Source organism: Eubacterium xylanophilum ATCC 35991 (assembly GCF_000518685.1).
Classification (GTDB): domain Bacteria; phylum Bacillota; class Clostridia; order Lachnospirales; family Lachnospiraceae; genus Eubacterium_F; species Eubacterium_F xylanophilum.
Genome location: NZ_JAEB01000001.1, coordinates 288,357 through 338,319 on the forward strand (window position 1 = coordinate 288,357; position 49,963 = coordinate 338,319).

Consider the following 49,963-nt stretch of genomic DNA (forward strand, 5'->3'; position numbering starts at 1 on the left):
CGGAAAACGGAGGAATTGCCATGAAACTTTGGGGAGGAAGATTTACCAAGGAGACTAATCAGTTGGTTCATAATTTCAATGAATCACTTTCATTTGATCAGAAGTTCTATAAGCAGGATATTTTGGGAAGTATAGCCCATGTAACTATGCTTGAGAAACAAGAGATTATAACGAGTGATGAGAAGGACAAAATCATCGATGGACTCAAGAGTATTCTCGATGACTTGGAGTCCGGAAAGCTTGAGATAACAACAGAACACGAGGATATCCACAGCTTTGTGGAGGCAAACCTAATCGAGAGAGTTGGGGATGCAGGTAAGAAGCTTCACACGGGAAGAAGCCGTAATGACCAGGTTGCTCTTGATATGAAGCTTTATACGAGAGATGAGATAATAACACTTAACGATCTTTTGAAGGAGCTTCTCGTGACTATTCACAATATAATGTGTGAGAATGTGACGACATATATTCCTGGATTTACGCATCTTCAGAAGGCTCAGCCAACAACTGTTGCACATCACTTTGGAGCGTATTTTGAGATGTTCCGTCGCGACAGAAGCCGATTGAGAGATATCTATGATAGGATGAATTATTGTCCGCTTGGTTCAGGAGCTTTGGCCGGAACAACCTATCCGCTGGACAGAGAGTATACAGCGAAGCTACTCAACTTTGATGGACCAACTCTCAACAGCATGGATTCTGTTTCTGACAGAGATTACTTGATAGAGCTTCTCAGTGCGCTATCGACTATAATGATGCATTTGAGTCGTTTCTGCGAGGAAATCATCATCTGGAATTCCAACGAGTATCGTTTTGTGGAGATAGATGATTCCTATTCGACCGGAAGCAGTATCATGCCACAGAAGAAAAATCCGGATATCGCAGAGCTCATACGTGGAAAGACAGGGCGTGTTTATGGAGCGCTCATCTCACTTCTAACAACCATGAAGGGAATTCCTCTAGCATATAATAAGGACATGCAGGAGGACAAAGAGCTTACTTTTGACGCGATCGATACAGTTAAGGGCTGTATATCACTGTTCACCGGTATGATTTCAACTATGCAATTTAGAAAAGAGAATATGGAGGCCAGCGCCAAGAACGGCTTTACAAATGCCACCGATGCAGCTGATTATCTCGTAAATCACGGTGTTCCATTTAGAGATGCTCATGGAATTATCGGTCAGCTCGTACTCTTGTGTATAGAGAAGGATATCGCTCTTGATGACTTGCCACTAGATGAGTATAAGAAGATATGTGATGTCTTTGAGGAAGATATTTATGAGGCTATTTCCATGAAGACTTGTGTTGAGAAGCGTAATACCATAGGTGCTCCGGGCGAGATTGCCATGAGAAGTGTCCTTGCTATTAATGAGAAGTATCTCGAAGAAAGTTAATTAATCTAGTCTCAAAGATGAGATAAGAAATGGGGCTGTCGCACTAAGACAGTCTAAAAACAGGAAGAGTCCAACCGACTCGAGACGCAATGCCCGCGCATTGAAGTCTCTCTCTGGTTGGCCTCTTCCTGTTTCATTGGAAACGCATATTGCTGGTCTTACAAGCTTTGCTTGTAAGACAATTATTATACTTATCTAGTGCTGACATTCCTCCTAAAAAAAATCTCAGGCTTCGAAAAACCTGAGATTTGTGGTAAAATTAAGTATGATCAAAAACCTAATCTTACAGAAAAATTATAACTTATTTCTATCAGTAATTAATATTCTTCAAAATTGTCTCCGGCACCCTCATGTTGCCACAGCCAACACCAATCTCGATATCTGGCTTATTGGAGCCGTGGAAATCGGAACCGCCGGTGATAAATAGACCATATTTTGAAGCCAGCCCCTTGACAAAAGGTTCGTCTCCACCGTGATTTCTCGAGTAGATGGCCTCGATGCCCTGGATGCCCAAATCCTTCAGGTCTACAATGAGCTTGTTCAGCTCCTCTATGGAAAGTTTGTAGAGCAGAGGGTGGGCGAGTACAGGTATTCCACCTGTGGAGAGTATCAACTCGATTCCCTCGCCTGGTGTGAGATACTTGCGATGTACAAAAAACTCACTCTTGGGTGACAGGCAAGTCTTAAATGCCTTGTCTATTGACTCTACCCCTCCATTTGCCACCAGCAGCTTGGCAAAATGTGCTCTTGTGATAATGTTGTTGCCAAACTTCTCCATGAGCTCTTCGTAGGTTATGGGATATCCTGCATTTGCCAGGCGCTCACACATCTGGCGATTGCGATTGTCACGCTCATTTGCCGCATCTTCCAAGGTCTTCAGAAGGTGCTCGTCGTCATAGTCAATGCCATATCCCAAGATGTGAATCTCCTTTTTTCTGTCGGGAAGTTCGTATTCGCAAGAGAGTTCAACGCCGGGTATGACCTTGATGGGGTTGCCCAGTCGCTCGGCCTCGGCCAGTGCTCGCTTAACTCCCAAAACTGTGTCGTGATCCGTCACTGCAAATGCAACGAGTTCCTTCTCTATTGCGTGGTTTACGAGTTCTTCCGGAGAAAATGTTCCGTCGGAACACGTAGAGTGTACATGTAAATCTATATAATTCATGATAATCCACCAATCTGCAGATATATATTGTTCCGGGGCACGTATCTGCTCGTGACACCCGTATATTTTAATTGGAATCGCATATCGCTGGTCTTACTCACGTCGTTCGTAAGACAATAATCGCATATTGCTGGTCTTACAAGCATAGCTTGTAAGACATATTATACACTAACTTGAGTTAGAGGACAAGGAAAAACGAAGCCCAGGACAAAAAACAAGATATCGCCACATTCATTCTATCAGGTTAATCCGGTACAGGGCGGAGAAATTGTGGAGGATGCTATCAGAAATGCTAAGGAAAATTAACGATATGCAGAAATTGAATATCATGATATAACATATAATTATTTGTTAATTGAGAGTATAGCTGATATAATATGAATTGTAAAGAGATTTTAACTCAGTCGGAGCTTGTACCCCGACTGAGTTAAAACGCTCCGCGGGATGCGCACGGATTCGAATAGGAAGTGAGTCTGCTAAAGCAGACCCGAATCCGGCGCGCAAGACTCGCGAGCGAGTCTTGACATGAATTTAGGAAAAGAGGAGACAGGTTATGAGGAAAATAAGAATTTGTTTCTGCATGCTTCTAACATTGATAATGGGACTTGAAGGGATAGGATTTCCATACATATCCGTGGAGGCAGCAGCAACAACCGTAGTACAGATAAAAATTGGGGATACAAATTTTCAGGCGTCTTTCAAGGATAATAAAACAACAAAGGCACTTTTAAAAAAATTTCCGGTCACTTATACGATGCCTGAATTGAATGGCAATGAAAAGTATAAGTATTTAAGTTATGAATTGCCTAAAAATGCGAAACAGGTAAAAACGATACACGCAGGAGATATCATGTTGTACGGAACGGATTGTATTGTGCTCTTTTATAAGGATTTTAAGACTTCATACTCTTATACCCGTTTGGGAAGAATCACAGATCCGTCAGGACTTGAAAAAGCAGTTACAAAAGGGAAAATCAAAGTACAGTTTTCTATTCCGAAGAAAAAGATCAGATTGAACAAGAAAAAAATAACACTGACAAAAGGTAGTTCCTTTCAGCTGAAACTGATTGGTGGAAAAGCAAAAAAAGTGAAATGGAGCGTTCAGAATAAAAAGATTGCCACGGTAAAGAATGGCAGGATAAAGGCAAAAAAGAAGGGAAAAACGAGAATTGTAGCAACATATAGAAAGAAGAAATATGTCTGCAAATTGACGGTAACAGAAAAGAGTGCTGCGACAGCAAAACCGAAGGAAACAGCGGATGCAACAAAAGAACCAGTGCAGACGGAGGAACCGAAGGAGACACCGGGGATAACAGAAGAACCTGTGCAGACAGAAGAGCCGCAGGAAGAAGGTGAGTACATGATGAAAATGAAGATTGATGATGTTGAGGTTTCAGTAGCATGGGAAGATAATGAATCGGTAAGAGAACTGAAAAAAATAGCAGGAAATGGTGAGATCAAAATATCCATGTCTATGTATGGCGGTTTTGAACAGGTGGGATCGCTTGGAACGAACATCAGCAGACAGGATGTGCAGATGCGGACGGAACCCGGTGATATTGTACTTTATTCAGGAAATCAGATGGTAGTATTTTATGGATCGAATACATGGGCATATACAAGACTTGGAAAGATTCAGGGCTTGACAAACGAAGAACTTAAAAATCTGCTTGGAACCGGAAATGTAACGATAACGATATTTGCACATTCTTAAAGGGGGATAGATGCATGTTAAAAAGGATTCTTTCATTCTTTACAATTACTATCTTGTGTCTCGGTATGGTAGGGTGTGGCTCAGAGGGAAATACTTCAAAAGAAAACAATACCGGCACAACATCTGAAAATTATGTAGAAGAAAAGGAAGGTACAGAAGCAGGAACGGATAATCATACGATTATGGTTACGATTGGAGAGCAGAAATTTGAAGCGATATTAGAGGATAATAAAACAGCAGAAGAATTTAGTAATAAGCTGCCGGTTACTTTTGGCATGTCAGAATTGAATGGAAATGAAAAGTATTTTAATATGGATGTGAGCATCCATTCAGAACCGGAGCAGGTGGGAAAAATAGAGGAAGGGGATCTGATGCTGTATGGATCGGATTGCGTGGTTCTTTTTTATGACAGTTTTTCTACCGGATATTCCTACACAAGGATAGGAAAGATAAAGGATGTTTCGGGGCTTCGTGAGGCAGTTGGAAAAGGGAATGTTACGGTTTCTTTTGAACATGAAAATAATAAAAAATAGAAAATGGAGGGAACATATCTAATGAGAAGTGAAGGAGGATACGATGGCTTCAAGTAAAGATTATCTTGATTATATATTAGAGCAGCTTTCTGGTTTGGATGACATATCCTATAGAGCCATGATGGGAGAATACATTATCTACTATCGCGGCAAAATAGTCGGCGGAATATATGATGACCGCTTTCTCGTCAAGCCAGTGAAGTCAGCAATGGCTATGATGCCGGATGCAAAGATGGAACTGCCATATGAAGGAGCGAGAGAAATGCTGCTTGTAGACGATGTGGAGAACAGAGATTTTCTGAGCGAGTTACTAGAAACAATGTATGAAGAGCTGCCTGCTGCGAAGAAGAAAAGAAATAGATAAAGATAAAGATAAAGAGCAACAGAGCGTTGCTTGTTGTCTTGCTGTAGATATGTGATAATAGAATCAAACCTATCAAAGAAAGGAGATCTGCTCTATGGAAATCAAAGATATACTGAAAACTCTTAGAGAAGAAAAGGGGCTTACGCAGGACGAGTTGGCAGAACACGTCATGGTAACAAGACAGGCAGTGAGTCGCTGGGAGACTGGAGAGACACAACCAAATACAGATACACTTAAGTTGTTGTCAAAGGAATACAATGTTTCGATCAATACACTTCTTGGCAGTCCAAGACTGCTTGTATGCCAGTGCTGTGGAATGCCACTGAATGATGATGATATGATCAGCAAAGAACCGGATGGAACCCTAAACGAAGATTACTGTAAATGGTGCTATACAGAAGGTGAATTTGCTTACAAATCAAGAGATACGTTAATTGATTATCTGATCGGTCACATGCCGAATCCGGATAATTTGTCGGAAGATGAAAGGCGAGTACAATACGACGGATATCTTTTACAGCTTAAGCATTGGAGATAAATATAAGACAGACGGAAGCTTCTCACTACATATTATGGTGGTGGGGAGTTTTTTTTGTGCCTTATCAATCTCTGAGATGGCAGCAGGTTGCTTCTTTATGGTATTGGAATTAACACATACTCACATGAAATTAAATTATGATGTTCTCAAATGATTGCGTTTTATTACTTGTAATGCTATAATAATGCCGTATATATGCTTATTTGAGAGGTGATAATTATGCAAGCATATGCAGAAGCGTATTTGAGCGATGTAGTTGAGAATCAAGGCAAATTATTTGATATGGTCGCACAGGATTATCCAGATAAAGATACCAAAGATTTTATTAGTGTCTATATGTTAAGTAAAACTCGAAAGTGTATTGATGAAGGAAAGGCATATGTAAATACAATGGATGCAAAAGAACTCTTGAAGTATTTTACAAGTACTGAGAATTATGCATTAAAGACAGGAAAAGCTATCGAGGGATTTGCACCGAACTGGATTGGTGAGTTTTATGCTTATTATCAGTGGTATTATGATATTCCGAGTGCGAAAATAATAAAAAAAATCCCTGTAGACTTTCTCATGAAGGCGTATCTTGGTCTTCGTGATTTGGAACTAGACCTAGCAGTTAAAAAGGTGGGTAAAGTTTGATACATGAACATTCGGGTAGCACTGATTGAGTCTTGTAGATGGATGATTTTATGCCTGGAAACCGCGGGAATATGCCCTGTTACGGAGAGTAACATCACTGTTACATTACGTTTCTTTACTGTCACTAAGATTTTTGGGTATGATGAGACTATAAAAAACGTTTTAGAACGAAAACTAAAAGGAGGTCATCATCATGACATTTGGAGAAAAATTAAAAGAAGCAAGAAAAGAAGCTGGATTATCTCAGGAGCAGTTTGCTGAGAAGATGAGCATATCCAGATCGGCGGTAGCAAAGTGGGAATCTGGCAGAGGTTTACCGGATGTAAACAATCTGAAGGTTATGGCACAGTTGCTTGACGTCAGTGTAGATTATCTTTTGGACGAGGATAAAAAGCTCAGCTTTAACGAGGTGAAAGAAGCTATTGACCTTGATTCCTTTGAAATAACAGGCAAATGCAGGAGTAAAATGGACGCAGCATGTTACTCCAAATTTAAGAGAGCTGATGCAATATATCCTCTTATTTGCAGAAAAAGAATGAGCAAGGCAGAATGGCTCGTGGATTTTATAGTAGGACCCGGAATTATTCAGGGTGCTGATTATTTGAATGGTGCTTCAGCGTATTATCTTGTAGAAACAGGGGGTAAGCAGTTTTTGGTTAAGGTAGTATCTGATTTTATTATTACAAGCGAATTGACTAGCAAAGTAGATCCGAGGAAATTTGAACTTGGAAATCATTTATTCAAAAAAGCCCCATATCAGCTAATCTGACATCAAACAATTCCTTTGGGATTACCTGCTGTCTGATTCCACTTATAACGGGAAAGCAATTGCCTCATCATATAGTTTCTTTAGTGTTCCGATGAAATCATGCAAACTTTTCCTGTTGTCAGTTTTATGAGTGCAGAGTACGCAGTCAAAGGTTTTTTTACACTCATAAGGAATCCAAGCAAACTGTCCACTATGATCATTTAGAAAACCTGGAGCAAGGCATATGCCGCGACCGGCAGCAACGTTGGTTAGGGTAGTTTCATGATCGGGGCTGTTGAAATATGAAATCTTACCTGAAGACATAAGATTTTGCTGGACAGAGCGCAGAAGTGCTGGAGATCCCCCGCCTACCATAAGGGTTCTTCCGTATATATCCTCTTGAGTAATGATGTTTTTGGTGGCAAGAGGGTCATTCTTGTCTGTAATTAAATATATATGACTTTTGAACAGCTCGTGGACAATAGTACCTGCGAGCTGTTTTGTATGTTCTTTCAAAGTAAAGAGTATATCAGCTTCATTTTTCAGGAATGAGTCCATACCACCTTCGTATTGGAATTTTGGAGTGATTTGCACGTGGGATTGGCTTTTCTCAAAGATACGGATAGCTTCAGGAAGAAAATATATAGCTTGTCTTACCATAAGGCTTATGCTTATATTGTCACTGTATCTGGCGCTGAAGTTTTGTCCTTGCTCGATGGCACGTTTCATATCATCACGCATATTTACAAGAAAACTTACAAATTGCTGACCTGCAGGGGTAAGAGTTGCACCTTTGCCATTTCTCTCAAAAATTTGAAATCCCACTTCTTTCTCTAAAAGCTTAATCTGATAGGAAAAGGTGGGCTGGCTTACAAACATATTCTCCGAGCCCCTTGAAAAATTTTGAGTTTTTGCAAGTTCGATACAATAATCTATTTGTTTTGTAGTCATAGTATCCTCCAATTATATAAATTATTTAAAAATTAAATAAGGTATTTAAGCTTTCTATTGGACATTTTACACCATTTATGTGAAAATGTAAATAGAAAAATAATCTGCAATGTATATATAGTATCAGAGCAAATGGAATAAGCACATAAAAGATAAAGAACTTCCTGGCACATATTGATAAAGTGTCAGAAGAGTGGTAGAATCAAATAAATATGTATGGTCTACAAGGGGCCGGAAAATAAGAAAGTGAGGGAAAGGTAATGAGTGAAAAAATAGTACAGACAGCAGGAAGAGAGCAATTGGGGAAGTTTGCGCCGATGTTTGCACATCTCAACGATGATATTCTTTTCGGCGAGGTATGGAATGAGGAAGCAATTGATGTAAAGACAAAATGCATTATTACAGTAGTTTCGCTTATGGCATCAGGTATCACAGATTCTTCTTTAATTTATCATCTTCAGAATGCTAAGGCTCACGGAGTTACAAAGGAAGAGATTGCTGCAATCATAACTCATGCAACTATGTACGTTGGCTGGCCAAAAGGTTGGGCAGTATTTCGTCTGGCAAAGGATGTATGGAATGAAGACATTCCTGAAATCACAGAAAAGGACAGATATCAGAATACGATTTTTTTTCCTATCGGAGATCCAAATCCTTACGCGAAGTTCTTTGTAGGGCAGAGCTATCTTGCAACTGTGTCTACTGAACAGGTTCCGGTTTTCAATGTGACTTTTGAACCTGGGTGCCGCAACAATTGGCATATTCATCATGCGAAAAGTGGCGGCGGTCAGATGCTGATTTGCATAGGCGGAAGAGGGTATTATCAGGAGTGGGGTAAAGATGCGGTAGAGATGACGCCGGGAAAAGTTATAAATATTCCTGCGGAAGTAAAAAACTGGCACGGAGCGGCTTCTGATGCGTGGTTCTCGCATCTTGCAATAGAGGTTGCCGGTGAAGAAACAAGTAATGAATGGTTAGAATCTGTATCAGATGAAGATTATGATAAGTTGTCATAATTCACCAATAGGGGGAAAGAAAATATGATGAGAAAGATATTGGTACCGGGAACATTTATACTGACATTGGGATTTGTGGTATGTTTGTTGATTTCCACGGCAGATAATGTTGCATTTGCCGCTGAGACCAGACTCTCGGCAAAGCAAGTTATGCTAAAAAAGGGACAAACATTTAAACTAAAATATAAGAAAGCAAAGAAGGTAAAATGGACATCTTCCAAAAAAGAAGTAGCTACAGTGAAAAATGGCAAAATAACTGCGAAAAAACCTGGTAAGACAACCATAATTGCCCAAAATGGTAAGAAGAAATATCGATGTACTGTGACTGTAACTAGTGGAAAAAGAAAAGTTCTTGTTTTATATTTTTCGGCAACAGGTACCACGAAAGCTGTTGCGAATAAGGTGGCTAAGGCAGCAGGAGCTGACATTGTGAGATTGGTTCCTCGAAAAACATATACTTCTGCTGATTTAAATTACAACAGTGATTGTAGGGCAAATAGTGAGCAGAACAATAATTCAAAGCCTGCTATAGCAACAACGATAAGGAATATAGCGCAATATGATGAGATTTTTATCGGATATCCGATTTGGCATGGTAAAGAACCTGGTGTGATACGAACATTTCTTTCTAAAACTAAGCTTAAAGGAAAAAATATAATACCTTTCTGTACATCCGGAGGAAGCGGTATTTCTGGTAGTATTGCCCACATAAAGGAGTTTGCCAAAGGTGCAAGTGTGAAAGCTGGCAGGGATTTGACAGATGATTCGGATACGAAAATTAAAGAATGGGTTAGTCCGTTATTATAATTCATGATATAATGTTGCCATTTGAGAAAAGGACAAAAACTAGGAAATCATATATTTACATTAGAACAAACATGTGTTATACTGTGATAGAATATAAAAAAAAATCTAGGAAGGGGACAAACCATGAAAAGAATTAAGACTATCACTTCAAAGAACTTGAAAGACACAGTTAAGACTGGTGGATGTGGTGAGTGCCAGACTTCTTGTCAGTCTGCATGCAAGACATCTTGTACAGTTGGTAACCAGACTTGCGAACACAGCAAATAATCTTGGTTTTATATAACTTGATTTGAAGGGCTGGCTGAACAGTCATGAGTTCAGCGAGGTCCTTTTTGTGTCGTTTTGAGATAAGAAGATTAGGATGAGGTAGAAATAATGATTCATTGTTATAAATTTAACGGTGATAACATAGTAATGGACGTGAACAGTGGCTCTGTTCATGTTGTTGACGATGTTGCATATGACGTTATAGAGCGCTATGAGGGGGAATCCAGAGAAGATATTGTCAAATATGTAAGAGGAAAATATTCCGAAAGTGAGATTTCTGACCAAGAGCTGGATGAGCTGTTCGATGACATCGAATCACTCAAGGCGGAAGGTACACTTTTTACAGAGGATACTTATAAAGAAGGGGTTCTAGATTTTAAGGCAAGAAAAACTGTTGTAAAGGCGCTATGCCTTCATATTGCGCATGCATGCAACCTTTCATGTAGATATTGCTTTGCCGGAGAAGGAGAGTATAAGGGAGACAGATCTCTTATGAGTTATGAGACCGGCAAGAAAGCCCTTGATTTTCTTGTTGCAAACTCAGGAAGTCGAGTTAATTTGGAAGTGGATTTCTTTGGTGGAGAGCCATTGATGAATTTTGATGTTGTCAAACAATTGGTAGAATACGGAAGAAGTCTCGAAGAAAAGCACAATAAGAATTTTAGATTTACCCTTACTACTAACGGTATGCTCTTAAATGATGACATTATAGAATTTGTCAACAAAGAGATGGATAATGTGGTACTTAGTATCGATGGAAGAAGAGAAATACATGATTATATGAGACCAGACAAGGCGGGAAATGGAAGTTATGACAAGATTCTTCCTTGGTTTAAGAAGGTTGCAGAGAGTAGAAATCAGACGAGATACTATGTCAGAGGAACATTTACAAGACACAATCTGGATTTTGTGAAGGATGTTTTGCATTTGGCAGATTTGGGATTTGAGCAGGTTTCAGTCGAACCGGTTGTGGCAGATCCATCAGAGGATTATGCTATTAGGGAAGAGGACTTGCCGACTATCTTCAAAGGATATGAGGAACTGGCCACAGAGATGCTCAGACGCGAGAAAGAGGGAAGAGGCTTTACGTTCTTCCACTATATGATTGATCTGACTGGCGGACCTTGTGTATACAAGAGACTTTCAGGATGTGGCTCGGGAACGGAATATTTGTCTGTGACACCATGGGGTGACTTGTATCCATGTCATCAATTTGTGGGAAATGAAGAATTTCTCCTGGGAAATGTCGATGATGGGATACAAAATGTCGATATAGTAAATGAGTTTAAGTTGTGTAATGTTTATGCGAAGAAAGAATGTAGAGATTGCTTTGCGAAGTTTTACTGTAGCGGTGGATGCGCGGCCAATGCGTATAACACTCATCAGGATATTAACAAACCATATGAGATAGGATGCGAATTGCAGAGAAAGAGAACAGAGTGTGCTATCTGGATTAAGGCAAAGCAGGCAGAAGAGAATTAAGGAGGCCGAGATGGATATCGGAATAGATTTGGGTACAGCGAGTATCCTTGTATATGTCAAAGGGCGTGGAGTTGTATTAAAAGAGCCTAGCGTGGTTGCATTTGACCGCGATACCAATAGAATTATGGCCATCGGGGAAGATGCCAGATTGATGCTCGGTAGAACGCCGGGAAATATTGTGGCAGTCAGACCTTTGCGTCAGGGTGTTATCTCAGACTATTCTGTTACTGAGAAGATGCTCAAGTATTTTATTCAGAAATCAGTGGGAAAGCAGAGATTCCGCAAGCCGCTTATCAGTATCTGTGTTCCAAGTGGAGTTACAGAAGTTGAGAGAAAAGCGGTAGAGGATGCTGCATTCCAGGCTGGTGCAAGAGATGTTAAGATTATCGAGGAACCGATTGCTGCAGCTATTGGTGCCGGAATCGACATCGCTAAGCCATGTGGAAATATGATTGTAGATATCGGTGGAGGAACATCTGATATTGCGGTTATTTCTCTTGGTGGAACTGTTGTCAGTACATCAATTAAGATTGCGGGAGATGACTTTGATGACGCAATCGTTAGATATATGAGAAAGAAGCACAATCTGCTTATCGGTGAGCGAACAGCGGAGGATATCAAGATTCGAATTGGATCTGCTTATCCACGTCCGGAAGTTGAGACAGTAGATGTGCGCGGACGTAATCTGGTTACAGGTTTGCCAAAGACCATTACAGTTACGTCTGAGGAAACTGAAGAGGCACTTAGAGATGCGACATTCCAGATTGTAGATGCTGTTCACAGTGTTCTCGAGAAGACTCCGCCGGAACTTGCGGCAGATATCGCAGACAGAGGTATCGTACTCACCGGAGGAGGAAGCTTGTTATATGGCCTTGAGGAATTGATCGAGAGCAGAACAGGTATTACAACGATGACAGCTGAGGAGCCTATGACAGCCGTTGCCATAGGAACTGGTAAGTATGTCGAATTCTTAAGTGGAGGAAACGGCCAAGACTAGGAGGGAAGCCTATGCTAAGAGGTCTCTATACCGGTTGGACCGGAATGGTCAATGAACAGAAAAGACTAGATGTTGTTTCTCATAATTTGGCCAATGCCGACACCCTTGGTTACAAGGCGGAGAGTGTCAGCAGTCAGGCATTTGACAAGATGCTTACAATTAAGATAAGAGATGGATCTCAGGCTTACCACAACCAGGCCATCGGCAAGATGAGCTTGGGAGTAAAAGTGGGTGAGACGTTTACCGATTATTCTCAGGGTTCACTTAGAGAAACGGGAAATACGTTTGACCTTGCTTTGAGTGGAAAAGGATTTTTTGCTATTAAGTATACTAATTCAGAGGGAGACGAGTCCGTGAGATATACGCGAGACGGAAGTTTTCAGCTGACAAAAGATGGTTATCTTGTAGATACAGAAGGTAATCGAGTGCAGGGAGAAAATGGGAATATTCAGATTGATCCAAGCTCCACTAATGTGGCGATAGGGCGCGACGGAAGTATATTTGTCGACAATGAGAATGTGGACACTATTAAGGTCGTGGATTTTGAGGACTATGATTATGTAGTTAAGCTTGGAGACAACATGTATACAGTTGTGGACGGAGCCAAGGAAACCGAGGCTGCAACCGATGTTCTGCAGGGATATACAGAGCAATCCAATGTAAATGTTGTATCTGAGATGGTTGATATGATTACCATCACAAGAGCGTATGATACCAATCAGCGCGTTATGAAGTCAATCGATTCCATGCTTGACAAGGCAGTTAATCAGGTTGGCAGATTGGGAAGCTAATGTTTAACTGTATGATGTAAAGTAAAATGTGATAAATGTCGATATAATTTTGAGACATTGTGTTATATTTTCGTTTAGGGGGAATGCTTATGATGCGTTCATTGTGGACTGCAGCTTCCGGAATGGCAGCGCAGCAGACAAATTTGGATACTATTTCAAATAATTTATCAAATATAAATACAACGGGATACAAGACAGAGGCTGTCAACTTTAAATCATTGATTTATCAAACTTTGCAGCAAAAGTCTTATGATAGCAAAGGTGAGCCAAAGCCTGTAAGTGCACAGGTTGGATTGGGAGTTAGAAGCTCTGCGATTGTATCTGATTTTACACAGGGAGCATTGCTTGAATCAAAGGGAAAGTTCGATTATGCGATTCAGGGCGAGGGATTTTTCATGGTGAGAACCGGCGATGGAAGTGTTGGATATACCAGAAATGGTAATTTCAATGTGAGCCTTACATCGAATGGTATGGCTCTCACAGACAGTGCGGGAAATCCAGTACTCAACACTCAGGGGCAGCCGATTATATTCCCAAAGAACATTGACTCGTCAAAGCTCTCAATTGATATGAATGGTGGATTTGCTTATCCTGATGCCAATAACAATGCTAGGCCTCTTGGAATACAGATAGGTCTTGCTACTTTTCCAAACCCTGCGGGCTTGGAGAGAACTTCAGATACTATTCTCAAGGAGACAGCGGCTTCAGGAACATTTACTATTTCACAGGCGTCAGCACTTGGATCCAAGGTGGTTTCGGGATATCTCGAGGGATCTAATGTACAAGCTGCAGATGAGATGGTTAATATGATTATTGCGCAGCGTGCATATGAGATGAACTCTAAGGCTATACACGCTTCAGATGAGATGTTGCAGACGGCTAATAACTTGAGAAACTAATTAGAAATACATAATTAGGAGTGATTAATTATGGCAATTTCAGTAAGTGATTTATATAGCAGCTTGGGCAGTGGGACTATTGCTCCCGGCACTATTGCGAGCACAAGCAACGCGGAACATTTGACAAGTCAAATCGAAAATGCTCAGACTGATTTGCAAGCTAAAGAAGCATGTGAACAATTTGAAGCCTATCTGATTCAGCAGATGTTTAAGTCCATGGAGGAATCCACGAAGGCGCTGACAAGCGATGATGAAGAGAGCGATAGTGACGATTATGTCGATATGTTTAGCGACAATATGTATCAGGAAATAGCGGAGAATATGGTGGCTAATGGCGGTGGATTGGGTATAGCGAAGATGCTTTACGAGTCCATGGAGAGAAATGGCCAGATAGAAGGAAGTAAAGAATTATAATCTATGGAACAGCGACAAGGTTATGTAGAACATATTATTTTTAGAAATACAGAAAATGGATATACAGTTTTTGAGTTGGCCTGTCAGGATGAAGACGGGGAATACTTAGAAACATGCGTAGGAAACTTCCCCTTTATCAATGAGGGGGAGTATCTCTTGTTATGGGGAAATATCACCCACCATCCAACATATGATGATCAATTTAAGGTTACGAAGAGTGAAGTGAAGGAACCGGAGGATGCCGTTGCTATGCAGAGGTATCTTTCTTCTGGTGTCATAAAAGGCATTGGAGCGGGGTTAGCTAAGAGGATAGTTGACATGTTCGGCGACAGAACATTTGAAATTATCGAAAAGGAACCTGAGAGATTAGCGGAAGTAAAGGGAATAAGCAAGAGAAAAGCGACGGAAGTCTATGAAGCTTTCGAGGAAAAAAAAGAAACAAGAGAGGCATTTATATTTCTTCAAAAGTATGGTATTTCCAATCAATTAGCAGCTAAAATATATGATAAATACAAGGGAAATGTATATGATATTATACAGAATAATCCTTACAAATTATCCGAAGACATCAGAGGTATTGGGTTTAAAATAGCAGATGATATAGCTGCCAAAATAGGCTTTGATGTCAATTCGATATTTAGGATTAAGGCCGGGATAATATATGCGTTGGAAAATGAAATATCCAATGGACATATATTTATACCCGAGGTGGAACTCTGCAAAAAAAGTGTGGAGATTCTCGCCGTTCCCCTTGAAAGAATAATGGAAACAATAGAAAAAATGATAATTGATAAAGACTTGATTAAGGACAATGAAGATGTATATCTACCGGTTCTCTATTATGGTGAGATGGGAGTTGCGAGGATGCTCTGTGATCTGGATCAAGTCTCATATCAGTTTGATGAGAGTCTGGAGAGGATGATTCAGGATTCACAGGGAATAGATGGAATTTTTCTGGACGAGAACCAGCTTGATGCTGTTCGAGAGTCTCTCGTAAAGGGAGTTCTGGTGATTACGGGAGGACCGGGAACGGGAAAAACAACAACTATAAACCGTATTATCAAGATGCTTGAAGCTCAAGGGGAGTCCATACTTTTGGCGGCGCCAACAGGACGTGCGGCCAAGAGGCTCAGCGAGACCACGAATAGAGAGGCGCAGACAATACACAGGTTGCTCGAATACAATGGCGCGGGGCTCGAGAGTAACAGTGACAGTTATTCCAATGACAATAAGGGACTATTTGCCCGCAATGAGTTTAACAAACTGGAGTCGGATGTAATAATAATTGACGAGATGTCTATGGTGGATATATTTCTCTTCTCCAGCCTGCTGAAGGCGATACCTGTGGGGACGAGACTGATTCTCGTAGGTGATGTGAATCAGCTTCCGAGCGTTGGCCCCGGAAATGTTTTGAGAGATATTATTGATTCGAAAATATTCAGCGTGGTTAGGTTGGAACAGATATTTAGGCAGGCGGCCATGAGTGATATTGTGGTGGGGGCCCATGACATCAACAAGGGTCGAATTCCGAAGCTCAACAACGACAGCAAAGATTTTTTCTGTTTGGAGCAGGACAATAGCCATGATGTTTTGGGTGTGGCACTCACTCTTGTTAGGGACAAGATGCCGGCCTATGTTGACTGTACACCATTTGATGTCCAAGTGCTCACTCCTATGAAGAAGGGAGAAACCGGCCTCATAAAGTGCAACGAAGTTTTACAGAGATATATTAATCCGCCTTCCAAATCCAAGGCGGAGATGGAGTACAGAGACAACATATTCCGAGTTGGGGATAAGGTGATGCAGACCAAGAATAATTATCAAATCCGCTGGCAGATTGAGGGGTATAATGGCATAGTGATAGAGGATGGAACCGGAATATTTAACGGAGACATGGGAGTTGTGGACTCGGTTGATCTGTTCAACAAGGAGATGACGGTTATATTCGATGACGAGAAGAAGGTAACGTATACAATGGCCAATATGGACGAGTTGGAGCTTGCATATGCCATTACTATCCATAAGTCCCAGGGAAGCGAGTATCCTGCTGTGGTTATTCCTATCATGGGAGGCCCCAAGATGCTTATGAACAGAAATCTTCTCTATACGGCGGTGACGAGGGGGAAGAAGTGTGTTATCCTTGTGGGAAACAAAAATGCCATAATAGAGATGATCAATAATCAGAACGAGAGAAAACGTTATTCTTCGCTGAAGAAGAGGATTCTCGAGGTAAAAAATTAAGATTGAAAAAGAGTGTATATTTTGGTAGAATAAATAAAAGAGGGTAAAGGTGGAAAGATTACTAAGAATACTTTATACGCCACGTTGTGTTGTTTGTGGCAAATCTCTCGGTTTGCGAGGCCTTCAGGAGCTATGTGAGGGCTGCAGAGACAAGGTGAAAATAGTCCGTGGACCGAGATGCATGCATTGTTCTAAGCCAATATATGATGATGAGCAGGAGTTTTGCGGAGATTGCAGAGATCATGCAAGTCAGATCGAAAGTGGCATGGCATTGCTTGAATACAATGAGGCTGCGAGGAAGATCGTAGCTAGATTTAAGTATGAAGGGGATTTGGATTGCGGAATATTTTTCACCGACAGAATGGTTGATGAACTACGAAGTTGGATAGAGCAAGTTAATCCAGATATTATAATCCCGGTTCCGGTACATCGAACACGTTTGAGGTACCGTGGGTTTAACCAAGCTGAGGTAATGGCGCGGCGGATTGGCGAGAGGATGGACATCCCCGTTGATTCTGTGTCTCTCAGGCGCATCAGCAAGACGCTTCCGCAGAAGAATCTTGACAGGAATCTGAGGTATTCTAATCTCAGAAAATCCTTAGAGGTGGATGAAAAGTTTTCTTGCAGTGGCCAGAAGAGAGTTCTCCTTGTGGATGATATTTATACCACCGGGGCGACACTAGAAGCTTGTGCGTCAGTGCTAAAGCAAAATGGAGCAACCCAAGTCAATTCGATATGTATGTGCATTGGTTGTGGAGATGTTTGAATTTGTGCACTAAGGAGGATGATTGTTATGGATCTTGCTACATGTAGAAAATGCGGTAAATTGTTCAATTATATTCACGGCGAACGACTTTGCCCGAATTGCATCAAGGAAACAGAAGAAAAGTTTAAACAAGTTAAGAAGTATGTTTACGACAATCCGACTGCCGGAATTGATAAGATTTCTCAGGATAATGATGTTTCTGTCAGACAGATTAAGAAGTGGGTTCGCGAGGAGAGATTGGTATTTTCTCAGGATTCACCTATAGGAATTGAGTGTGAGATGTGTGGACAGACCATCAAGACGGGAAGGTATTGTATGGATTGCGCTACCAAGATTCGCAAGGGATTGGCTATGCCAAGACCGTCGAGAGAATTGGATATTCCAGCACCTAACACCAGAGAGAATAGAATGAGATTTATGAAGAACTAGAAGTTTGCGCAGAGGCTTATGACCTCGAGAGAGCCCGGGAAGCAGGTGGCTTGGGCCATTAGCACATAACCTGAATCGGTAGAAAAATGAAATTATTAACAGTTGCAATTCCGTGTTATAACTCGGAAGAATATATGTTGAATGCAATAAATAGCGCATTAGTAGGTGGGGATGATGTAGAAATACTCGTTATTGATGACGGTTCTACAAAGGACAATACAGCTAAGATTGCAGATGAATGTGAAGCTAAGTACCCGGGAATTGTGAAGGCAATTCACCAGGAAAATGGCGGACATGGAGAAGCAGTTAACGCCGGTATTAGAAATGCAACGGGACTCTATTATAAAGTTCTTGATAGCGATGATTGGCTTGATAAAGACGCTTTGATAAAAGTAATTGATAAGATTAAGGAGTTTGTTCAAGAGGGAATTAAAGTAGATATGATTCTTGCAAACTATGTATATGAGAAGCCAAGTGAACATAAGCACAAGGCGATTGATTATGCAGATGCATTCCCGGTGGACAAGGTATTTAGGTGGAGCGATACCAAGAAACTCAAAATCAGTCAGAATATTTTGATGCATTCGGTAATATACAGGACTAAGCTTTTGAGAGATTGCGGTTTAGAGTTGCCTAAGCATACATTTTACGTTGATAATATCTTCGTATATGTACCACTTCCACATGTAAAAACTATGTATTACATGAATGAAAATCTCTATAGATATTATATTGGACGTGAGGATCAATCGGTCAATGAAAAGGTCATGATTAGTCGAATAGATCAGCAGATTAGAGTCAATAAGATAATGATCGATGAGATAAGAATTATGAGAATACATGACAAAAAATTGCGCGATTATATGATCAAATATCTCACTATGATGATGACGGTCAGCTCCGTATTTCTCATCAAAGAGGGAAGTCGAGAGAGTATCGACAAGAAGAAAGAACTCTGGCATTATCTCAAGGAAAAGGACAAGGTGGTTGCCAGAAAGGTAAATATGCAAGCTCTGAGCGGTCCTATGCATCTCAGGGGAAAAGCAGGACGAAAATTGATTGTGTGGGGATATTCCATCGCAAGAAAGATATATGGATTTAATTAAAAAAAACTGTCGGGCAGTGCTCGACAGTTTTTTTAAAATTATGCTGGTCTTACAAGCGCTTTGCAACGAAGCAAACCCACTCATTTAATTCGTGCTTATCTATAACCTCAAATCCGTTGGCAACCAGCGCATTCTCCACTTCGTCAGCTTTGGTGTCAAGAATTCCGGAGGAGATAAATATTCCGCCTTTCTTGAGGTGCTTTGGAACGATTGCAGACAGCGGAATGATGACATCTGCTAATATATTGGCGATGACAATATCATTGTCTGCTCTTACTTTATCACTAATATTTTCATCGGCTACCGGCGCCTTGAAAGTATAGGAGTGATCAGTTGCCTCGCCGTTTATCAAATCCCCTGTATATACTTCGAATTTCTCTCTTGGTACAGAATTCTTATCCAGATTTTCGGCGGCGACTTTTGTGGCATCGGGATCGATGTCAGTTGCGATGACATGTCTTGCTCCGAGTTTTGCCGCTGCGATGGCAAGGATTCCGGTTCCGCAACCGACGTCCAGAACCTGCTTGTCGGAACATTTTACCTGGGAGAGAGCTTTGATACAAAGCATCGTCGTCTCGTGAGTTCCGGTTCCAAAAGCCATTCCCGGATCAATCTCAATGACAATATCTGACTCGCTATTGTAGTCAGATACCTCGTCTGCGTCCTCCCAGCTTGGCTTGACTATTATGTTTGAAGATGCTCGGAAGGGCTTGAAAAATGTCTTCCAATTGTTCATCCAATCCTTGTCCTCGGTTTCCGATACGTCAATTGTTCCCGCACCTATGTTGGTATAAGGGGAAATCTCTGAGAGAATATCGTTAACTTTTTTTAGTATTTCTTCTTTGTTGCAATCTTGTGGTTCGATATAAAAATTGACTTTTGCCGTACCGTCATTGTCCACCGGATCGGGCAAAATGTCCACAAACATCTGGCTTTTTTCTTCTTCTGTCAGAGGGATGTTATCATCGACTTCGATTCCCTCAATCCCCGCTTCATCCAGCATATAGCTGAGAAGGTCAACTGCATCATTGTGCGTGTTTATAGTAAACTTTATCCACTTCAATTTAGCTTCCTCCAAAATGAAAATTTTATGAAATTATAGTAGCATTTAAAAATGGGTTTGTCAACGGCGCGGTTGTGTGCGTAAAATGCTTGATGAGACAATGTGAAGAATAATTAGAAACCCCTTGATGATTTTGCCAAAATGTGCTATACTAGTTAGGTATTTTTTAAGAAAAGGAGACGTTCTCAATGAACAGTAAGGTAAAAGGTATACTACAGGTCGTTGGAATTGTACTTGTAGCAGCAGCATTATGTTTTGTAGTATTTGTAGGGATTGGAGCAGGCAAGAGAGGAAGTGCCAAGAATATCAGACTTGGACTTGACTTGGCCGGCGGTGTAAGTGTTACTTACGAAGCTAATAAAGCTAATCCTACAGATCAGGAAATGACAGACACAGTTTACAAGATGCAGAAGCGTGTGGAAAATGAGAGTACTGAAGCATCAGTATATCAGGAAGGCGCAAACAGAGTAACTGTAGACGTTCCTGATGTTTCAGATCCTCAGGCTATCCTTGATAAACTTGGAAAAGCCGGATCACTTGAGTTTGTTATGGAAACTGACATCAAGAAGGGTGAAAATGATCAGGCCCAGTTTGATAAGTCTAAGGTTTTGATGGATGGATCAATGATTCAGACAGCAGAGGCAACAACTCAGGCAGATCAGAAGACTGGAAAGAATGAAAATGTAGTTAAATTGACTTTGACAGGCAAGGGCGCAAAGAAATTTGCTACAATTACAGGAAATCACATTGGTGATGCACTTTCAATCGTATATGACGGAAAGGTTGTTTCATCTCCTGTAATTCAGGCCGAGATCACAGATGGAGTCGCTATCATCTCAGGAAGCTTTGATCAGTTTTCACAGGCAGAAGATATGGCTTCAACACTTCGTATCGGTGCTTTGCCACTCGAGCTTAAGAATATACGTTCTAACATCGTTGGAGCGAAGCTTGGTGTAACATCACTTAAGACTAGTATCTATGCTGGTATCGTAGGTCTCATCCTCGTAATGATCTTCATGATCGTCATGTATAGATTGCCGGGTGTGGTTGCATCAATCAGTTTGGCAATTTACACATCTGCAGCATTGGTTGCAATGAATCTCTTGGATGTGACATTGACATTGCCGGGTATTGCCGGAGTTATCCTTGCCATAGGTATGGCGGTGGATGCCAACTGTATCATATTTACTCGTATCAAAGAGGAGATCGGTACAGGAAAGACAGTTAAGTCATCTATCAAGCTTGGATTCGATAAAGCGCTTTCAGCTATCATTGACGGTAACGTAACTACATTGATCGCTGCAGTAGTTCTTTATATCAAGGGTTCAGGTACTGTTAAGGGATTTGCACAGACATTGGCAATCGGTATCATCATCTCAATGGTTACAGCTATCTTTGTAACAAGATGGTTGCTCAGAGGTTTTGTAAATCTTGGACTTGAAGATGCTAAGTTCTTTGGTACAATCAAAGAGCGTAAGACAATTAACTTTGTTGGGAACGCTAAGAAGTATATCGTTATCTCAGGAGCTATTCTCCTTATCTGTATCGCAGGTTTGATTATAAACAAGACACAGACAGGTAACATCTTGAATTACAGCCTTGATTTCGTTGGTGGTACATCAACATCAATTACATTTGACGCTGGTGCCAAGGGATTTGATGGTCAGGGAAATGCAACAACTGACTTCAAGCAGGAAATCGAAAAAGCAGTTAAGGACATCACTGGTGTACAGGCAGCAGAGTTGTCTGATGTAGCTGGAGAGAATACTCTTATCGTTCGTACTGTTACACTTTCTGAAAAACAGCAGAAGGACGTTAGAGATCAGATTTCAGCTAAGTATAATGTATCACAGGATAAGATTGAGCAGGAGACAATCTCAGCATCAGTCAGTGATGAGATGAGAACAGATGCGGTATTTGCTACAATCCTTGCAGCAATATTCATGCTCATCTACATCTGGATTAGATTTAAGAATCTTGCATTTGGTGCAAGTTCAGTTGCAGCTCTTATCCATGACGTTATGGTTGTATTCACAATCTACGTAGTACTAAGCCACTTTATCACAGTTGGTAGTACATTTATCGCAGTTATGTTGACAATTGTGGGATACTCTATCAACGCAACAATCGTTATATTTGACCGTATCCGTGAGAATAAAGCTAAGGCTTCAAGCAGATCTGATATGATGGAGATTGTTAACCAGAGTATCACACAGACATTGAGCCGAAGCATCAATACAAGTATTACAACACTTATCATGGTTGTTGTTCTTGCAATTATGGGAGTTGATTCAGTAAGACAGTTCTCAATTCCATTGATTGCCGGTATCGTTTCTGGATGCTATTCATCAGTATGTCTTGCAGGAACAATTTGGTTCTTCTTGAATAAAATCAAGAAAGCCCCATCCAAGAAAAAATAATCTAGTACCTTATAAAGGGCGTGATAAACGTTGAAGAGAAAGATAGATTCTAAGTATATACAGATAGGCATCGTGGCATTCTTTGTCATGATTGCCGTATCTCTCTTCTCCATTCTGGTATTGAATATTGGTGCTTTGGGAGATTTTGTAGATAAGATAACAACTGCACTTATGCCGATTATAATTGGTTTTTGCATAGCTTATCTGCTAAATCCTCTGGTAAAAAGATTGGAGCGAGCAGTTATAATCCCTCTCTTGTATAAGGTTACGAGAAAGAGAGAGTTTATTAACAAAGTTGCGAGAGTAATTGCAGTATTCATCGTATTGATCGGCGCAATTGCTGTTATCGTATGGCTCCTCATCTTGGTAGTGCCTGAGGTCCTTGACAGCATAATTAAGCTAGCCAAGAATCTCCCGACTTACTACAAGAATGTAGTTGGTTTTGTCCATGACATCAAGGATAAGCACCCTATGATTGCTGGTTATACAAAGGAGATAGCAGATTCATCATATACTCAATTCAGAACATGGTTGCAAGAGAAGATTGTCCCTACAAGTACTGATGTATTGTCATTTATATCAGCGGGAATATTTGATGCAATCGGAGTCCTGGGAAATGTTTTTATCGGCTTAATCATATCAATCTATATGATGATCGATAGAGAAAAGTTCCTTGGACAAGCTAAGAGGTTGGCATTTGCAGTATTTGAGAAAAAGAAGGTTCGATTCTTGTTTGAACTCATGCAGGATATCGACTATACATTCATCAAATTTTTTGGTGGGAAGGTGATAGATAGCCTTATCGTGGGAATTGTCACATTCATCTCCCTCAGTATTGCAGATATACCTTATACATCTCTTGTCAGCGTTTTGATTGGCGTGACAAATATGATACCTATGTTTGGACAGTTTATCGGAATTATACCGAGCGCAGTCCTAATCGTAATAGTTGATCCCGTAAAGGGAATTATCTTCCTCGTAATTGTAATTATCATCATGCAAGTTGATGGAAATATCATTGGACCGAAGATAATAGGTGAATCAATTGGTATCAGTAGTTTTTGGATTCTATTCGCCATCGTCATAGGTGGATATACCTTCGGTATTCCGGGAATGGTTTGTGGCGTCCCACTCTTTGCCGTGGCTTATAAGCTCATGCGAAGGTGGAGTCGCAAGAAGTTGCTCCAGAAAGGATTACCGGATGACACCGAAAAGTACAGAAGAAAACAATTATAGTTGAGATTTGAAGGGGCTGTCGCACTAAGACAGTCTAAAAACAGGAAGAGTCCAACCGACTCGAGACGCAATGCATGCGCATTGAAGTCTCTCTCTGGTTGCCCTCTTCCTGTTTTTTTCGGAATCGCATAGCGCTGGTCTTACTCACGTCGTTCGTAAGACAATAATTGGAAACGCATATCGCTGGTCTTACTCACGTCGTTCGTAAGACAATAAACGCGTATTGCATGTAAAATTCCTGAGAACCCCTCAGAGAAGCCCCCGGAGAACCCCTCAGAGAAGCCCCCAGAGAACCCCCAGAGCCCAAACTCCTCAAGCCACCCCTATCTCTTGCTCACAAGAATCTCGCCGCTATTAGGTGGGAGGGTTATGACGATATTGTCGTTTTCTATTTGGAATTCATAATTCATTAACAAGCTTTCATAGCTGTCTCTACCCTGGCGATTGATATATAGTTTTGCCTCTGAGTCGTCATTGTTGACGATAGTTATACAGATTTCATCTTCGTATGTCCTTGCGAAAGCATATTGTCTGTTTGTTAATAGGATTTCTCTGTAGTCGCCGTGAGAAAGTGCTTTACATGAACGACGGACATTACCTAATTTTTTGATAAAAGTTGCATATTTGCCTGTTTGGTCGAGGGTTGAGAGCTCTAGATGAGGTCTAAGGGAGTCATCCGATCCTTGTTCTTTGTGCCCTTCGATGGCAAATTCTGAGCCGTAGTAGACGGATGGGATTCCCGGAAGGGTATATAAGAGAATGTGAACAGGGAAGTAGTGTTCTTTGTTGTTTAACTTTGTATAGATTCTCTCAACATCGTGATTGTCTACGAAATTATATAGTTTGAAATTGGTTAGTGCACCGCCTGCCATGTCATTTAGGCGTTTGACGGTATGGGCAATTTCAAAGTAATTATGGTCATTGTGTCCTGAGTAAAGTGCTTTGTGAAGATGGTAGTTGGTGACTGAGTGAAGTGTTTCAGCGTTGACCCATCTTGAGTATTCTCCGTGAATTACTTCTCCCATTAGCCAGAAGTCGGGCTTGACTGAATTGGCAACGGAGCGGAGAGTTTTCATGAAATCAAAGTCTAGTACATCGGCGGCGTCAAGGCGGATTCCATCGATGTCAAATTCAGAGACCCAGAAGCGTATGGTGTCGCAGATGTAATCTTTTACTTCCGGATTCCATTGGTTGAGTTTGACTAGAAGGTTATATCCACCCCAGTTATCGTAAGAAAAACCATCATTGTACTCGTTGTTGCCGTAAAAGTTTACGTTGCAGTACCAATCTTTGTAATGGGAGTTTTCTCTGTTTTGAAGTAAATCCTTGAAGGCAAAAAAATCTCTGCCGGTGTGATTGAAAACGCCGTCCAGAACAACTTTTATTTCGCGGTCGTGACAAGCTTTGACAAAATTTGTTAGATCCTGATTATCCCCCAGTCTGGAGTCAAGTTTTCTGTAGTCGGTGGTTTCATAGCCATGTCCGACAGACTCGAAGAGGGGACCGATGTAGAGGGCGTTGAAGCCCATGTCTTTTATGTGATCTAGCCAAGGGATTAGAGTCATTAATCGGTGTTCTACTCCTGAATATGGGTTTTGCTTTGGAGCTCCACAAAGTCCTAGTGGGTATATGTGGTAAAATATTGATTCATCGTACCATGCCATATAAATCGCCTCATTTCTAACGTTTTATTTAATTATACAATACAGCTAAAAAGGTTGCAAGACATGGGAAAATTTGATAAAATAAAAATTGGGGTTTGTTCGAAAGAGCATGAAGAGAAATGTGATTGAGATTAATAACGACTAGTATTCTATAAGTACGCCAGTTTGACAATCGACGGAAGTGGCTTTTTAGGCGTGCAATTCTAATTGTTATTATTCCCATTTATATAATATTATTAAGGAGCAACTATAATGAGAAGAAAGTCATGTAAGACGATTGGGGCATTACTTGTAGCAACAATGGTTCTCTCTTCAACAGGGTGTGCACTTTTTCCAACAGAAGAGGAATTTTCAGCTCCACCTATCGTCAAAGAGTTCGAATCAGAAGGTTATAGCAAGGTGACTGTCACCAGAGGAAACCTTCAGAAAGTTGAAGATATTAATGCAAAGTACAAGGGAACTGTACGAGAAGAACTTATGCCTGACGGGTCAGGAATTATCGAGAAAGTTTGCGTAAAAAAAGGACAGAAAGTAGAAGCAGGAGATGTAATCTTTCACTATCTTATTCAAAGTGGTGAGAATTCTTTGGAAGAGTCTACTAACAAGATAGAAGATTTGACACTGCAGATAAAGCATGCCAAGAGACTTATGGAGCTCGAGGTGGCTAAACTCAAGAGAACGGGTGGAAGCAGTGAAGATATCGCAAATGTAAAGAATCAATATACTCAAGAAATCAAATACTGTGAGTCGAGTTTAAAGCTAGCTAAACTTGATAAGAAGATAGCCAAGGAAGAAATCGAAGAGGGAGATGTTACTGCCTCGGTTGATGGAACTATCAAGAAGATTGATACTGCCATGATAGGTGGATACGGTGATCCGGAGAAACCATTGGTGGTCATCGAGGGTAAGAAGAAGAATCGATTTGAGGCTAATTCCAAGTTTGCGAAGTACTGTAAAGAAGGACAAGTTGTCTCGATTGATGTAAAGGGCCATGAACACAAGGCCGTTATCAAGAAGGACAAGTCGGCTCCAAATTCGGTATATTTTTATCCAAAGACAAAAATCAAAATAGAAGATGACACACTTGGCACTTACAAGGTTGTCCTCAAGGAGAGAAAAAATGTTCTGTACCTGCCAAATTCCATCGTATATGCCATGGGAGACAAGAACGTGGTCTATTATGAAGATGAAAATGGTCTGAAATCCACAAAGGAAGTTAAGGTTGGAGAGACTATTCAGAACTTCGTGGAAATATTGTCAGGAGTAGAGGAAAACGAACAAGTTATCGCGAATTAATCAGGAATTCGGAAATAATCGAGAGAAGGTGAACTGAGTGAAGAAGGTAATAGCAATTTGCCTTGTTACAATATTGTGTGTATGTGGATGTGAGGAAAAGAAAGAAGAGAAGGTTCCGGAGTTGATCGAAGCGGTTGGCGTTGATTTTGATACAGTTGAAGTTAAGAAAATGGATTTGAGCGGTATTAATTCATATGTTGCTCAGATTATGCCGGTCACAGAGGACCTTTCATTTAAGACATCAGGAACAGTTGCTGATTTGTATGTTTCAGTTGGAGAGCATGTGAAGAAAGGGCAACTCTTGATAGAGCTTTCCAGTGCCGGTGGTCAGGTGAAGGAATTGAAGAAGCAACTCAAGGAAATGATCAAAGGTCATAAGAATGAAAACCAGCAGAGTCAATATGATATTGAGATGCTCAAGGAGACCATCAGGAATCTCAAAAGTCAGCTGAAAAAATCTAAGAGCCCACAGGAAAAGGATGGTCTTAAAAAGCAGATTATAGAAAAAGAAGAAGATGTGAAGATTTCTCAGGAGAAGCTAAGGCAGCAAAAGGAGAATCAGAGCGTCTATGAGAGAAGACTCAAGGAGAAAATCAATAAGAGTTCAAAGTCCGGTAAGAACAGCAAATTATATGCTCCTATTGAGGGAGATGTTGTATCTACCACGGGTGGACAGGGATATATGGTCCAGGGTGGAGATAAGGTGATTAGTATTGCTAACATGCATAAAGCCAAGTTAAAGACTGATTATATAGGTGAATCAGAGCTTGCAAAAGCAAGTAAGTACTTGGCGGTTATCGATGGGAAGAAATACGAAGTTGAGGCCGAAATTGAGGAAGTATCGCAGATTGAAGCCGAGAGAGGCGAGTATCCAGAGGAATCATGGTTCAACTTTGTCAATCCCAATGTAAATGTTAAGATCGGAGGATCGGCATCATTGGAACTCTATACGGATTCAGTTGAAGGTGCTGTAGTTGTTCCATCTAATGCTTTATTTAAGGGATCATCAGAAAAGTATGTATACGTCGTACAAGGTGAAACCAAGACTAAGAGAGTCGTGGAGGTTGGAACGGAGACCGATGCATATGTACAGATTATATCAGGAGTAAAGGAAGGGGAAAGAGTATATGTCGAAGATTAAGATATTAGGATTATGCTTTTTGTTAACTCTTCTTGTTACGGGATGTGGAAGCGAAGAAAAAAAGCAAGAGAAAGCATATTTGTATGAGGGACCGGTGGCAGATGAAACTGCTTCAGGAGGAGCGGTTTCCGGTGAAGCCGTTTCTGCAGCTGCATTGGGTGATGCGACAGAGTATGAGACGACTGTAGTGAAGAAAGGTTCCTTCAAGGAGGAATTTAACAATACTGCGGATATAGAATATACATCAACGTCAACTATATATATTGACCAGGAAGATGCTATTCTAGATTCCATAAAGGTTAAGAAGAATCAGTTGGTAAAAAAAGGCGATGTCCTCGCTTATTATCATGTTGAGACATCAAAGTCCAAGATGTCCAAGATGAAGATTGAAAATGAGCAGGCCAGAGCAGAATACGAGAAGGGATTAAGTGCACTTCAAACTGATTTGAACAATGCCAAAAAGCAGCTTTCATATCTCACGGATTCGGTGGCGAAGAAGATGCAGAAGCTTGAAATCAAGAAAAAGCAGTCTGAAATCGAAGAGTACAAGAAACGTGAGAAGGAAGTTAAGGAAAATGAAAAAGAGTACAACAAACTCTTGAAGATGAGATCCAAGACACCTCTTATTTCTAAGAAGACAGGTAGAGTGGTGGATGTCAATCGCTCTGTGATAGATGAAGAGCTTGATGCAAGTACTGAGATTATCACCTTGAGGAATAACGACAAATGGAAACTCAGAGTTGCAGATGCCAACAACCAGCTCAGATATAACATGGATGTAGAAATCAGATTGGGTAGAAAACTCAATGATTACGATCATATATTAAAGGGAAAGGTTGTTACAACTACCATGCTTACTGGTGTTGAGGACCTGGATTCCGAAGGAAATAACAAAGTATATATTGAAGTTAGTAAAGCAGATCGCAAGAAATACAATTTCGAAGATTACAATATATACATTCATGCTGTTTCTTTTGAATTGAAGGATACTTTGCTCGTTGATGCCAATGCCATTAATGAGGAGGCATATGAGCACTACAACAAATCATATGTTTACCTCTTGGAGAATGGAAAACTTCACAAGAGATTTATTGTTAGTAATTATCACAATGACAAAGTATATGCTGTAAGCCAGGGACTCGAGGAAGGCCAGGTACTTGCCCTCGTCTATTAGTTTTATGACATGATAGTCACAGACGAGGAGAAATGCAGGAGGAGATACTAAATTGATTAGATTTATCAAGCAAAAGTTAATCCACAAAAAGTGGATGGTAATATGTTTATTAATTGGAAATATTCTCTTGGCCGCAATTGCCAGCAGTAACCCAATGTACAAAAATGCGGCACTTGAGAAGACATTAAATTCCAAGTTTGAAAAAGCTATGGAAGAGACAAAGGAAGTTCCCGGCGTGCTGAGTATGGAGGCTGAACTCCGAGCAGGGAAGGGAAGTTCGGATTATTATAAGAGTATAGAAGAATTGGCAAAGGGCGCCCCGGAAGAACTTGGAATCACGCCAAAGTATATGGTTAGGACGTCTAAGACTGTTAAAATCCGCGGTGAGTATGTAGAAGCCCGTGGAATGACACAGTCTACCAAGACAATGCGCCTCGCGTCAATGACGGAATTGGACAAGCACATAAAAATGGTGGCTGGTCAGAAGTTCGACGGCAAAAAGTTGGCAGATGGCTCGATTCCGGTAATTCTAAGCCAAAAGGCCATGACAAAACTTGATGTAATTCTCAATGATAAAATTAAAATAAGCAAGTTTAATAATAGTGATGGAAGTCCGATGGTTGTCACAATTGTTGGAGTATTTGACGCATCTGATTACAATGATAACTATTGGGTGAAGAGTCCAAGTGAGTACTATACAGAGATGTTTGTGGATCAGTCTTTGTTTGACCAACTCTATGTCAATCTGGATAATCCTACATTTGATATCACTTCATCCTGGGATATGATATTTGATCATACAAGTATCAAACCTCAGAATGTGGATTCTATCATCGAGAAAACTGAGGACCTAATTGTAGAGGCAGGAAGAAATGCCAGAGTTACTGCAGTTAGAGAGGCTAGATACCTCACTATTTTGAGAGATTATCAGACAACTGCCAAGAAGGTATATACAACATTGTTGATTCTTCAGATTCCGGTGTTGTCGCTCTTGCTGGCATTTATCTTCATGATTTCAAGACAGATGCTCGACCTAGAACAGAATGAAATAGCGCTGTTAAAGAGCCGTGGTAGTAGTAGAATGCAGATTATATTCATCTACTTTTTGCAGTCGGCGATATTGTCGATTTCTAGCTGCATTGTTGGAATCCCACTGGCATTTGTTCTGACTAAGATTCTTGGATCAACCAATGGATTTTTGGAGTTCATTCAGAGAAGAGCTCTCAATGTAACTATAACAGGTGAGGTATTCTTGTATGCGCTTGGTGCTATTATTGTATCAATTCTTGTGATGGTACTTCCTGTTATCAGAGAGTCAAATGTTACAATTGTAAATGTTAAGCAGAAGAAAAATGCATTTGCAAAGAGTATATTTAGCAAGGTATATCTTGATGTAATTCTTCTTATAGTTTCATTGTATGGATTTTATTCCTTCTCTGCAAGAAAAGAAGAGTTGATGAAGGAGATGTTAGAGGGCGGTTCTCTAGATCCATTCCTCTTTATCTGTTCTTCGCTGTTTATCATAAGTGCCAGTATAGTGGGACTTAGAATTCAGCCATTGCTGATTAAGATTGTTTATTACATAGGCAAGAGAGCGTGGAAACCATCTTTCCAGGCATCCTTCCTGCAAATTATAAGGACAAGAAAAAAGCAGGGATTTATGATGGTATTCCTCATGTTTACTGTATCTCTTGGTATGTTTAATTCAACAGTTGCCCGCACGATATTATCAAACTCTGACAAGAGTATTGAGTATACCACGGGAGCGGATGTAGTGCTTGAGCAGCCATGGGAAGACAATTCGCTTTTGATGCAGTATTATCCTGATCTCGAGCTCACATATACAGAACCGGATTTCGGTGAATATGAGGGCATGGAAGGTGTGGAATCTGCAACTAAAGTTTATGTCAATAATGAGATTGAGACGAGTTATAACTCATCAAGTGAAGAGGAAGAAGATAATAATGTATCTACAACCCTCATGGCAATTGATACCAAGTCATTTGGTGAGACCGTGAGCAAGTTCAATGGAAATCTGCTTCCTGTTCACATTAATAGATACTTAAATGCCATCGCTAGGAAGTCTGATGCAGTGCTTCTCAGCGACAATTATAGAACCAAATACAACCTAAAAATAGGTGATGAAATTACATATAAGAACGACGAAGACAAAGAGGCAACGGGAATTGTATATGGCTTTGTCAACTATTTCCCAGGCTACAATCAGATGACAACAGAGCTCAAAGAAGAGAGCGAGACTTTGGTTACATCGGAACATTTTCTCATTGTGGCAAACCTCACAGAAGTTCAGCAGAATTTCGGGCTTCGCCCTTATCAGGTCTGGTTAAAGACCAAGGGGTCAAGCAAATTTATATATGATTACGCTCAGAAGAACAATATTTCATATACCAAATTTGAGGATGTTAATGCCAAGAAAATAGCAGTTAAGAATGATGCGCTATTCCAGGGAACTAACGGTATTCTCACCATGAGTTTTATCGTAATTTTGATTCTCTGTAGCACAGGTTTCTTGATCTACTGGATACTTTCTATCAGACAGCGAGAGCTTTTGTTCGGTGTATTTAGAGCTATGGGTATGAGTAAACGAGATGTAATTCAGATGTTGGTAAATGAGCAGATATTTAGTTCGGGTGTATCGATAATAATTGGAACTATTATTGGAGTTGTGTCATCGCAACTGTTTGTTCCGCTTGTACAGATATTTTACGCGACAACCGATCAGACTATTCCGCTTGAAGTCGTGAGCGAGAAGCTTGATTTGGTAAGACTTTTCAGTGTAATCGGAATTGTGATTATCATATGTATGGTTGTCCTTGGAAAACTTATTTCTAAGATAAATATTTCACAGGCGTTGAAACTTGGAGAGGATTAATTTATGGATAATATAATTGAAGCAAAGAATATAATACAAAGTTTTTCCCTCTCAAATGGGCAGGAACTTGAGGTATTACACAATATCAGTATAGACGTTCCTCGCGGAAAATTAACTATGCTCAGAGGACGTTCGGGCTCAGGAAAGACCACGCTTATGAATATTCTCAGTGCTCTTGACTATTCAAAGTCAGGTTCTGTGCAAATTGATGATCATCAGCTTCAGGAGATGACTGAGCTTGAGCGAGAGGAATTTAGACGTAAAAATGTGGGTTTTGTATTCCAGTCGGTTGCCCTGATTCCGATGATGACTGCATATGAAAATGTGGAGTTTGTTTTGAGGCTTGCGGGATACAAGGGAGATAGGCGCAAGCGTGTCAGCGAGTGTTTAAGGCTTGTGGGGCTTGGTCAGAGAATGCATCATATGCCACAGGAGTTGTCTGGTGGAGAGCAGCAGAGAGTTGCCATCGCGAGAGCAATTGCCCACAACCCTAAGATTATTTTTGCAGACGAGCCTACTGCCGAGCTCGATACAGCGACAGGCCTTCAGGTTATGAAAATATTCCGCGAGTTGATTGACCACGAGAATGTAACTATTGTTATGACAACACATGATATGGGACTGCTTGAAATAGCAGATCAGATATATCACTTAGAGGACGGTGAGATAGTTGGAGAAGATTAAGGTAAAAGATAATATAATTAATAAAATCAATGAGTTTAGACATACCAGTTCTCCAGCGGGAAATGTTTCTTCTAGTGTGGAAGATTTGGATGTGCCTGAAGATGTTATGATTGAATGCGATGGTCTTGTGAAAATCTATAAGACCAAAGATATCGAAGTTTTAGCACTTCAGGGACTTGATCTGACAGTTAAGAAGGGTGAACTTATGGCTATTATTGGAAACAGTGGTAGCGGTAAGTCTACATTCCTCAACATGATAGGTGGTCTGGATAGACCATCTGCCGGAAAGCTCTATGTAAACGGCAAGAATCTCTTTCAGATGACTGAGGAGGAGTTGGTTGAGTACAAGAGAACTACTGTTGGATTTGTCTGGCAGAATAATGCGAGGAATCTCCTTCCATACTTAACTGCGTGGGAGAATGTTATGACACCCATGCTTTTCAATGACAACAGCATGTCGGAAGCGCAGAAAAAGGAAAGAGCTGAGAACCTCCTAGAGCTTGTCGGCCTGGGAGATAGGAAAAACAGCAAACTAAGCCAGCTTTCCGGTGGAGAGCAGCAGAGAGTTGCTATCGCTATTGCTCTTGCCAATGAGCCAAAGCTTCTTTTGGCAGATGAGCCTACGGGAGCTGTAGATAGAAAAACAGCCGATGCGATTCTGGATATGTTTAGAAAGCTCAATGAGCAGTTAGGGCTTACAATTGTCATCGTTACCCACGATAAGGAGTTGGCTTCGAGAGTTAATCGAGTTATCTCTATTCGAGACGGAAAGACAAGTAGTGAGAGAATTATTAAGAGTGAATATAAGAAGCGCATGGAGAATATAACTCTTGATTGGAATCAAGAGGAAACTCAGGATGAATTTGTGGTTCTTGACCGTGCGGGAAGACTGCAAATTCCGGCAGAATTGCTCAAACAACTTGAACTTGACGGCAATAAAGTCAAGATAGAGATGGACGGTGACAAAATAGTGATTGAAAAACCTTCTCAAAAGTGATAAAATTTAAGAGTTATAGAATATAATTTTTAAAGGAAGAGTGATAAGGTTGAGTAGGTACGAATACGAGAAGAGAGCAAGACAAAGGAGAAGAAGAAGGAATAGTCAAAAACGCAGTTTTGAGCGAGGATATGATGCGAGATATACAGTGGAATCCAATCGTTCAAGGAGTAGAAATTATAATTCCGGTCGCGGAAGAAGGATAGGTGGAGTCCCTACAAGTGGGCGTGTGCAGCGAATGCGCAGAGCCAATATGAGGCGTGCGTTGATTGCATCAGCGGCAGTTGTGGCAGTTCTTGCCATTTTTGCAGTTGTAGTTTTTGCCCTTAGTAAGATGGGAAGCAATGGAACCAAAGTTGCTGCCACACCGGTGCCAACTCCTGTTCCAACAGTTGCACCAACACCGGTGCCAACTCCAACACCTAAGCCTAAGGCAGTTGCATTGACCTTTGATGACGGACCGTCAAGGGACAATACGGAGAATATTTTAGCCGTATTAAAGCAGTACAATGCACACGCGACCTTTTTTGTCGTGGGTAACAGAGTAGAAGTAGATGCTGATATCTTGCAACATGAGATTGAGGCCGGATGCGAAGTCGGAAGTCACAGTTGGAATCATCCACAGTTGTCCAAGATACCATGGTCAAAGGTGAAAAAGCAGTTGAATGACACCAGCAACATTGTCAAGAAATGCGGCAATGGATATGAGATGAAGACCCTCAGACCACCTTATGGTGCCATAAGTGAAAAAATGAGGAATAGACTCAAGGTGCCAATGATTCTATGGAGCCTTGATACGCTGGATTGGAAGAGCAGAAATGCCAAGAAGGTGTTCAATAATATCAAGAAAAATGTTAAGGATGGAGATATCATTCTGATGCATGATATTCACGCTTCTACGGCTGAGGCCATTAAGAAGATAGTTCCATGGTTATCAGAACATGGATATGATATGCTTACAGTTTCAGAGCTTTTTGAGAGAAATGGCAAGAAGTTCAAGGGCGGCGTTGCCTACACTGATGGGTTGACGGAGTAAGCAAATAAATTAAGGAATGGAAGGATAAAATTATGAAACAATTTATGGACAAAGATTTTTTGTTAAAATCAGATGTGGCCAAGAAGCTATATCACGATTATGCTGAGAAGACACCGGTGCTTGATTACCATTGCCATTTGGAACCAAGTGAGATAGCAAGTGACAGAAAATTTTCCAATATCACTGAACTTTGGCTCGGGGGAGATCATTATAAATGGAGAATTATGAGATCTAATGGAGTTGAGGAAAAGTATATTACCGGAGATGCTTCTGATGAAGAAAAATTCCATGCATTTGCGAAGGCTTTACCGAATGCAATAGGAAATCCAATGTACCATTGGTGTCATCTTGAATTGCAGAGATACTTTGGAATTCAGGAAACGCTAAGCGAGAAGAATTGGCGTGAAATATATGAATTGTGTAACGAGAAACTCAGTCAGCCCGATATGACTGCGAAAAAGCTTATCGAGATGTCTGGGGTGACCCTCGTTTGTACTACAGATGATCCTGTTGATGACCTTCATTATCACAGGGAAATCAAAGAAGATAGAGATTTTAAGGTTCAAGTGTTGCCTGCGTGGCGCCCTGACCTTGCAATGAGCCCTGAAAAAGAAGGATTTGGGGATTATATTGCAAAGCTTTCTGACGTGAGCGGCATTGACATCAAGGGATTTGCAAGCCTAAAGGATGCACTTGTAAAAAGGCTTGATTTCTTTGTGGAAAACGGTTGCTTGGTATCTGATCACGGATTGGATTATGCAGAATACAGACCAATCTCAGAGGATGAGATGGATGCTCTTGTAAGAAAAGCTCTTGTTAGCAATGATATCACAGTGGAAGAACAGATGCAGTTTAGAACTATGATGATGTTGTTCCTCGGTGCTGAGTATGCAAAGCGCGATATGGTTATGCAGCTTCACTATGGAGCAAAGAGAGAAAATAATCAGCGCGTATTTGAGAGTGCAGGGGCTAATGCAGGCATCGATTGCATTAATGAAAAGGGCTTTTGCTCAGAAGTAGCGGACTTCCTCAATGCACTTTGCAAGGATGACAATTTGCCAAAGACTATTATTTATTCACTCAATCCTGTGGATAATGCCTTGATTGGAACTATGATAGGATGTTTCCAGGGGGCCGGAGTGAGAGGTAAAATCCAGCAGGGTTCGGCATGGTGGTTCAACGATCACAAGCCGGGAATGACTGCTCAGATAGAGTCTCTGGCAAGCCTTGGTTTGCTTGGAAACTTTGTGGGAATGTTGACGGATTCGAGAAGTTTTATTTCATATCCTAGGCATGAGTATTTCAGAAGAATTCTCTGTAATTTTATCGGTGAATTGGTTGATAACGGAGAGTATCCAGAGGATTACCAGGTTTTGGGAGAGATTGTTGAGAATATTTCATACTATAACGCAGTTAGGTATTTTGGTTTTGACCTATAAATATAAGATTGGGGGAATTAGATGGATTTTAGATTAGTAAAGGACAAGGTGGCAAGCCTTGTAATAGATAAAAATTCAGAGGATTATGCAGGACTTTTGCACTCTTCAAAGTTTTTGGTAGAGGATGTCAAGCTCATTACAGATCAGGATATGGAGGTTAAGAACTCTATCGAGAATGAGCATCAGATTATCATGGGAACAATGGGCAAGAGTCCGATTGTAGATAAGTTTATTGAAGATGGCATTGTGGATGTCAAAGCGATAGAGAACAAGAGAGAGTGTTTTGTTGTTTCTCTTGTTGAAGTAGAGGGCATGCCTAAAATCGTAATCGTGGGAACTCAGACTATTTCTACGCTTTATGGAATGTATTATATTTCCAAAAAAATCGGTATTTCACCATGGGTTTACTGGGGTGATGTTAAGCCGCAGAAGAAGACAGAAATTCTAATTGATGACAGAATCAATCATGTTTCAAAGGAGCCATCTGTAAAATATCGTGGATTCTTTATGAATGATGAGTGGCCATCTCTTGGTAACTTTGTCATGAATACATTTGGCGATTTCAACGAGTTTTTCTACGAGAAAGTGTTTGATTTGCTTCTCAGATTAAAAGGAAATTATTTTTGGCCGGCTATGTGGTCAGCATCGCTTCCACTAGATGGATCTGAGGATCCACTTGCGATTCTGAAGCTAGCTACGAGTCTTGGAATTACAATAGGACAGTCTCATCATGAGCCATTGACAAGAGCAAGTGAGGAATGGGATAAGGTCAAATCCGATACTAACAACGAGGGTTATGGTAAGGACTGGAATTATTATACCAACAAGGAAGGCCTTTATAGATATTGGAAAGACGGCATGGAGCGTGACAAGGACTTTAGCCATATGATTACCATCGGAATGCGCGGTGAACGCGATTCTATGATGCTCGGAGAGGACTCAACTGTTCAGGAAAATGTTGAGCTTCTCAGAGAGATAATCACTGATCAGAACAAGATTATCAAAGAGACCGGCTGTGAGAATATGCCTAAGATGCTTGCTCTGTACAAGGAGGTTGAGCGTTTCTACTACGGTGGAGATGGTGTAAAGGGACTTCAAGGTTGGGATGCGTTGGATGATACAATTCTTTTGTTGTCAGATGACAACTTTGCCAACGTGAGAACACTTCCTACTGAGGAACTCAAAAATCGTCCGGCCGGATGGGGACTTTACTATCACTTTGATTATCACGGAGGCCCTATCTCATATGAGTGGATCAACTCCACACCGTTGGCTAAGGTTTGGGAGCAGGTAACCATGGCATATGAGTATGGCATCAGAGATTTATGGATCGTAAATGTGGGAGATATTCGTCCAAACGAGCTTCCGCTCTCATACTTCATGGAGTTAGCTTATGATTATGAGGGAATGGGCGCAACTCATCCTAATGAAACTCATATCTTTATTATCAATTGGGTTGAGCAACAGTTTGGCGCACATATTAAGGATGAAGCAGTTAAGAGGGGAATCGTGGAGGTTCTCAAGGAGTACGTGAGGATAAATGGTCTGAGACGTCCGGAAGCTATGAATCCAGGCGTTTACAGCGTCACTAACTTCAATGAGACCCAGAAGATGATTGCACGCTGTGAGGCTTTGTTTAACAAGGTCGAACTGCTTAAGAAAAAGATTCCGGAGGAGTCAAGAGATGCCTTCTTTGGATTGGTATATTATCCTGCGGCAGCAGGTATGAATCTGCAGCTCATGAGTCTATACTCTGCTATGAATGCATGGTATGCAGATGAAAGTGTGGCTGCGGCCAATATCTATGCAAGCAAGGTTGAGGATGCAATTGCTCTCGACAAGGAGCTTGAGAGAGAGTATAACGAGGATATGGCCGGTGGCAAGTGGAAGGGCATGATGCTTTCAAAACATGCATGCTTTGAAAATTGGAACGACGAGGGATGGCATTATCCTGAGTTCAAGAGAGTTGAAAATGTATTCAAGTCCAAGATGCTCGTGCGAGTTGAGGGGGCGGAACATTTTATCGATGCGGGAGAAGTTGTACTGCCGGAGTTTACAGAGGCAGGCAAGGAAGTTCGCACGATTGAAATCGCCAATGCAGGACATATGGCATTTGACTATGTCATTAATGCGGACGAAGGAATAAAGCTCTCATCCACAAGTGGCAAGGTTCAGACGGATGTTGTATATGTGAAAGTTTCCATTGACAAGAATAAGATTAAGTCGGATTCAATCAATGAGGTTGTTGTTAAGACAGCAGGTGCGGAGGATATCAAGGTTATTGTCAAGTACTCGGCGACACCTGAGAACATCCCTGAGGGAACCCATATCGAGAGAGATGGAATTGTATCTATCGAGATGGAGCACTATGTGAAGAATAAGAGTTTTGATGGACATAGATATGAAAAACTTCAGGAGTATGGCAAGACTTTATCAACTATGAAAGTTTATCCTGTAGTTGGAAATTATGATACTCCGGGTGAGGGGCCTAGTCTTCAGTATTCTATTTACGTGAGGGAAGCCGGAGAGTATGATATCAAGATGATTACCACACCGGCTAACAACTTGGAAGACGGTCGCAATATGAGATATGCTATTAGCGTAAATGACGGCGATATTCAGGTTGCCAAGACATTGCCGGATTCTGAAGAGGATTATGGAATTGGTGGCGGCGTCAATTCATGTGAAAAGTGTTGGGGCGCGGGAGTGCTCAACAATGCTCACTTTGCTGTGACAAAGCACAAGTTAGAAGCTGGAGTTAACAAAGTGACAGTTTACGGAATGGAGGCCGGACTTGGTCTTCAGAAGATGATTATATACAAAGATAATTTGCCAGAGTCATATCTAGGACCAGATGAAAGCCCTATGGCATAATTGGCTGGGATAGATTAACTTAGAGAGGACGATGTGATGTATTCAGTAAGTTTGCAAGAATGTATTGAGAAGATGAATTTGGAGGTTCTCACTCCGGAAGTGGATATTTCTGAGATTAAGGTGACTCAGTCTGATATTAACAGACCAGCTCTACAGTTGGCGGGATTTTTTGATTACTTTGATCATCATAGAATCCAGATTATAGGCTATGTGGAGCACACATATATGGAGAATCAAGGCATGAAAACCAGCATGGAGATGATGGGAAGAATCATGGCATATCAGGTGCCATGCGTGATTATCAGCCGTAATCTCCCTGTTCCCGGAGAATTCTTGGAACTTGCCAAGGAATTCAAGGTTCCGATTCTTAGAACCAAGAAGACTACATCATCCTTTTCATCGGAGCTGAACAGATGGCTCAAGGTACAGTTGGCTCCAAGAATCAGCATTCACGGCGTATTAGTTGATATATATGGTGAGGGAGTGCTGATAACCGGAGAGAGCGGAATTGGTAAGAGTGAGGTGGCATTGGAGCTTATTCACAGAGGACATCGTTTGGTATCTGATGATGTCGTGGAGATTAAGAAGGTCAGTGACGAGACTCTTATCGGTACGGCACCCGATATTACAAGGCATTTTATCGAGCTAAGAGGAATAGGTATTATAGACGCCAAGACACTTTTCGGTGTCCAGAGCGTAAAGGATACACAGGCAATAGACTTGGTTATAAATCTACAGGAATGGGATAAAAACCAGGAGTTTGACAGAATGGGACTCGAGGAATCATATGTAGAATACCTCGGCAACAAGGTGGTAAGTCACTCAATTCCTATTAGACCGGGAAGAAATGTTGCCATAATATGTGAGTCGGCGGCAATTAATTTCCGCCAGAAAAAGATGGGTTACAATGCGGCTGTTGAGCTTTACAATAGGGTTACAAACAATATTGAAAAGAAAAAATAGTCCGCTGGGTTAGTTGCAATTAGGTATAAAGGAGTTTACAAAATGGATAAGTATTATATAGGTGTAGATATCGGCGGTACATCAATTAAGATGGGACTATTTTCACACATTGGAGAATTACTGGAAAAATGGGAAATACCCACCAATAAAGAGGACGAAGGTTCTCATATACTAACAGATATCGCTGCGAGCATAGAGGACAAGAGAGTCGAGAAGGACGGCAATATTATCGGTATTGGAATTGGTGTTCCGGGGCCTGTGACAGACGATGGAACAGTATTAAAGTGTGTTAATATCAATTGGCCTGTTTTCAATGTTAAGAAAAAACTCAGCGATATCACAGGAATTGGAAATATAGGTGTTGGAAATGATGCGAGTATTGCTGCGCTTGGAGAAGTTTGGAAAGGTGGCGGTCGCGGATTTGACAGCATTGTACTGGTTACACTTGGAACAGGTGTAGGCGGTGGAATTATCATAGGCGGTAAGATGCTTACAGGTGTCAGGGGAGGCGCCGGTGAGATTGGTCATATAACTGTAAATCCTCATGAAACAGCAACCTGTGGATGCGGAAGAAAGGGATGTTTGGAACAATATTCTTCAGCAACGGGAATCGTCAGAATGGCGAAAGAAGGTATGCGCGAGGATTCTTGTCTTTCAAAGTTAGATGAGATAACTGCCAAGGATGTTCTCGACGGAGTCAAGGCTGGCGACCGGTACTGTGATGAAGTATTTGATAAGTTTGCCAGTTACTTGGGTGGAGCACTTGCGACTATAGCTCAGGTAGTGGATCCGGAAGCATTTGTTATCGGAGGCGGTGTGTCAAAGGCCGGAGATATGCTTCTCGAGAGAATAGAGAAGTACTACAGAGAGTCTGTTATGCCTGCACTCAGTGACAAGGAGTTTGCGTTGGCGCAGCTTGGAAATGATGCGGGAATATATGGTGCTGTTCGCATGGTGCTATAATCGAAGATGAGAAACGGAGATTCATATATGGAGATACTAGAAAATGAAGAACTTGGGAAACACTCGACATTTAAGATAGGTGGTCCTGCGAAGTACTATGCTATTCCGTCCAGTGTTGATGAAGTTAAAGAGGCTATAGAATATGCCAAGGATAAAAATCTGCCCTATTTAATAATAGGCAAAGGAAGCAATATTCTCTTTCATGACCGAGGATATGATGGGGTCGTAATAGAGATTGGTTCTAAAATGCAGATTATCGAGAGAATAGATGATTTAAATATAAGAGCAGAGGCCGGTACATCGTTGTCTGCACTTTCCAATTATGCGGCAAATGCCTCTCTTGCTGGACTGGAGTTTGCTGCTGGGATACCGGGAACAGTCGGTGGCGGCGTTACTATGAACGCAGGTGCATATGGCGGTGAGATTGTAGATTGTATACAGTCGGCGACCGTGCTTGACAAGGATGGCAATGTAAGAGTGCTACAGGTCAATGAGTTGGATCTGTCCTACAGGAGTAGTATAATACAAAAGGAAGACTATATCGTCTTGGATGCAACATTTCAGTTGATTCCCGGCGATGAAAATGATATAAGGGCCACAATGAGAGATTACAACGGCAGAAGGCGAGATAAGCAGCCTTTGGAGTATGCCAGCGCGGGAAGCACATTTAAGAGACCAAAGGATAACTTTGCCGGCAAGCTGATAGAAGATGCAGGGCTTAAGGGCTATTCTGTGGGTGATGCACAGGTATCGGAAAAACATTGTGGTTTTGTGGTGAATAAGGGAAATGCAACTTACTCAGATGTCAAAGCTGTGATTGAACATGTGCAAAAAGTGGTCAAGGAACAGTTTGACGTGGAATTGGAAACTGAAGTAAAGATTGTTTAGTATAAAGGCGGTTTAACTATGAGATTTGTAATTGTGACAGGAATGAGCGGAGCAGGGCACTCATCTGCTATGAGAATATTAGAAGACGCGGGGTACTTTTGCGTAGATAATCTCCCTGTGAACCTTCTGTCTACATTTATGCAGTTAACCGTCGACTCAAGTGAGGAAATCGAGAGAGTAGCTCTGGGAATAGACGTGAGAGTCGGACAGGAGGCTTTCAAAAATATAGATGAAAAACTCGCTGAATTAAAGAAGTCTGGCTTTCAATTTGAGATCCTATTTCTTGAGGCTTCAACCTCAGTATTAATTAAGAGATACAAAGAGACCAGAAGACTTCATCCTCTTGCAAAGGGCGGAAGAATCGACTCTGGAGTGGCAGAGGAACGTGAACTGCTCGGCCCAATTAAGAAGAGTGCGGATACGATAATAGACACTAGTACATTGCTTATTAGAGACTTAAAAAGAGAATTAGACAGAATATATGTTGATAATGAAAAGTCAGTTAATTTGTATTTGACATTCATATCCTTTGGTTATAAATACGGAATCCCATCAGATGCGGACTTGGTTTTTGATGTGAGGTTTTTACCCAATCCATTTTATATTGATGAGTTAAAATCTCTCACGGGTAATGACAAGCCGGTTTCTGATTATGTTATGCAATATGAAAATGCTCAGCTCTTTTTGGAAAAACTCAAAGATATGCTGGATTTTCTGGTTCCAAATTATATTACTGAGGGTAAAACCCAGTTGGTTGTGGCAATTGGTTGTACAGGAGGAAAACATCGATCGGTGACATTGGTCAATGAGATTTTCAAAAAATATGAAAATGGAGCATATGGATCCAAGAAAGAACACCGTGATATAGAGAAAGATAGGTTGAGAAAAAATGTCATTTTCCAAGAGAGTTAAAAAGGAGTTAGGGCAGCAAATTAGCAAGGCTAGACACTGCCAAATTGCCGAACTTTCTGCGCTTTTTGAGATGTGTGGCAAGGTGGATGTTGCTGCTATTTCATCTGGAGATGGAGATGGCTCGAAAAAAAAATATATAAATTTTCGTACAGAAAACTTGACAGTTGGAGAAAAATATTCTATCTTATTTAGTAAGGCGTTTCATTGTGACATACCTGTCAGTCAGTCGGAAAACTTATACGAGGTTTCCATTGATGACATGGAGCTCGCTGAGAGTTTTGTTGCCGCATTGAAACTGAAAGAGGCAAGAGTTATGGCGCATGAGCTTATCGTGCAGCGGGAGTGTTGTAAGAAAGCTTATGTGAGAGGACTATTTTTGTCATGCGGATCTGTTACGGATCCGGATAAGGGGTATCATCTTGAGTTTTCCTTGCCCAGTCGGGAGAAGGCTGAGAGTTTGATTCAGTTGATTGGATTTTGGGGAATCAGATTTAAGATGATAGAACGCAAAAAAAACTATATTGTGTATTTGAAAGACGGGGAATGTATTGTTAATATCCTAGGGATCATGGGTGCGCATGTTGCTCTAATGGAGTATGAAAATGTGAGGATTCTAAAAGATGTCAGAAACTCAGTTAATCGCAAGGTTAACTGCGAGACTGCCAATATAAAAAAGACTGTTTCGGCGGCTACGAGACAGATAGAGGATATTCAATACATACGTGATACGACCGGTTTTGGACATCTCACCGATAGCCTGAGAGATATGGCTATGCTTAGACTTGAGTATCCGGACCTGCCGTTGAAGGAACTCGGAGATATGCTCAGTCCACCTATTGGCAAATCAGGAGTTAATCACAGGCTCAGAAAACTGAGTGAGATTGCTGAGGGGATTAGAGCAAAAGAACGCACACAATGAATTTCGGAGGAAAAATATGATTACTAAAAACGTAGATGTGAAGATTAATGAAGAGGGAACCAGACCAATCGCAAAGCTTGTACAGATAGCTAGCCAGTATCAGAGCAAGGTTTGCATCAAGCAGGAGAATAAGACTGTCAATGCCAAGAGTATCATGGGAATGATGACTTTAGGCTTGGTATACGGACAGACAATCGATATCGAAGTAGATGGCGAAGACGAGTCAGATGCTATGCAAGGTATAGAGACATTCTTGAATGGTGATTGATAGGTTTTCATTTGTTTTGTATAGTTAATATGAACTCAGGAGATTGTCTTAGTCAATGATTGGGACAGTCTCTTTTTTTGAAATATATACTGCTTTTCTCACCCACAGGGCATGAGACAATCCAGAGAATAGGAGGAATACTCTTGAATTTTACACACTTACACGTGCATACAGAATACAGTCTTTTGGATGGTGCAAGTAAGATTAAAGAGCTCGTGGCAAGAGCCAAAGAACTTGGAATGGATAGCTTGGCTATCACTGATCACGGCGTGATGTATGGTGTCATAGATTTTTACCGTGCAGCCAAGGCAGAGGGAATTAAGCCGATTATAGGATGCGAGATTTATGTTTCGCCGGGATCTAGATTTGACAGAGAGCTAAGCAAGGGGGACGATCGATATAACCACCTTGTATTACTTGCAGAGAATGACAAGGGATATCACAACTTAATGAAGATTGTTTCTAAGGGCTTTACAGAGGGCTTTTACTACAAGCCTCGTGTGGATTATGAAGTTCTTGAGCAGTACCATGAGGGGATTATAGCTACCAGTGCGTGTCTTGCGGGAGCAGTTGCATCCAGATTGGCTAGAGGTATGTATGATGAGGCCAAGGAAGAGGCACTGAAGTTGCAGAGCATATTTGGAGAGAATAACTTCTTCCTCGAGTTGCAGGATCATGGAATTGACATACAGAAGACAGTTAATCAGGGCATTATGCGTCTGCATGCCGAGACGGGAATTCCTCTTGTGGCAACTAATGATTCTCATTATACTTATGCCGAAGATGAAGAGGCCCATGATATACTTCTCTGCATTCAAACGAGAAAAACAGTAGAAGATGAAGATAGAATGCGCTATGAGGGCGGACAATTTTACCTAAAGTCCCCTGAGGAAATGGCCCAGGTCTTTTCTTATGCGCCTGAGGCCCTTGAAAATACCCACAAAATTGCTGAGAGATGTAATGTGGAGATTACCTTTGGCGAGTACAAGCTTCCTCATTTTGACGTGCCTGAGGGGTACGACTCAGAGTCATATCTGAGAAAACTGTGTGACGATGGATTGAAGTGGAGATACGAGGGCACAGGTAAGGATATGAAAGCCTTGAAGGAAAGGCTTGATTATGAGTTAGATGTCATAACTAATATGGGATTCGTGGACTATTTTCTCATAGTATGGGACTTTATAAAATATGCCAAGGATTCGGGAATCCCAGTGGGACCGGGACGTGGTTCTGCGGCTGGAAGTATAGTTTCATATGTATTGAATATTACGGATTTGATTGATCCGATCGAATACAATCTTCTCTTTGAGCGATTTCTCAATCCGGGGCGTGTAACTATGCCCGATATAGACGTGGATTTTTGTATTGAGGGAAGGCAGCAGGTAATAGATTATGTGACGGAGAAGTACGGCAAGGATCAGGTGGTTCAGATTGTCACATTTGGAACCATGGCAGCTAAGATGGTTATTCGCGACGTGGGAAGAGCGCTGAGTCTTCCGTATGCGCAGGTGGATATGGTGGCCAAGATGATTCCCGCTGACCTTGGAATGACTATTGACAAGGCACTAAAATTAAATGGAGATCTGAAGAGTCTGTATGATTCAGATCCCGTGATTAAAAAACTTGTGGATATGTCCAGAAGGTTGGAGGGACTCCCTAGACATACATCTATTCATGCGGCTGGAGTTGTTATCAGCCCTAAGCCAGTTGACGAGTTTGTGCCTCTATCAAAGTCTACAGACGATATTATTACGACTCAGTATACAATGGTTACCCTAGAAGAGCTGGGATTGCTTAAAATGGACTTTTTGGGCCTTAGAAACCTAACGGTTCTCAAGAAGGCGACTGAGGGAGTGGTTGACCTTCGCAAGATAGATTATTCTGATCCGAAGGTATATGCCATGATATCTGAGGGAAAGACGGATGGAGTGTTCCAGCTTGAAAGCGATGGAATGAAGAACTTTATGAAGGAGCTAAAGCCTGAGAGATTAGAAGATATCATAGCGGGAAGTGCCCTTTATAGACCGGGTCCGATGGATTTTATTCCAAAGTATATTTCGGGAAAGAATAATAGGGATACGATTCAATACGATTGTCCGGAGCTTGAGCCGATTCTATCCAATACATACGGATGTATCGTCTATCAGGAGCAAGTTATGCAGATAGTGCGAGATTTGGCGGGCTACAGCTATGGGCGAAGCGATGAAGTTCGACGTGCCATGTCCAAGAAAAAGGTTGCGGTCATGGAGCGAGAGAAGAATAATTTTATATATGGCAACGAAGAAGAAGGTGTTGAAGGCTGTATAAAAAGGGGGATATCCAAGGAAGTTGCGGAAAAAATATATGATGAGATGACAGATTTTGCCAAATATGCATTTAATAAATCTCATGCGGCGGCATATGCGATTATCACTTTCCAGACAGCCTATGTAAAGCTATATTATCCTAGAGAGTTTTTGGCAGCACTGCTTACATCTGTCAAGGACAACTCAGCAAAGAAGATCAAGTATATTATGTCATGCAAGGAAATGGGCATAAAAATGTTCGCACCGGACGTCAATGATGGTGATGTTGATTTTATGCCTACACCTGAGGGTATAAAGTACAGTTTGGCTGCCATAAAGAGCGTAGGTGAGCCTATGGTCAGGATAATAGTCGAGGAGAGGGAAAAAGGCGGAAAATTTACCTCTCTAGAAGACTTTTGTTCCAGACTAGTCAGCAAGGGAGTCAACAAGAAGGCTGTGGAGGCGCTCATAAAGGCAGGTGCCCTTGATTCAGTGGAGGGCAATAGAAGACAGAAAATGTTGGCTTTCCCGGCTATCATGGACAGTGTTGCATCGGAAAGAAAAAAGAATGTCGAGGGACAGATGAGTTTTCTTGACATAGCAGAAGATGATGACACAGAGGATATAGAGATAAAACTCCCTGATGTTGGCGAGTACGATAGGCAAACTCTTCTTGCCAATGAGAAGGAAGTTCTGGGAATCTACTTTAGTGGTCATCCACTGGAAGATTATATGGAGGTGGTCAAGAAAAATATTTCTCGAACATCCGCTGATTTTGTGCCTCTGGAAGAGGGTGAATTGCCGAGGGTAAAAGACCAGGCTACGGAGATAGTTGCGGGTATAATAGAAAATGTTAATGTGAAGACCACCAGGACGCAAAATAGAATGGCATTTCTCAACTTAGAGGATCAATTTGGCACGATAGAAGTTATCGTATTTTCTAAGCAATTCGAGAAATATAGATTTGAACTCAGAGAGGACAACAAGGTATTTATTAGAGGTCGAGTATCCCTTGAGGAAGATAAGCCCGGCAAATTAATATGTCTTCAGTTGCTTCCTTTTGACGAGATTCCTAGGAGATTGTGGTTGCAGTTTAAGGACCGAGAAAGTTACGAAAAAAACGAGCAGCAAATTTTCGAAATTTTATCGAAATATGACGGAAATGACAAGACGTCAATATACTTGTCAGGGGACAAAAAGGCCAAAGAACTGCCTGCAAAATACGATACGGAAATCACCGGGGAATTGCTTGAGGAACTTTACAGAAAATTTGGAGAAGATAATGTAAAAGTTGTTCAAGAAAGTATTGAAAAAAAGTTGTTTATGTCGTAGAATTAAAGATAGTGATTGGAGGATATAGAGATGGCAGATAAGAAAATCAAAACTATAGGTGTATTGACAAGTGGTGGGGATGCTCCAGGAATGAATGCAGCAATTCGTGCAGTTGTTCGTGCGGGCATATCAAGCGGACTTAGTGTCAAAGGTATAAGAAGAGGGTACGCAGGACTTCTTGAAGAAGATATCTTTGATATGGATACTATGAGTGTATCTGACATAGTTCAAAAAGGTGGAACAATTCTCTATACATCGAGATGTAAACGTATGACCACTCCTGAGGGACAGGTTCAGGCTGCTGAGATTTGCCGCAAGCATGGTATTGAAGGTATAGTTGTCATTGGAGGAGATGGTTCCTTCCGTGGAGCGCAGAAGCTCTCGGCTAATGGCATTAATACTATTGGAGTTCCCGGAACTATCGACCTGGATATTTCATGTACAGAGTACACAATCGGATTCGATACAGCTTGTAATACAGCGATGGAAGCGATTGACAAAGTTAGAGATACTTCCGCATCTCATGAGAGATGTAGTATAATCGAGGTTATGGGAAGAACTGCAGGACATATTGCTCTTTGGTGTGGTATCAGTAATGGATCAGAGTATGTATTGATTCCGGAGCGAGCTGATGAGGATGATGTTGAGAATATCATCGAAAAGATTACGGCCAAGAGAAGAATTGGTAAGAAGCATCATATCATCGTCAATGCCGAGGGAATTGGCGATTCATATGAGATGGCTAAGCAGATTGAAGAGGCCACCGGAATTGAGACAAGAGCTACTGTAATTGGCCATATTCAGAGAGGTGGAAATCCTACATGTAGAGACCGTGTCTATGCTTCGGCTATGGGAGCGAAGGCGGTTGATCTTCTGATTGAGGGCGAGACTAATAGAGTTGTTGCTTACAGAGATGGAAGATTTTGTGATTTTAATATCGATGATGCCTTGAAGATGACCAAGGATATCGATCAGCATCTGTTTAGTCTAACAAAGAGACTATCTAGATAGTATTAATATATCAAACCACAAGATGTATTACGAGCGGAATATTTTTTATAGGTTTGATAATATGACAAATTAAAAATGTGCAAAAAAAAATAGGAGATTCAATGTAATCTCCTATTTTTTTTTTTTGAAACGCATATTGCTGGTCTTACTCACGTCGTTCGTAAGACAATAAACGCATATTGCTGGTCTTATTCACGTCGTTCGTAAGACAATAAACGCATCCTGCTAGTCTTATAACTTGAAAAATATTTAATATCAATCTGTTATAACTTCATCGATATCTTCACTGATATCATCATCATCTGGAAGATTAATCTTAACATATCCTCTCATCTCATCCGAGTCATCCACAAAGAAGTCGTTGTCGAGGTCGTCATCGTAGTCGTCTAGATAGTCTTTCATGAGAATATTTTTGAGTATATATAGTCCTGTGCTAACTATTCCCACAATACTAACAACAACTATAAGAAATTTAAAAAGTTTTTTCATAGCTCTTTCCTTTCTGTTGATTTTTCTATTCACAATACTTAATTGTATTTTAAGCTATTACAGTAAAAAAGTAAAGGGTTTAAATAAATTTTAAGTTTTTTTAAATAAATTTGAATAAAACACTTGCATTATTTAAATAAATGTTATATATTGTTAGTGTAGTTTGATATTTTATTGGTAAATTTATTGTATGGAGGTTTGAATATGGCAGCAGAAAAAGATGCTAAGAAAAAAGATGTAACTAATGTAGCAGAGGACGCTAAGAAGGCAGCAAAGCCTGCTACTAAGAGAGGAAGAAGGAGAAAAGGTGCTAAGAGAGGACCTAAGCCAGCATCTGAAAGAACTGTGGATTTTGTAGTACAGTTTGGTGGAAAAGAGACATCATACGGTGATATCGTAGGACAGATTAAAGAGATGTGGAAGTCAAGAGGTAAGAGAGAGACTTCACTCAAAGCTCTTAACATTTATGTTAAGCCTGAAGAGAGTACAGCATACTATGTAATTAATGCTGGAACAAAGGGCGAAGAGACAGGAGAAATCAAGTACTAAGATTGACTATTTATTAAAAAGCAACTGATTCGTCAGTTGCTTTTTTTGTATAAATTGTCTTACGAACAACGTGAGTAAGACCAGCGACATGCGATTCCGATAAATTGGGGCTGTCGCACTAAGACAGTCTAAAAACAGGAAGAGTCCAACCGACTCGAGACGCAATGCATGCGCATTGAAGTCTCTCTCTGGTTGGCCTCTTCCTGTTT

At 41.0% G+C, this 49,963-nt stretch carries 44 protein-coding genes; 39 read left to right on the top strand and 5 right to left on the bottom strand.

The window, feature by feature from the left end; all coding sequences use genetic code 11:
• Positions 1–20 precede the first annotated feature (20 nt).
• The gene (argH, locus tag L877_RS0101290) at positions 21–1,397 is read left to right on the top strand and encodes an argininosuccinate lyase (RefSeq protein ID WP_026834548.1); all 1,377 of its coding nucleotides are present in this window, start codon (positions 21–23) and stop codon (positions 1,395–1,397) included.
• Between the two features lie 310 nt (positions 1,398–1,707).
• Here the strand turns inward: argH and L877_RS0101295 are convergent, their stop codons facing one another.
• Complete coding sequence (locus L877_RS0101295; protein ID WP_026834549.1) at positions 1,708–2,559, bottom strand: PHP domain-containing protein; 852 nt, start codon at positions 2,557–2,559, stop codon at positions 1,708–1,710.
• Between the two features lie 553 nt (positions 2,560–3,112).
• On the opposite strand from L877_RS0101295, the gene L877_RS14180 reads away from it, so the two are divergent.
• From L877_RS14180 to L877_RS13780, 6 genes are all read left to right on the top strand, one after another.
• Positions 3,113–4,273 (top strand): cyclophilin-like fold protein, encoded by a 1,161-nt coding sequence (locus tag L877_RS14180; RefSeq protein ID WP_169729778.1) that lies wholly within the window; start codon positions 3,113–3,115, stop codon positions 4,271–4,273.
• Positions 4,274–4,287: 14 nt separating this feature from the next.
• Positions 4,288–4,806: a cyclophilin-like fold protein gene (locus L877_RS0101310; protein ID WP_026834550.1), complete on the top strand. Its 519-nt coding sequence runs from the start codon at positions 4,288–4,290 to the stop codon at positions 4,804–4,806.
• Between the two features lie 43 nt (positions 4,807–4,849).
• Positions 4,850–5,170, top strand: a complete 321-nt coding sequence (locus L877_RS0101315) for a TfoX/Sxy family protein (RefSeq protein ID WP_026834551.1) — start codon at positions 4,850–4,852, stop codon at positions 5,168–5,170.
• Positions 5,171–5,264: 94 nt separating this feature from the next.
• The gene (locus L877_RS0101320) at positions 5,265–5,708 is read left to right on the top strand and encodes a zinc ribbon domain-containing protein (RefSeq protein ID WP_026834552.1); all 444 of its coding nucleotides are present in this window, start codon (positions 5,265–5,267) and stop codon (positions 5,706–5,708) included.
• A 219-nt stretch (positions 5,709–5,927) separates the two neighbouring features.
• Entirely contained in the window at positions 5,928–6,344 is a 417-nt protein-coding gene (locus tag L877_RS0101325; RefSeq protein WP_026834553.1) for a hypothetical protein, read from the top strand.
• Between the two features lie 193 nt (positions 6,345–6,537).
• A complete protein-coding gene (locus L877_RS13780) occupies positions 6,538–7,113 on the top strand; it encodes a helix-turn-helix domain-containing protein (protein ID WP_084554721.1) in 576 nt (191 codons plus the stop codon).
• Positions 7,114–7,155: 42 nt separating this feature from the next.
• On the opposite strand, the gene L877_RS0101335 is transcribed toward L877_RS13780, so the two are convergent.
• Complete coding sequence (locus L877_RS0101335) at positions 7,156–8,043, bottom strand: LysR family transcriptional regulator (RefSeq protein WP_026834554.1); 888 nt, start codon at positions 8,041–8,043, stop codon at positions 7,156–7,158.
• A 260-nt stretch (positions 8,044–8,303) separates the two neighbouring features.
• Here L877_RS0101335 and L877_RS0101340 point away from each other — a divergent pair, with 260 nt between their 5' ends.
• From L877_RS0101340 to L877_RS0101400, 12 genes are all read left to right on the top strand, one after another.
• Entirely contained in the window at positions 8,304–9,059 is a 756-nt protein-coding gene (locus L877_RS0101340; protein WP_026834555.1) for a carboxymuconolactone decarboxylase family protein, read from the top strand.
• A gap of 24 nt (positions 9,060–9,083) precedes the next feature.
• A complete protein-coding gene (locus L877_RS13255) occupies positions 9,084–9,866 on the top strand; it encodes a flavodoxin (RefSeq protein ID WP_051437600.1) in 783 nt (260 codons plus the stop codon).
• A gap of 123 nt (positions 9,867–9,989) precedes the next feature.
• Positions 9,990–10,133 carry a six-cysteine ranthipeptide SCIFF gene (scfA, locus tag L877_RS11690; RefSeq protein WP_034784745.1) on the top strand — a complete coding sequence of 48 codons (144 nt, stop codon included), beginning with the start codon at positions 9,990–9,992 and terminating at the stop codon, positions 10,131–10,133.
• A gap of 108 nt (positions 10,134–10,241) precedes the next feature.
• Positions 10,242–11,615: a thioether cross-link-forming SCIFF peptide maturase gene (gene scfB / locus L877_RS0101360; RefSeq protein WP_026834556.1), complete on the top strand. Its 1,374-nt coding sequence runs from the start codon at positions 10,242–10,244 to the stop codon at positions 11,613–11,615.
• A 10-nt stretch (positions 11,616–11,625) separates the two neighbouring features.
• Positions 11,626–12,612 (top strand): rod shape-determining protein, encoded by a 987-nt coding sequence (gene mreB / locus L877_RS0101365; protein WP_034784747.1) that lies wholly within the window; start codon positions 11,626–11,628, stop codon positions 12,610–12,612.
• Positions 12,613–12,623: 11 nt separating this feature from the next.
• Positions 12,624–13,403, top strand: a complete 780-nt coding sequence (gene flgF, locus L877_RS0101370) for a flagellar basal-body rod protein FlgF (protein ID WP_026834558.1) — start codon at positions 12,624–12,626, stop codon at positions 13,401–13,403.
• Between the two features lie 89 nt (positions 13,404–13,492).
• Complete coding sequence (locus L877_RS0101375; RefSeq protein ID WP_026834559.1) at positions 13,493–14,302, top strand: flagellar hook-basal body protein; 810 nt, start codon at positions 13,493–13,495, stop codon at positions 14,300–14,302.
• Between the two features lie 30 nt (positions 14,303–14,332).
• On the top strand, positions 14,333–14,716 hold the full coding sequence (locus L877_RS0101380; RefSeq protein WP_026834560.1) for a rod-binding protein: 384 nt from the start codon (positions 14,333–14,335) through the stop codon (positions 14,714–14,716).
• A gap of 3 nt (positions 14,717–14,719) precedes the next feature.
• On the top strand, positions 14,720–16,957 hold the full coding sequence (gene recD2, locus L877_RS0101385) for an SF1B family DNA helicase RecD2 (RefSeq protein WP_026834561.1): 2,238 nt from the start codon (positions 14,720–14,722) through the stop codon (positions 16,955–16,957).
• A gap of 49 nt (positions 16,958–17,006) precedes the next feature.
• The gene (locus L877_RS0101390; protein WP_026834562.1) at positions 17,007–17,723 is read left to right on the top strand and encodes a ComF family protein; all 717 of its coding nucleotides are present in this window, start codon (positions 17,007–17,009) and stop codon (positions 17,721–17,723) included.
• Positions 17,724–17,750: 27 nt separating this feature from the next.
• Complete coding sequence (locus L877_RS0101395) at positions 17,751–18,152, top strand: flagellar protein (RefSeq protein WP_026834563.1); 402 nt, start codon at positions 17,751–17,753, stop codon at positions 18,150–18,152.
• Between the two features lie 86 nt (positions 18,153–18,238).
• Entirely contained in the window at positions 18,239–19,258 is a 1,020-nt protein-coding gene (locus L877_RS0101400; RefSeq protein WP_026834564.1) for a glycosyltransferase family 2 protein, read from the top strand.
• A gap of 49 nt (positions 19,259–19,307) precedes the next feature.
• On the opposite strand, the gene prmA is transcribed toward L877_RS0101400, so the two are convergent.
• Entirely contained in the window at positions 19,308–20,321 is a 1,014-nt protein-coding gene (gene prmA / locus L877_RS0101405; protein WP_026834565.1) for a 50S ribosomal protein L11 methyltransferase, read from the bottom strand.
• Between the two features lie 188 nt (positions 20,322–20,509).
• Here prmA and secD point away from each other — a divergent pair, with 188 nt between their 5' ends.
• Entirely contained in the window at positions 20,510–22,741 is a 2,232-nt protein-coding gene (gene secD / locus L877_RS0101410) for a protein translocase subunit SecD (protein WP_026834566.1), read from the top strand.
• Positions 22,742–22,771: 30 nt separating this feature from the next.
• On the top strand, positions 22,772–23,977 hold the full coding sequence (locus L877_RS0101415; RefSeq protein WP_026834567.1) for an AI-2E family transporter: 1,206 nt from the start codon (positions 22,772–22,774) through the stop codon (positions 23,975–23,977).
• Between the two features lie 323 nt (positions 23,978–24,300).
• On the opposite strand, the gene L877_RS11695 is transcribed toward L877_RS0101415, so the two are convergent.
• Entirely contained in the window at positions 24,301–25,641 is a 1,341-nt protein-coding gene (locus L877_RS11695; protein ID WP_084554722.1) for an alpha-amylase family glycosyl hydrolase, read from the bottom strand.
• Positions 25,642–25,893: 252 nt separating this feature from the next.
• On the opposite strand from L877_RS11695, the gene L877_RS0101425 reads away from it, so the two are divergent.
• The 17 genes from L877_RS0101425 (at position 25,894) to pfkA (ending at position 48,716) form a co-directional block, all read left to right on the top strand.
• A complete protein-coding gene (locus L877_RS0101425; RefSeq protein WP_026834568.1) occupies positions 25,894–26,937 on the top strand; it encodes an efflux RND transporter periplasmic adaptor subunit in 1,044 nt (347 codons plus the stop codon).
• A gap of 37 nt (positions 26,938–26,974) precedes the next feature.
• On the top strand, positions 26,975–28,078 hold the full coding sequence (locus L877_RS0101430; RefSeq protein ID WP_026834569.1) for an efflux RND transporter periplasmic adaptor subunit: 1,104 nt from the start codon (positions 26,975–26,977) through the stop codon (positions 28,076–28,078).
• Complete coding sequence (locus L877_RS0101435; RefSeq protein ID WP_026834570.1) at positions 28,065–29,252, top strand: efflux RND transporter periplasmic adaptor subunit; 1,188 nt, start codon at positions 28,065–28,067, stop codon at positions 29,250–29,252. Before L877_RS0101430 ends, L877_RS0101435 begins: the two co-directional genes overlap by 14 nt.
• A 52-nt stretch (positions 29,253–29,304) precedes the next feature.
• Entirely contained in the window at positions 29,305–32,145 is a 2,841-nt protein-coding gene (locus L877_RS0101440; RefSeq protein WP_026834571.1) for an ABC transporter permease, read from the top strand.
• A 3-nt stretch (positions 32,146–32,148) separates the two neighbouring features.
• Entirely contained in the window at positions 32,149–32,829 is a 681-nt protein-coding gene (locus L877_RS0101445; RefSeq protein ID WP_026834572.1) for an ABC transporter ATP-binding protein, read from the top strand.
• Positions 32,816–33,826, top strand: coding sequence for an ATP-binding cassette domain-containing protein (locus L877_RS0101450; RefSeq protein ID WP_341349114.1), 1,011 nt, complete (start codon positions 32,816–32,818; stop codon positions 33,824–33,826). The genes L877_RS0101445 and L877_RS0101450 overlap by 14 nt, the downstream gene beginning before the upstream one ends.
• A gap of 49 nt (positions 33,827–33,875) precedes the next feature.
• Positions 33,876–34,862 (top strand): polysaccharide deacetylase family protein, encoded by a 987-nt coding sequence (locus L877_RS13260; RefSeq protein WP_051437601.1) that lies wholly within the window; start codon positions 33,876–33,878, stop codon positions 34,860–34,862.
• A 32-nt stretch (positions 34,863–34,894) separates the two neighbouring features.
• Entirely contained in the window at positions 34,895–36,301 is a 1,407-nt protein-coding gene (gene uxaC, locus L877_RS0101460; protein WP_026834574.1) for a glucuronate isomerase, read from the top strand.
• A gap of 21 nt (positions 36,302–36,322) precedes the next feature.
• Entirely contained in the window at positions 36,323–39,175 is a 2,853-nt protein-coding gene (locus L877_RS0101465; protein WP_026834575.1) for a glycosyl hydrolase 115 family protein, read from the top strand.
• Between the two features lie 36 nt (positions 39,176–39,211).
• The gene (gene hprK, locus L877_RS0101470) at positions 39,212–40,138 is read left to right on the top strand and encodes an HPr(Ser) kinase/phosphatase (RefSeq protein WP_026834576.1); all 927 of its coding nucleotides are present in this window, start codon (positions 39,212–39,214) and stop codon (positions 40,136–40,138) included.
• 42 nt (positions 40,139–40,180) lie between these two features.
• Positions 40,181–41,101 (top strand): ROK family glucokinase, encoded by a 921-nt coding sequence (locus L877_RS0101475; RefSeq protein WP_026834577.1) that lies wholly within the window; start codon positions 40,181–40,183, stop codon positions 41,099–41,101.
• Positions 41,102–41,128: 27 nt separating this feature from the next.
• Positions 41,129–41,989 carry a UDP-N-acetylmuramate dehydrogenase gene (gene murB, locus L877_RS0101480; protein WP_242837099.1) on the top strand — a complete coding sequence of 287 codons (861 nt, stop codon included), beginning with the start codon at positions 41,129–41,131 and terminating at the stop codon, positions 41,987–41,989.
• A gap of 18 nt (positions 41,990–42,007) precedes the next feature.
• Positions 42,008–42,901 (top strand): RNase adapter RapZ, encoded by an 894-nt coding sequence (rapZ, locus tag L877_RS0101485; RefSeq protein ID WP_026834579.1) that lies wholly within the window; start codon positions 42,008–42,010, stop codon positions 42,899–42,901.
• The gene (gene whiA, locus L877_RS0101490) at positions 42,879–43,820 is read left to right on the top strand and encodes a DNA-binding protein WhiA (RefSeq protein WP_026834580.1); all 942 of its coding nucleotides are present in this window, start codon (positions 42,879–42,881) and stop codon (positions 43,818–43,820) included. The genes rapZ and whiA overlap by 23 nt, the downstream gene beginning before the upstream one ends.
• A 16-nt stretch (positions 43,821–43,836) precedes the next feature.
• Positions 43,837–44,088, top strand: a complete 252-nt coding sequence (locus L877_RS0101495; RefSeq protein WP_026834581.1) for an HPr family phosphocarrier protein — start codon at positions 43,837–43,839, stop codon at positions 44,086–44,088.
• Positions 44,089–44,231: 143 nt separating this feature from the next.
• Positions 44,232–47,705, top strand: a complete 3,474-nt coding sequence (locus L877_RS0101500) for a DNA polymerase III subunit alpha (protein WP_026834582.1) — start codon at positions 44,232–44,234, stop codon at positions 47,703–47,705.
• 30 nt (positions 47,706–47,735) lie between these two features.
• Positions 47,736–48,716 (top strand): 6-phosphofructokinase, encoded by a 981-nt coding sequence (pfkA, locus tag L877_RS0101505; RefSeq protein WP_026834583.1) that lies wholly within the window; start codon positions 47,736–47,738, stop codon positions 48,714–48,716.
• Positions 48,717–48,971: 255 nt separating this feature from the next.
• Here pfkA and L877_RS0101510 read toward each other — a convergent pair whose 3' ends face one another.
• Positions 48,972–49,205: a hypothetical protein gene (locus L877_RS0101510; protein ID WP_026834584.1), complete on the bottom strand. Its 234-nt coding sequence runs from the start codon at positions 49,203–49,205 to the stop codon at positions 48,972–48,974.
• Positions 49,206–49,409: 204 nt separating this feature from the next.
• Here L877_RS0101510 and L877_RS11705 point away from each other — a divergent pair, with 204 nt between their 5' ends.
• Entirely contained in the window at positions 49,410–49,754 is a 345-nt protein-coding gene (locus tag L877_RS11705; RefSeq protein ID WP_051437602.1) for a DUF6465 family protein, read from the top strand.
• Positions 49,755–49,963 lie beyond the last annotated feature (209 nt).

Bases quoted from the DNA above. Each gene is read 5' to 3' on its own strand.
- argH (WP_026834548.1), top strand. From the start codon at position 21: ATGAAACTTTGGGGAGGAAGATTTACCAAGGAGACTAATCAGTTGGTT.
- L877_RS0101295 (WP_026834549.1), bottom strand. From the start codon at position 2,559: ATGAATTATATAGATTTACATGTACACTCTACGTGTTCCGACGGAACA.
- L877_RS14180 (WP_169729778.1), top strand. From the start codon at position 3,113: ATGAGGAAAATAAGAATTTGTTTCTGCATGCTTCTAACATTGATAATG.
- L877_RS0101310 (WP_026834550.1), top strand. From the start codon at position 4,288: ATGTTAAAAAGGATTCTTTCATTCTTTACAATTACTATCTTGTGTCTC.
- L877_RS0101315 (WP_026834551.1), top strand. From the start codon at position 4,850: ATGGCTTCAAGTAAAGATTATCTTGATTATATATTAGAGCAGCTTTCT.
- L877_RS0101320 (WP_026834552.1), top strand. From the start codon at position 5,265: ATGGAAATCAAAGATATACTGAAAACTCTTAGAGAAGAAAAGGGGCTT.
- L877_RS0101325 (WP_026834553.1), top strand. From the start codon at position 5,928: ATGCAAGCATATGCAGAAGCGTATTTGAGCGATGTAGTTGAGAATCAA.
- L877_RS13780 (WP_084554721.1), top strand. From the start codon at position 6,538: ATGACATTTGGAGAAAAATTAAAAGAAGCAAGAAAAGAAGCTGGATTA.
- L877_RS0101335 (WP_026834554.1), bottom strand. From the start codon at position 8,043: ATGACTACAAAACAAATAGATTATTGTATCGAACTTGCAAAAACTCAA.
- L877_RS0101340 (WP_026834555.1), top strand. From the start codon at position 8,304: ATGAGTGAAAAAATAGTACAGACAGCAGGAAGAGAGCAATTGGGGAAG.
- L877_RS13255 (WP_051437600.1), top strand. From the start codon at position 9,084: ATGATGAGAAAGATATTGGTACCGGGAACATTTATACTGACATTGGGA.
- scfA (WP_034784745.1), top strand. From the start codon at position 9,990: ATGAAAAGAATTAAGACTATCACTTCAAAGAACTTGAAAGACACAGTT.
- scfB (WP_026834556.1), top strand. From the start codon at position 10,242: ATGATTCATTGTTATAAATTTAACGGTGATAACATAGTAATGGACGTG.
- mreB (WP_034784747.1), top strand. From the start codon at position 11,626: ATGGATATCGGAATAGATTTGGGTACAGCGAGTATCCTTGTATATGTC.
- flgF (WP_026834558.1), top strand. From the start codon at position 12,624: ATGCTAAGAGGTCTCTATACCGGTTGGACCGGAATGGTCAATGAACAG.
- L877_RS0101375 (WP_026834559.1), top strand. From the start codon at position 13,493: ATGATGCGTTCATTGTGGACTGCAGCTTCCGGAATGGCAGCGCAGCAG.
- L877_RS0101380 (WP_026834560.1), top strand. From the start codon at position 14,333: ATGGCAATTTCAGTAAGTGATTTATATAGCAGCTTGGGCAGTGGGACT.
- recD2 (WP_026834561.1), top strand. From the start codon at position 14,720: ATGGAACAGCGACAAGGTTATGTAGAACATATTATTTTTAGAAATACA.
- L877_RS0101395 (WP_026834563.1), top strand. From the start codon at position 17,751: ATGGATCTTGCTACATGTAGAAAATGCGGTAAATTGTTCAATTATATT.
- L877_RS0101400 (WP_026834564.1), top strand. From the start codon at position 18,239: ATGAAATTATTAACAGTTGCAATTCCGTGTTATAACTCGGAAGAATAT.
- secD (WP_026834566.1), top strand. From the start codon at position 20,510: ATGAACAGTAAGGTAAAAGGTATACTACAGGTCGTTGGAATTGTACTT.
- L877_RS11695 (WP_084554722.1), bottom strand. From the start codon at position 25,641: ATGGCATGGTACGATGAATCAATATTTTACCACATATACCCACTAGGA.
- L877_RS0101425 (WP_026834568.1), top strand. From the start codon at position 25,894: ATGAGAAGAAAGTCATGTAAGACGATTGGGGCATTACTTGTAGCAACA.
- L877_RS0101435 (WP_026834570.1), top strand. From the start codon at position 28,065: ATGTCGAAGATTAAGATATTAGGATTATGCTTTTTGTTAACTCTTCTT.
- L877_RS0101445 (WP_026834572.1), top strand. From the start codon at position 32,149: ATGGATAATATAATTGAAGCAAAGAATATAATACAAAGTTTTTCCCTC.
- uxaC (WP_026834574.1), top strand. From the start codon at position 34,895: ATGAAACAATTTATGGACAAAGATTTTTTGTTAAAATCAGATGTGGCC.
- L877_RS0101465 (WP_026834575.1), top strand. From the start codon at position 36,323: ATGGATTTTAGATTAGTAAAGGACAAGGTGGCAAGCCTTGTAATAGAT.
- hprK (WP_026834576.1), top strand. From the start codon at position 39,212: ATGTATTCAGTAAGTTTGCAAGAATGTATTGAGAAGATGAATTTGGAG.
- L877_RS0101475 (WP_026834577.1), top strand. From the start codon at position 40,181: ATGGATAAGTATTATATAGGTGTAGATATCGGCGGTACATCAATTAAG.
- murB (WP_242837099.1), top strand. From the start codon at position 41,129: ATGGAGATACTAGAAAATGAAGAACTTGGGAAACACTCGACATTTAAG.
- rapZ (WP_026834579.1), top strand. From the start codon at position 42,008: ATGAGATTTGTAATTGTGACAGGAATGAGCGGAGCAGGGCACTCATCT.
- whiA (WP_026834580.1), top strand. From the start codon at position 42,879: ATGTCATTTTCCAAGAGAGTTAAAAAGGAGTTAGGGCAGCAAATTAGC.
- L877_RS0101495 (WP_026834581.1), top strand. From the start codon at position 43,837: ATGATTACTAAAAACGTAGATGTGAAGATTAATGAAGAGGGAACCAGA.
- pfkA (WP_026834583.1), top strand. From the start codon at position 47,736: ATGGCAGATAAGAAAATCAAAACTATAGGTGTATTGACAAGTGGTGGG.
- L877_RS0101510 (WP_026834584.1), bottom strand. From the start codon at position 49,205: ATGAAAAAACTTTTTAAATTTCTTATAGTTGTTGTTAGTATTGTGGGA.
- L877_RS11705 (WP_051437602.1), top strand. From the start codon at position 49,410: ATGGCAGCAGAAAAAGATGCTAAGAAAAAAGATGTAACTAATGTAGCA.